Annotated in this window: 56 protein-coding genes (2 of these 56 running past the window's edge); 22 read left to right on the top strand and 34 right to left on the bottom strand. The window is 49.8% G+C overall.

Annotated features, from left to right (window positions below):
- On the bottom strand, positions 1 to 118 hold the 5' portion of the coding sequence (gene mnmG, locus K7B67_RS20840; protein ID WP_252180624.1) for a tRNA uridine-5-carboxymethylaminomethyl(34) synthesis enzyme MnmG. Its footprint begins 1757 nt before the window's first position; the window shows 118 of its 1875 coding nt (coding positions 1-118); its start codon is at positions 116 to 118; its stop codon lies off the left edge, out of view.
- Between the two features lie 608 nt (positions 119 to 726).
- Between mnmG and K7B67_RS20835 the strand changes: the two genes are divergently transcribed.
- Both K7B67_RS20835 and K7B67_RS20830 read left to right on the top strand, forming a co-directional pair.
- Entirely contained in the window at positions 727 to 1170 is a 444-nt protein-coding gene (locus K7B67_RS20835; protein ID WP_252177772.1) for a DUF1499 domain-containing protein, read from the top strand.
- A gap of 56 nt (positions 1171 to 1226) precedes the next feature.
- Complete coding sequence (locus tag K7B67_RS20830) at positions 1227 to 1868, top strand: MarC family protein (RefSeq protein WP_252177771.1); 642 nt, start codon at positions 1227 to 1229, stop codon at positions 1866 to 1868.
- Between the two features lie 27 nt (positions 1869 to 1895).
- On the opposite strand, the gene K7B67_RS20825 is transcribed toward K7B67_RS20830, so the two are convergent.
- The 6 genes from K7B67_RS20825 to rpmH form a co-directional block, all read right to left on the bottom strand.
- A complete protein-coding gene (locus K7B67_RS20825; protein ID WP_252177770.1) occupies positions 1896 to 2408 on the bottom strand; it encodes a hypothetical protein in 513 nt (170 codons plus the stop codon).
- A 243-nt stretch (positions 2409 to 2651) separates the two neighbouring features.
- The gene (gene mnmE / locus K7B67_RS20820; protein ID WP_252177769.1) at positions 2652 to 4028 is read right to left on the bottom strand and encodes a tRNA uridine-5-carboxymethylaminomethyl(34) synthesis GTPase MnmE; all 1377 of its coding nucleotides are present in this window, start codon (positions 4026 to 4028) and stop codon (positions 2652 to 2654) included.
- Between the two features lie 120 nt (positions 4029 to 4148).
- Positions 4149 to 5828: a membrane protein insertase YidC gene (yidC, locus tag K7B67_RS20815; RefSeq protein ID WP_252177768.1), complete on the bottom strand. Its 1680-nt coding sequence runs from the start codon at positions 5826 to 5828 to the stop codon at positions 4149 to 4151.
- Complete coding sequence (gene yidD / locus K7B67_RS20810; RefSeq protein ID WP_252180623.1) at positions 5804 to 6049, bottom strand: membrane protein insertion efficiency factor YidD; 246 nt, start codon at positions 6047 to 6049, stop codon at positions 5804 to 5806. Before yidD ends, yidC begins: the two co-directional genes overlap by 25 nt.
- Positions 6050 to 6293: 244 nt before the next feature.
- Entirely contained in the window at positions 6294 to 6662 is a 369-nt protein-coding gene (rnpA, locus tag K7B67_RS20805) for a ribonuclease P protein component (RefSeq protein WP_252177767.1), read from the bottom strand.
- A 13-nt stretch (positions 6663 to 6675) separates the two neighbouring features.
- Positions 6676 to 6810, bottom strand: coding sequence for a 50S ribosomal protein L34 (rpmH, locus tag K7B67_RS20800; RefSeq protein ID WP_252177766.1), 135 nt, complete (start codon positions 6808 to 6810; stop codon positions 6676 to 6678).
- 831 nt (positions 6811 to 7641) lie between these two features.
- Between rpmH and dnaA the strand changes: the two genes are divergently transcribed.
- The 5 genes from dnaA (at position 7642) to lpcA (ending at position 14947) form a co-directional block, all read left to right on the top strand.
- A complete protein-coding gene (dnaA, locus tag K7B67_RS20795) occupies positions 7642 to 9234 on the top strand; it encodes a chromosomal replication initiator protein DnaA (RefSeq protein WP_256484600.1) in 1593 nt (530 codons plus the stop codon).
- A 249-nt stretch (positions 9235 to 9483) separates the two neighbouring features.
- Positions 9484 to 10587, top strand: coding sequence for a DNA polymerase III subunit beta (gene dnaN, locus K7B67_RS20790; protein ID WP_252177765.1), 1104 nt, complete (start codon positions 9484 to 9486; stop codon positions 10585 to 10587).
- 64 nt (positions 10588 to 10651) lie between these two features.
- Positions 10652 to 11830, top strand: a complete 1179-nt coding sequence (recF, locus tag K7B67_RS20785) for a DNA replication/repair protein RecF (RefSeq protein WP_252177764.1) — start codon at positions 10652 to 10654, stop codon at positions 11828 to 11830.
- On the top strand, positions 11823 to 14237 hold the full coding sequence (gyrB, locus tag K7B67_RS20780; RefSeq protein WP_252177763.1) for a DNA topoisomerase (ATP-hydrolyzing) subunit B: 2415 nt from the start codon (positions 11823 to 11825) through the stop codon (positions 14235 to 14237). Before recF ends, gyrB begins: the two co-directional genes overlap by 8 nt.
- A gap of 134 nt (positions 14238 to 14371) precedes the next feature.
- Positions 14372 to 14947, top strand: coding sequence for a D-sedoheptulose 7-phosphate isomerase (gene lpcA / locus K7B67_RS20775; protein ID WP_252177762.1), 576 nt, complete (start codon positions 14372 to 14374; stop codon positions 14945 to 14947).
- A gap of 13 nt (positions 14948 to 14960) precedes the next feature.
- Here the strand turns inward: lpcA and K7B67_RS20770 are convergent, their stop codons facing one another.
- From K7B67_RS20770 to K7B67_RS20740, 7 genes are all read right to left on the bottom strand, one after another.
- On the bottom strand, positions 14961 to 15230 hold the full coding sequence (locus K7B67_RS20770) for a type II toxin-antitoxin system YafQ family toxin (RefSeq protein WP_252177761.1): 270 nt from the start codon (positions 15228 to 15230) through the stop codon (positions 14961 to 14963).
- A gap of 2 nt (positions 15231 to 15232) precedes the next feature.
- Positions 15233 to 15493 carry a type II toxin-antitoxin system RelB/DinJ family antitoxin gene (locus tag K7B67_RS20765; protein WP_252177760.1) on the bottom strand — a complete coding sequence of 87 codons (261 nt, stop codon included), beginning with the start codon at positions 15491 to 15493 and terminating at the stop codon, positions 15233 to 15235.
- A 148-nt stretch (positions 15494 to 15641) separates the two neighbouring features.
- Positions 15642 to 16367, bottom strand: a complete 726-nt coding sequence (locus K7B67_RS20760; protein WP_252177759.1) for a lysophospholipid acyltransferase family protein — start codon at positions 16365 to 16367, stop codon at positions 15642 to 15644.
- A gap of 16 nt (positions 16368 to 16383) precedes the next feature.
- The gene (gene gmhB, locus K7B67_RS20755) at positions 16384 to 16944 is read right to left on the bottom strand and encodes a D-glycero-beta-D-manno-heptose 1,7-bisphosphate 7-phosphatase (protein ID WP_252177758.1); all 561 of its coding nucleotides are present in this window, start codon (positions 16942 to 16944) and stop codon (positions 16384 to 16386) included.
- A 120-nt stretch (positions 16945 to 17064) separates the two neighbouring features.
- On the bottom strand, positions 17065 to 19164 hold the full coding sequence (glyS, locus tag K7B67_RS20750) for a glycine--tRNA ligase subunit beta (RefSeq protein WP_252177757.1): 2100 nt from the start codon (positions 19162 to 19164) through the stop codon (positions 17065 to 17067).
- Positions 19164 to 20129, bottom strand: coding sequence for a glycine--tRNA ligase subunit alpha (glyQ, locus tag K7B67_RS20745; protein ID WP_252177756.1), 966 nt, complete (start codon positions 20127 to 20129; stop codon positions 19164 to 19166). The genes glyS and glyQ overlap by 1 nt, the downstream gene beginning before the upstream one ends.
- 222 nt (positions 20130 to 20351) lie before the next feature.
- On the bottom strand, positions 20352 to 21800 hold the full coding sequence (locus K7B67_RS20740; protein ID WP_252177755.1) for a TrkH family potassium uptake protein: 1449 nt from the start codon (positions 21798 to 21800) through the stop codon (positions 20352 to 20354).
- 514 nt (positions 21801 to 22314) lie between these two features.
- Between K7B67_RS20740 and K7B67_RS20735 the strand changes: the two genes are divergently transcribed.
- Positions 22315 to 22566: a plasmid stabilization protein gene (locus tag K7B67_RS20735; protein WP_252177754.1), complete on the top strand. Its 252-nt coding sequence runs from the start codon at positions 22315 to 22317 to the stop codon at positions 22564 to 22566.
- Positions 22567 to 22983: a type II toxin-antitoxin system VapC family toxin gene (locus K7B67_RS20730; RefSeq protein ID WP_252177753.1), complete on the top strand. Its 417-nt coding sequence runs from the start codon at positions 22567 to 22569 to the stop codon at positions 22981 to 22983.
- On the opposite strand, the gene trkA is transcribed toward K7B67_RS20730, so the two are convergent.
- From trkA to def, 4 genes are all read right to left on the bottom strand, one after another.
- Positions 22980 to 24353, bottom strand: coding sequence for a Trk system potassium transporter TrkA (gene trkA, locus K7B67_RS20725; protein ID WP_252177752.1), 1374 nt, complete (start codon positions 24351 to 24353; stop codon positions 22980 to 22982). The two genes, K7B67_RS20730 and trkA, sit on opposite strands and share 4 nt — an antisense overlap.
- Positions 24350 to 25654, bottom strand: coding sequence for a 16S rRNA (cytosine(967)-C(5))-methyltransferase RsmB (gene rsmB / locus K7B67_RS20720; RefSeq protein WP_252177751.1), 1305 nt, complete (start codon positions 25652 to 25654; stop codon positions 24350 to 24352). Before rsmB ends, trkA begins: the two co-directional genes overlap by 4 nt.
- Positions 25654 to 26619 carry a methionyl-tRNA formyltransferase gene (gene fmt, locus K7B67_RS20715; protein WP_252177750.1) on the bottom strand — a complete coding sequence of 322 codons (966 nt, stop codon included), beginning with the start codon at positions 26617 to 26619 and terminating at the stop codon, positions 25654 to 25656. Before fmt ends, rsmB begins: the two co-directional genes overlap by 1 nt.
- A 116-nt stretch (positions 26620 to 26735) precedes the next feature.
- Complete coding sequence (gene def, locus K7B67_RS20710; RefSeq protein ID WP_252177749.1) at positions 26736 to 27245, bottom strand: peptide deformylase; 510 nt, start codon at positions 27243 to 27245, stop codon at positions 26736 to 26738.
- 326 nt (positions 27246 to 27571) lie between these two features.
- Here def and K7B67_RS20705 point away from each other — a divergent pair, with 326 nt between their 5' ends.
- Entirely contained in the window at positions 27572 to 29416 is a 1845-nt protein-coding gene (locus tag K7B67_RS20705) for a DUF885 domain-containing protein (RefSeq protein WP_252177748.1), read from the top strand.
- A gap of 5 nt (positions 29417 to 29421) precedes the next feature.
- Here the strand turns inward: K7B67_RS20705 and K7B67_RS20700 are convergent, their stop codons facing one another.
- Together K7B67_RS20700 and K7B67_RS20695 are read right to left on the bottom strand one after the other, a co-directional pair.
- Positions 29422 to 31272: an extracellular solute-binding protein gene (locus K7B67_RS20700; protein ID WP_252177747.1), complete on the bottom strand. Its 1851-nt coding sequence runs from the start codon at positions 31270 to 31272 to the stop codon at positions 29422 to 29424.
- The gene (locus K7B67_RS20695; RefSeq protein ID WP_252177746.1) at positions 31269 to 31706 is read right to left on the bottom strand and encodes a DUF29 domain-containing protein; all 438 of its coding nucleotides are present in this window, start codon (positions 31704 to 31706) and stop codon (positions 31269 to 31271) included. The genes K7B67_RS20700 and K7B67_RS20695 overlap by 4 nt, the downstream gene beginning before the upstream one ends.
- A 142-nt stretch (positions 31707 to 31848) precedes the next feature.
- Between K7B67_RS20695 and K7B67_RS20690 the strand changes: the two genes are divergently transcribed.
- The 8 genes from K7B67_RS20690 (at position 31849) to K7B67_RS20655 (ending at position 38764) form a co-directional block, all read left to right on the top strand.
- The gene (locus K7B67_RS20690) at positions 31849 to 32877 is read left to right on the top strand and encodes a LysM peptidoglycan-binding domain-containing protein (RefSeq protein WP_252177745.1); all 1029 of its coding nucleotides are present in this window, start codon (positions 31849 to 31851) and stop codon (positions 32875 to 32877) included.
- A 6-nt stretch (positions 32878 to 32883) separates the two neighbouring features.
- Positions 32884 to 34014: a DNA-processing protein DprA gene (dprA, locus tag K7B67_RS20685; protein WP_252177744.1), complete on the top strand. Its 1131-nt coding sequence runs from the start codon at positions 32884 to 32886 to the stop codon at positions 34012 to 34014.
- A 148-nt stretch (positions 34015 to 34162) separates the two neighbouring features.
- A complete protein-coding gene (purE, locus tag K7B67_RS20680; RefSeq protein WP_252177743.1) occupies positions 34163 to 34648 on the top strand; it encodes a 5-(carboxyamino)imidazole ribonucleotide mutase in 486 nt (161 codons plus the stop codon).
- Positions 34649 to 34652: 4 nt separating this feature from the next.
- Positions 34653 to 35774: a 5-(carboxyamino)imidazole ribonucleotide synthase gene (locus tag K7B67_RS20675; protein WP_252177742.1), complete on the top strand. Its 1122-nt coding sequence runs from the start codon at positions 34653 to 34655 to the stop codon at positions 35772 to 35774.
- Positions 35775 to 35792: 18 nt separating this feature from the next.
- Positions 35793 to 36338 (top strand): L-threonylcarbamoyladenylate synthase, encoded by a 546-nt coding sequence (locus tag K7B67_RS20670; RefSeq protein WP_252177741.1) that lies wholly within the window; start codon positions 35793 to 35795, stop codon positions 36336 to 36338.
- A gap of 55 nt (positions 36339 to 36393) precedes the next feature.
- A complete protein-coding gene (gene hemF, locus K7B67_RS20665; RefSeq protein ID WP_252177740.1) occupies positions 36394 to 37344 on the top strand; it encodes an oxygen-dependent coproporphyrinogen oxidase in 951 nt (316 codons plus the stop codon).
- Positions 37345 to 37357: 13 nt separating this feature from the next.
- Positions 37358 to 38194: a shikimate dehydrogenase gene (gene aroE / locus K7B67_RS20660; protein ID WP_252177739.1), complete on the top strand. Its 837-nt coding sequence runs from the start codon at positions 37358 to 37360 to the stop codon at positions 38192 to 38194.
- Positions 38195 to 38764 (top strand): YiiX/YebB-like N1pC/P60 family cysteine hydrolase, encoded by a 570-nt coding sequence (locus K7B67_RS20655; protein WP_252177738.1) that lies wholly within the window; start codon positions 38195 to 38197, stop codon positions 38762 to 38764. It begins immediately after the preceding gene.
- A gap of 12 nt (positions 38765 to 38776) precedes the next feature.
- On the opposite strand, the gene speB is transcribed toward K7B67_RS20655, so the two are convergent.
- The 4 genes from speB to speE are packed head-to-tail and all read right to left on the bottom strand — an operon-like array spanning position 38777 to position 43521.
- Complete coding sequence (speB, locus tag K7B67_RS20650) at positions 38777 to 39703, bottom strand: agmatinase (RefSeq protein ID WP_252177737.1); 927 nt, start codon at positions 39701 to 39703, stop codon at positions 38777 to 38779.
- Complete coding sequence (locus K7B67_RS20645) at positions 39700 to 40638, bottom strand: S-adenosylmethionine decarboxylase proenzyme (RefSeq protein ID WP_252180621.1); 939 nt, start codon at positions 40636 to 40638, stop codon at positions 39700 to 39702. Before K7B67_RS20645 ends, speB begins: the two co-directional genes overlap by 4 nt.
- Positions 40638 to 42650 carry a biosynthetic arginine decarboxylase gene (gene speA, locus K7B67_RS20640; RefSeq protein WP_252177736.1) on the bottom strand — a complete coding sequence of 671 codons (2013 nt, stop codon included), beginning with the start codon at positions 42648 to 42650 and terminating at the stop codon, positions 40638 to 40640. Before speA ends, K7B67_RS20645 begins: the two co-directional genes overlap by 1 nt.
- Positions 42643 to 43521 carry a polyamine aminopropyltransferase gene (gene speE / locus K7B67_RS20635; RefSeq protein ID WP_252177735.1) on the bottom strand — a complete coding sequence of 293 codons (879 nt, stop codon included), beginning with the start codon at positions 43519 to 43521 and terminating at the stop codon, positions 42643 to 42645. Before speE ends, speA begins: the two co-directional genes overlap by 8 nt.
- Before the next feature lie 396 nt (positions 43522 to 43917).
- Between speE and K7B67_RS20630 the strand changes: the two genes are divergently transcribed.
- Complete coding sequence (locus tag K7B67_RS20630) at positions 43918 to 45219, top strand: ATP-binding protein (protein WP_252177734.1); 1302 nt, start codon at positions 43918 to 43920, stop codon at positions 45217 to 45219.
- On the opposite strand, the gene K7B67_RS20625 is transcribed toward K7B67_RS20630, so the two are convergent.
- The 6 genes from K7B67_RS20625 to K7B67_RS20600 form a co-directional block, all read right to left on the bottom strand.
- Entirely contained in the window at positions 45179 to 45415 is a 237-nt protein-coding gene (locus K7B67_RS20625; protein WP_252177733.1) for a type II toxin-antitoxin system CcdA family antitoxin, read from the bottom strand. The two genes, K7B67_RS20630 and K7B67_RS20625, sit on opposite strands and share 41 nt — an antisense overlap.
- A gap of 201 nt (positions 45416 to 45616) precedes the next feature.
- Positions 45617 to 46726, bottom strand: coding sequence for a murein tripeptide/oligopeptide ABC transporter ATP binding protein OppF (gene oppF, locus K7B67_RS20620; RefSeq protein WP_252177732.1), 1110 nt, complete (start codon positions 46724 to 46726; stop codon positions 45617 to 45619).
- Entirely contained in the window at positions 46723 to 47760 is a 1038-nt protein-coding gene (locus K7B67_RS20615; RefSeq protein WP_252177731.1) for an ABC transporter ATP-binding protein, read from the bottom strand. Before K7B67_RS20615 ends, oppF begins: the two co-directional genes overlap by 4 nt.
- Before the next feature lies 1 nt (position 47761).
- Positions 47762 to 48667, bottom strand: coding sequence for an oligopeptide ABC transporter permease OppC (oppC, locus tag K7B67_RS20610; RefSeq protein WP_252180620.1), 906 nt, complete (start codon positions 48665 to 48667; stop codon positions 47762 to 47764).
- 42 nt (positions 48668 to 48709) lie between these two features.
- Positions 48710 to 49636 carry an oligopeptide ABC transporter permease OppB gene (gene oppB / locus K7B67_RS20605; protein ID WP_252177730.1) on the bottom strand — a complete coding sequence of 309 codons (927 nt, stop codon included), beginning with the start codon at positions 49634 to 49636 and terminating at the stop codon, positions 48710 to 48712.
- 125 nt (positions 49637 to 49761) lie between these two features.
- Entirely contained in the window at positions 49762 to 51399 is a 1638-nt protein-coding gene (locus tag K7B67_RS20600; protein ID WP_252177729.1) for an ABC transporter substrate-binding protein, read from the bottom strand.
- Positions 51400 to 52000: 601 nt separating this feature from the next.
- Here K7B67_RS20600 and K7B67_RS20595 point away from each other — a divergent pair.
- Positions 52001 to 52261: an AbrB/MazE/SpoVT family DNA-binding domain-containing protein gene (locus K7B67_RS20595; protein ID WP_252177728.1), complete on the top strand. Its 261-nt coding sequence runs from the start codon at positions 52001 to 52003 to the stop codon at positions 52259 to 52261.
- Positions 52262 to 52371: 110 nt separating this feature from the next.
- On the opposite strand, the gene K7B67_RS20590 is transcribed toward K7B67_RS20595, so the two are convergent.
- Positions 52372 to 53583, bottom strand: coding sequence for a peptide ABC transporter substrate-binding protein (locus K7B67_RS20590; protein WP_252177727.1), 1212 nt, complete (start codon positions 53581 to 53583; stop codon positions 52372 to 52374).
- Between the two features lie 104 nt (positions 53584 to 53687).
- On the opposite strand from K7B67_RS20590, the gene K7B67_RS20585 reads away from it, so the two are divergent.
- The gene (locus K7B67_RS20585) at positions 53688 to 54680 is read left to right on the top strand and encodes an IS30 family transposase (RefSeq protein ID WP_252177726.1); all 993 of its coding nucleotides are present in this window, start codon (positions 53688 to 53690) and stop codon (positions 54678 to 54680) included.
- A 2-nt stretch (positions 54681 to 54682) separates the two neighbouring features.
- Here the strand turns inward: K7B67_RS20585 and K7B67_RS20580 are convergent, their stop codons facing one another.
- The 3 genes from K7B67_RS20580 to tnpA form a co-directional block, all read right to left on the bottom strand.
- The gene (locus tag K7B67_RS20580) at positions 54683 to 55141 is read right to left on the bottom strand and encodes an ABC transporter substrate-binding protein (protein WP_276576712.1); all 459 of its coding nucleotides are present in this window, start codon (positions 55139 to 55141) and stop codon (positions 54683 to 54685) included.
- Positions 55142 to 55338: 197 nt separating this feature from the next.
- Positions 55339 to 55929 carry a YhgN family NAAT transporter gene (locus K7B67_RS20575; RefSeq protein ID WP_346658241.1) on the bottom strand — a complete coding sequence of 197 codons (591 nt, stop codon included), beginning with the start codon at positions 55927 to 55929 and terminating at the stop codon, positions 55339 to 55341.
- A 141-nt stretch (positions 55930 to 56070) separates the two neighbouring features.
- On the bottom strand, positions 56071 to 56484 hold the full coding sequence (tnpA, locus tag K7B67_RS20570; RefSeq protein ID WP_252177725.1) for an IS200/IS605 family transposase: 414 nt from the start codon (positions 56482 to 56484) through the stop codon (positions 56071 to 56073).
- A gap of 24 nt (positions 56485 to 56508) precedes the next feature.
- Here tnpA and K7B67_RS20565 point away from each other — a divergent pair, with 24 nt between their 5' ends.
- On the top strand, positions 56509 to 56978 hold the 5' portion of the coding sequence (locus K7B67_RS20565) for a transposase (protein WP_252177724.1). The gene runs 763 nt beyond the window's last position; only the first 470 of its 1233 coding nucleotides appear in the window; its start codon is at positions 56509 to 56511; its stop codon lies off the right edge, out of view.

The following is a 56978-nucleotide window of genomic DNA, read 5'->3' as shown; positions in this document are numbered from 1 at the left end:
CGATGTTATGGGTCAGCAGGAGTGTTTTAACGCCCATGCGTGCAGAAGCCAGGGCCGCCTCAGTGCCTGCATGGCCGCCACCTATCACAATCACATCAAACCGGGTTGGGAAATCCACTGCCAAGGTCACATTACCTCTGTTCGTTTATGGGTCGAATAAAAAAGAAACGGATTATACCTCAGCTCTTTCTTCCACAACATGCACCCCTGAGTCGTAAAGCCCGAAGTTGTATAGGTCGACTTCCCATGGCTTTTAGAGGTCCTCACTGTGAATAACAGTAAATATAAATTGCCATTTCTAACGTAGTGTTTATTAGCTGTTTTTATTATTTATAGTGTGAGTGTTTTCTGTGGATAAGCTAAAAAAACAAATAATTATCAGTTGGTTATAAAATGAATAAGTCTGTCAGTCTGCTGTTGGAATCTTCCGGTTAAGATGTAGTTTTCTTGTGGGTAAAACCGCTTTTATCCACAACAGAAATTCATCAATAGCTTATACCAATACCTATAAATAGCTTCCTTATGTAGCTTTCCACAAGGCACTATTAATAATGGAGCCTTACTGAAAGCGTTATAGAACCTACGGTTGAAGCGTATTTAGACTTATAAAGAGGTTTTTTTTATCCACAGCGGATATAAGAGACTTTGACTATTCAGAGATCTTTGCAAGGCTGAATGCGAATCCGTCATACTGACGTCCTGTATGACAGAGCTGGAGCAAAATGGATGCTGGACTTTCTTTTTAGCACTATCGATGATCGGGTCATTGATTTTGAAACACTGAAACTGCACGAAAAGCCCAATCAATACCTGGTGTTGCCAGAAGGTGAGTTTTTGGCAGAACCCCACCGGATCAGCCCGGTTCTGAACGTCAGTATCACAGAGCTGAAAAAACGGTTTTCAGACATTGCGCAACATCAGAAAAAGGTAAAAGTCCTGCGAATCAGCGATGACGGCCTGCAAGTCGACTATGTCCAGAGAACCCCTTTCATGGGCTATCCGGATACCATTACCGTGCGTTTTTACCGTCGGGGGGAAGATACCAGTACGCTGGCCATCTACTCGCGCTCGAGTTATGGATACTCTGACCTGGGCACCAATAAGAAAAGAGTGACGCTCTGGCTCGATAGTTTGAAAGCGGCTCTTAACGACTCGAAAAAACAACCATGAGGTAAGGAAAGTTCTGATCTATTCTTGAGCCTTGTACCCTTCTTCAGGGCTTAAAGATGACAGAACTCTTATCTTACGCAGCCACTGTCTTTGTGAGCTTTTTTGCCATCATGAATCCCATCGCCAATACCCCGATTTTTCTGGGTTTAACCGATGGGCTCGAGTCGGCTGAAAAACGGAATATTGCCATACAGTCCAACTTCCTGGCGTTCATTATTGTCAGCGTATTTTGTCTGCTGGGTCATGTGATTTTCGATCTTTTTGGTATCACCCTTGCGGCCCTCAGAATTGCAGGCGGCATTCTGATGTTCCTGATTGGTAAGGACATGCTTTCCGGCAATAACTCAGAGGTGCATACGCCCAGTGTCGAGGATAATCAGAAAAGTCTTGATCACCCCCATGTCAGTATTGCTGTCAGCCCATTGGCAGTGCCTATTCTGGGTGGGCCGGGAACCATTGCCACAGCGATGAATTTTGCCACTGGAAAAGGCATCCCGGAAGTGATCACCTGCATCACAGTGTTTGGGATGCTCTGCGGCATCAGTTGTCTGTTTTTTCTTTCAGGAGAGCGCCTTCTCCATTACCTGGGAGAAAGCGCGGTAAAAGTCATTAGTCGTATGATGGGGCTGATTCTGGCGGTGATCGGCACCCAGCTTTTCATAGAGGGCGTTTATGGTGCCTGGAAACTGAACCTTTGAGAGTTGTTTTATTGATGGGTTAATTGCTCATTCAGTAATAGTTCTCAAGGTTTCCAATGCGCCTCGGGCAGCCTCCCGGGCACGGTTATTCACCGGCTGATACCTGGGCTGATAGAGGCAATTCCATGCCTGGTCATAAACTGGCCTCATCTCGTCATGAATAATGTGGTGGTCCTGATAGGTCAGATAACGGGCTTCCAAAATGATGCCTTTGGCCGGGCCACCCAGTTTACATTTCCATCGCTCAGGCTCAGGCAGCTGAATACCCTGGGAAAAAGCATCATCACTGAATGAACGTCTCAGTTCATTCAATCGCTGGTAAGTCGAGTAATTCACGGCATCTATTTCAACCCCATCAACCGTCAGCTTGAACCGGTCCATTTCACTAGGATCAATCCTGGTGCCGTAGAAATTAACCTCTTTAACCACCTGATCGTCATCATAGTGCTTCATACTTAACAACAATTTATAGTGGTCATCCACGGCATTGGCCAGTGCCGACAGCAGAAGCAGAGATAGACAAATAGTTCTTGAAATCACGCTGATTACTCCATAGGCAGAATATAACGACTGACAGTTTAGACAACTACAAAGCACTTAAGCTCTGCATTTGGGAAAAAGTTGTCTGTTTTTTCTTTCAGGAGAACGCCTTCTCCATTACCTGGGAGAAAGCGAGGTAAAAGTCATTAGTCGTATGATGGGACTAATTCTGGCGGTGATTGGCACCCAGCTTTTTTATAGAGGGCGTTTATGGTGTCTGGAAATTGAATCTTTGAGAGTCGTTTACTTCCCGATACAAAACGAAGAGAAAATCCGACCCAGCAGATCATCGCTGGAGAACTCACCGGTAATCTCACCCAGGGCTTTCTGGGCATGTCGCAGGTCTTCAGCCAGAAGTTCACCCGCCCCCATGTATTCAAGCTGCTTTTGGCCGTTATCGAGAAACTCTTCTGCCCTGCGCAGTGCATCCAGATGTCTGCGCCGGGCAGAGAAACCGCCTTCCATGGCTCCCTCGTATCCCATACAGGCTTTCAGGTGCTCTCTGAGAGCGTCCAGGCCGTGTTCTCTCATGGCACAGGCTCTGATCAGGGGGACGCCTTCAACGTCTTCTATGCCCGCCTGTTCGCCGGTCAGATCAATCTTGTTACGGATTACTGTCAGTTTTTCCCTGGAAGGCAGTCGATCCACAAACTCGGGCCATATCTCGTGAGGATCGGTGGCATCCGTAGTGGCACTGTCCACCATCAGAAGTACTCTGTCAGCGCCTTCTATTTCCTTGAAAGCCCGTTTTACCCCCATCTGTTCAACTTTATCCTCTGTCTCTCGCAGACCGGCGGTATCAATAATGTGCAAGGGCATACCGTCAATGTTGATATGCTCTCGGAGGACATCTCGAGTGGTTCCGGCAATGTCCGTTACGATCGCCGACTCCCGTCCTGATAACGCATTCAAAAGACTGGATTTACCGGCATTGGGACGCCCGGCAATAACAACGGTCATACCTTCACGCTGAATCGTTCCCTGACCTGCTTCTTTCGTGACCTGGGCGAGATGGTTGATAATGCTGTTAAGGTCGTTGGCCACTTTGCCATCGGCCAGGAAATCAATCTCTTCTTCCGGGAAGTCGATGGCGGCTTCAACGTAAATTCTCAGTTCAATCAGCGCTTCGACCAGCTCATTGACTTTTCTGGAAAAAGCACCTTGCAGTGATCTCAGTGCCGATCTGGCGGCCTGTTCTGAAGTACTGTCGATCAGGTCTGCGATGGCTTCAGCCTGTGCCAGATCCATCTTGTCATTCAGAAAGGCTCTTTCGGAAAACTCTCCGGGATTGGCCAGCCTGACCCCAAGGGCATTAATTCGTTTCAGCAGTAAATCCAGAATGACGGGACCGCCGTGCCCCTGAAACTCTACAACGTCCTCTCCGGTGAATGAGTTTGGATTAGGGAAGTAAAGAGCAAGACCTTCGTCCAGCACCTCATCCTGCTCATCATAAAAAGGGCCATAATGGGCATAACGAGGCCTGGGTTCCATCTTCAGAACGGCTCTGGCGACCCACAAGGCTTCAGGGCCTGAGACCCTGATGATCCCTACCCCACCTCTTCCGGGAGCGGTAGCCTGAGCGGCAATAGTATCTTTATGGAGAGCACTGAGGTCGGACATAGCAATGACTGAATAAGAAAAATAATGGCCTAGTCTAATCCAAGGCCGGAGCAGGCGCTATGGCCTTCAGTACCAAAAAAAACGGACCCTTTCGGTCCGTTTTTTTTGAGCGTTTCAGACTCAGGAGTTTTCTTTCTCGATCTTTTTGGTAATGATGTATTGCTGAATAATCGACAACAGGTTGTTGGTCACCCAGTACAGTACCAGACCTGCTGGAAACCACAGGAAGAATACGGTAAAGATCACCGGCATCAACTTCATCACCTTGGCCTGAATCGGATCGGGAGGTGTCGGGTTCAGCATCTGCTGGGCAAACATGGAAGCACCCATGATCAGCGGCAGGATGAAGTAAGGGTCCATCTGGGACAGATCCTGAATCCAGCCAAGCCAGGGAGCCTGACGCAGTTCTACAGATTCCTGCAGTACCGAGTACAGAGCAATAAATACCGGCATTTGTACAAGAATCGGCAGGCAGCCACCCATGGGGTTGACCTTCTCTTTCTTGTACATCTCCATCATGGCCTGAGACATCTTCTGACGATCGTCGCCGTATTTCTCTTTCAGCTCCTGCATCTTTGGCCCCAGCTTGCGCATTTTAGCCATAGAACGGAAGCTGGCCTGGTTCAACGGGTAGAATACCGCCTTGACACAGACCGTCAGCAGGATGATTGCCCAACCCCAGTTGCCTACCAGGGAATGAATGAATTGCAGCAACATGAACAAGGGCTGAGCCAGGAACCAAAGCATCCCGAAGTCCATGGTCAGTTGCAGACCGTCCGCCAGGTTCTTCAGGGCGGGTTGGTCTTTAGGACCCGCATACAAAGTAGCACCGGTGGCAGCTTTCTCTCCGGGGTTTACTACCAGGGGGTCGTTGTAAAAACCCACCATGTAGTATTTCCCGTTGCGAGATTCTTGCGTGTAGTAGTTGTGAGATTTGTTCTGGTTTGGCACCCAGATACTGACAAAGTAGTGCTGAAGAATGGCAGCGTAACCCCCCTCGACTCTTTCCTTGAAAGGCTCTTTTTGGAAATCATCAAAAGGCAGCTTCTTATAAGGCTCATCAATAGCACGGACAGCCGCTCCCAGGTAAGTATTCATGGGGGCGCTGGAGTTCACAGAACTCGGGTCTTCGGAACCGTCACGCTTGAGCTGAGCGTAGAAGGTATCACGCCATACCTTGTCACTGTTGTTGGCAACTTCGTAGGCCATTTTGACCTCGTAGGTGCCACGTTCAAAGGTATAACTTTTGGTTACCTCAACATCGCCCGTGGTGCGAGTCAGCTTAACGGTCAGCTGATCCTGGCCGGTTGGCAGGCTGTAGTGGGTCTGTGCTGTGCTGTAGAGGGGTCTTTGATTCTGATCGTTGGTGGGACCATCGGTCGTAATCAGGCCGCTTTGAGCCGTGTAAACACAGGTTACTTCACCCGGGGTGCAATCGGGTCTGTTAACCAACAGCTGGAAAGGTGTGGCTTTCTCACCCTCTTCAGGTAGCCAGGCGGGGTATTTGGGCAGGCTGAGCCCAATAATGTCACCACCGGCCGGGTCGATCTGAACGTCCAGCGTGTCTGTTTTAACACTGATCAGTTGCGCAGAGGCCTGAACCTTGGAATCCAGAATTTCCGGTGAGGAAGATGATGACGTGATGGTGGGTAAATCAGAACCACTTTGAGAAGTGGAGACATTAGCCACAACAGCATTGCTGGCCGGCCGGGTCTGATTGTAATCTTCATTCCATTGCTGAAGTGTAAATACACCAACAACGGCTATTGCACCTATCAAGAGTGTTCTTTGCAGATCCATGATGTCCGAGCCAAAGAGTCTTGGTGATGAATATGATCGTCTGATGACCGGTCTTGCTGGTCTGAGGGAGCAGGCACCGGATCAAAACCTCCTGGATGCCAGGGATGGCAACGCAGCAGTCGTTTCAAGGTCAGAAAACTGCCTTTCAGAAAACCATGATGTTCGAGAGCTTCCTGTGAATAGCTGGAACAGCTCGGGTAAAAACGACAATGCCTGCCCATAACGGGGCTGAGGCAGTAACGGTACACCTTGATCAATCCCATGGCAGTGCGTCTTGGCAGAAGCATGAGAAAATGTGGTCTGGTCATGTCGACTTTACTCTGTCTGTGCCGAATCGACAGGAAACGCATCGGCTGATTTGAGTGGAGACAGTATGACTGGCTTTCTGAAGAGTGACCGGAGGTAGTGTCTACCTCCATTGTCACGCAGCTCCGTAGAGTGCCTGCTTCAGGCTATGGTTTCCATTCAGGAAACCTTCTGCTCATTCCGACGCCTGGCCAGTTTAAACCATTGGTGAGTGAGCAGTTTGTTGATATCACAGCTTTCCAGCTCACCCAGACCTCTTCTGGCCAGGACAACAATATCCAGGTTTCCCAGTTCCTCCTGGTGGAGGCGAAAGGTTTCCCGGATATGTCGTTTGACTCGATTACGGCCGGTAGCTTTACGGATATTTTTTTTGGCGATCACCAGCCCCAGGCGGGGATGGCCAAGCTCATTCTTGCAAGCCAGTATTAACAAATGACGACTACTGACCTTGATATCCGTATGGTCGAAAACCTGCTTAAAATCAGCTGCTGAGCAAAGTCGCAGATCGCGACCAAAAGCGAAGCTCACCTGTCAATCCGAATCAGGCAGCCAGACGCTTGCGACCTTTGGCACGACGACGGTTGATAACCGCACGACCGTTCTTGGTCGCCATGCGAGCACGGAAACCGTGGGTACGCTTACGCTTCAGATTGCTGGGCTGAAATGTTCTTTTCATGACGCTACTCGTTTTATCAATTTACAAAAAGACGGGCATTCTAAGTAATTGAGGGATTAGCGTCAATTTGCATTTGTCAAGAGTTTGCCACAGGGGCTCAGGGTTGAATCCCTAAAGGGCTGGTGGCTTTTTGCGGAGATCAGGAAAGGTTAGTAAAAAAGTGCATTTTTATAGGGGAAATTACGTTCCTCCATATATAAGGAAAAGACAGAACACAAACGACCTGAAATATCTTTTATCAATCAAAAACGTTTCTGAGTAATCGAAAATAATAAAAAATATATAGTTCATATGTACTTGAGTAATGTTGTTTTGTTTTTTTAATAAATATTAAGCAACTCCTTTCCTGTGGATAAGTCTTATAAACCCTCTTGTTCTCTGGGTTTGTTCATGTGTGTGAAGGTGTAGAAAATCAGCGGTTATGCTGTTTTCTTCTTGCCAACAGCTTGTGTATAACCTGATACCTTATACACAGCACGACCTGGCCTCTTACTTATACACAGCTCACTCATCGTTCATCCGCCCCTATTAACACAGCCTTTTCCACATTATTTTTTCATAACAGGCCGCCTGTTTTATATCTTCTTTTTATCTATAGCCCGTTGATAATTAAGTAAAAAGATGGGATTTGAGTTCAGCTTTATGACATTTAAGGTGTGGATAACTATTTTCTGAAAGGATACAATTACAGCTGTTTTTTTTGCTTATTCTTCCTGTGTTTCTGCACTGTTCGGCATTGGAAGAGTAGCTGTTTCGGGACAGATTCTGTTTCCTGTCTTTAGTGAAGTCAGCTGACTGGCTTCCATTTCACCCATTTTCAGGAGAGCACCTGTGCCTCTAGAGCTCTGGCAAAAGTGTGTGGACTTGCTTCAAGATGAATTGTCCTCACAGCAGTTCAATACCTGGATTCGCCCGTTGAAAGTGATGGGCGATGAGCATGATCTTTGTCTGCTGGCTCCTAATCGTTTTGTTGCGGACTGGGTGAAAGAGAAGTTTTTACCGCGCATTGAAGAGATTCTTGATGAACTGACCGATGGACACTCTCCAGCGGTGGCTCTGGCAGTGTCAAACCGCCGTCCCCAGTCTCTCAGCCGCAGAGTTGCGGCCCCTGTCAGCAGACCTGTGCATTCGGAAGAACCGAAACCCGTTGTTGAAGAAAAGGTCGTCGTCGAAGAAAAGAAAGAAGAAAAGCAAGTCGTGACCCGGGAGCTGGCATCCAATCTCAATGAAGCATCAAGCGTTTCTGCTAGTAAACCATCGTCGTCTAAAATTATTGAACCTCCTGCTGTACCGAAGAAAATCAATCCTCTAAAAGAAAAAGAGGGGACTTCCGGTGGCCACCCTGCTAACAAAGAAGAACCCTCTTCAGGGCGGCAGATAGAAGTCGAAGGGTCAATAAAACATAACAGTTCCCTGAATGCCCAATTCACTTTTGATACGTTTGTCGAGGGTAAATCAAACCAGCTGGCACTTGCGGCTGCCCGTCAGGTGTCTGAAAATCCGGGAGCTTCTTACAATCCGTTATTTTTATACGGCGGTGTTGGTCTAGGTAAAACCCACTTAATGCACGCAGTGGGTAACTCCCTGGTTCGTCAAAATCGTAATGCCAGAGTCGTATATTTGCATTCTGAACGCTTTGTTGCCGATATGGTCAAGGCGTTGCAATTGAATGCTATCAATGACTTTAAACGCTACTATCGTTCCGTTGATGCCCTGCTGATTGATGATATCCAGTTTTTTGCCGGTAAAGAGCGTTCCCAGGAAGAGTTTTTTCATACCTTTAATGCCTTGCTGGAAGGCGGTCAGCAAATGATTTTGACCTGCGATCGTTACCCTAAAGAAATCAACGGTGTTGAAGAACGACTAAAGTCCCGGTTTGGCTGGGGACTGACCGTTGCCGTGGATCCTCCCGAGCTTGAAACCAGGGTGGCCATATTAATGAAGAAGGCAGAGCAACAAAAAGTCGATTTACCCCACGAAGCGGCCTTCTTTATTGCTCAGCGAATTCGATCCAATGTTCGGGAACTGGAAGGTGCCCTGAAACGAGTGATTGCCAGTGCTCACTTTATGGGGCGCCAGATTGATATTAATCTGATCAGGGAATCCCTGAAGGATCTGCTGGCTTTACAGGATAAGCAGGTCAGTATTGATAATATTCAAAGAACCGTGGCTGAATACTACAAGATCAAAGTAGCTGATATCCTGTCCAAACGTCGTAGCCGTTCTGTGGCCAGACCAAGACAGATTGCTATGGCTCTTTCCAAGGAGCTGACCAGTCACAGTCTGCCGGAAATTGGTGACGCTTATGGCGGACGAGACCATACCACAGTGCTTCATGCGTGCCGTAAAGTGAAAGAGCTGGCGGATGAAGATGGTGAAATCCGTGATGACTACAAAAATCTTTTGAGATCTCTGACCAGCTGATTTTGATTCAGCTGGGAGCCTGACCGAGGATAGCGCCCGTAGCGAGGACGGCAGAAAATTGAGGATAAAAATTCGGTTTTGTGAGGAGAATAGCTAGCTATTTGACGAACAAAAGCGGATTTTTAGACCAATTTGCTGCCGCCGCAGTAGGGCAGCTATTCTCGGTCAGGCTCCTAGAGAAGATATTTGATGAATTTCAGGAAGAAGGTCTCCGTGACTTCCTTCCGGTAGCCAAGAGAAAGGAAAGCGATGAAATTTACCATTAATCGGGAAGCATTGCTCAAGCCACTGCAACTGGTGGCTGGTGTTGTTGAGCGCAGACAGACTCTACCTGTATTGTCCAACGTCCTGATGGTGGTGGACGGTAATGAACTCTCTCTGACAGGGACGGATCTGGAGGTGGAGCTGGTAGGTCGGGTGACCCTGGATGAGGTCTCTGAAGTCGGAGAAATTACGGTTCCAGCCCGAAAACTGATGGATATCTGTAAATCTCTGCCGGAAAACGCTCTGATTGAGTTTTCCCAGGATGATCAACGGGTCAAACTGAAAGCGGGTCGTTCTCGTTTTACCCTGTCGACTTTGCCAGCGAGGGAGTTTCCAAGTATTGACGAAGAGCCAGGCTCCATGACCTTTACCATTGGTCAGAGCCGTTTGCGTCGTTTGATTGATCGCTCCGGTTTTGCCATGGCGCAACAGGACGTTCGCTACTATCTGAACGGTATGCTGATTGAAGTCAGCCAGAATAAGCTGCGTTTTGTCGCTACCGATGGACACCGTCTGGCCATGTGTACGGTTGATGCTGATATTAATCAGCAAGATCGTCACCAGGTCATCGTTCCTCGTAAGGGGATTATGGAGATGGCCCGTCTTCTGACGGAAGGTGATGAGATGGTTCATATCAGCCTGGGAGCCAATCATATCCGGGCGAAAACCGGGGACTTTATATTTACCTCGAAACTGGTGGATGGGAAATTCCCTGATTATGAGCGCGTTATTCCCCGGGGTGGTGACAAGATTATTATTGGTGATCGTCAGGAACTTCGTCAGGCTTTCCAGCGTGCTTCCATTCTTTCCAATGAAAAATACCGGGGTATTCGTCTGATTCTTTCTGATGGCATGCTAAAAGTCATCGCCAACAACCCTGAGCAGGAAGAAGCGGAGGAAGAGATCAGTCTGGCGTACCATGGCCAAACGCTTGAGGTAGGTTTTAACGTGAGTTACCTGCTGGATGTTCTGTCGGTCATTTCTGGTGAATCGGTCAAGATAACCCTTGCTGACCCTATCACCAGTGCTTTGTTGGAAGAGTCTGACGCCAGTGACTCCACCTATGTTGTCATGCCTATGAGACTTTGATGAAGGCGTTTATATCATTAAAACCGGTTGTGAAGGCTGTCACTCTTGAGAGTTATACAGGCTGATGACCATTCACAAGCTGATGATTAAGGATGTCAGGAATCTGGCATCCGCTACTTTCTCCCCTTCTCCCGATATCAATATTTTCTACGGTCTCAATGGCAGTGGAAAAACCAGTATTCTTGAATCTATCCACCTCCTGGGGTTAGCCCGGTCTTTTCGAAGCGCCAGGCTGAAGCCGGTTATTCGTCATAAACAGGGGAAGTGCACCGTCTTTGCACAACTTCAATCCAATAACGATCGCCTGATACCGGTGGGGGTTTCCCGAGATTTAGAAGAAGAAAATTTTCAAATTCGGGTAGCTGGAGAAAGTCTGAAGTCAACTTCCGAGTTAGCCAGACTTCTGCCCTTACAGATTATTAACCCTGACACCTTTAAACTTTTGGAAGGTTCACCCAGGCAAAGAAGAGAGTTTCTTGATTGGGGTGTGTTTCACGTGAAACACAGTGAGTTTTTACCTTTGTGGAAGCGAACTCAAAAAGCACTTAAACAGCGGAACAGTTTGCTTCGTCATGGTAAAATGACGGGCTCATCCTTGTCATCTCAGTTGTCTGTCTGGGATGTGGAGTTGGTAAGAGCCGCTGAAGCTGTAGACCAACTCAGACAACAATACTTTGATCAACTGACACCCGTTTTTCAAGAGGTTCTGAGCCAACTGACCTCGCTGGCTGATATCAAGATCACTTATTACCGAGGTTGGGACAGAGAACGATCCCTGGCTGAAGTGTTAAAAGAAAATGCCGTTCGTGAACTTCAGACCGGATACACACAATCAGGGCCACAACGGGCAGATATTAGGGTACGGCTGGAAGGAAATAATGCCGTCGATATCTTGTCTCGTGGTCAGCTAAAGTTAGTGGTTTGTGCGTTAAAGCTGGCGCAAGGTTATCTCTTTTCAAAGGTGACCAACAGTCAGTGTGTTTTTCTTGTGGATGATTTGCCTTCAGAACTGGATGCTCCCCACAGGAAAGCTATGTGCAAAATATTACAGAATATGCAAAGTCAGGTATTTATTACCTGTGTAGAGCCGGGGGCACTGGTGGATTGCTGGGAGCCTGGAATTGACCTTAAAGTGTTTCACGTGAAACAGGGATCTGTGAACCTGGAATCGGGGTGTAAGGTTCGCCAGACTGAATCGCTGGAGAAATCGCTGAAGAAATCGCTGGAGAAAGACTATGAGTGAACAAAATTACGATGCGTCCAATATTAAAGTGCTGAAAGGTCTGGACGCAGTACGTAAGCGTCCAGGAATGTACATCGGCGATACGGATGACGGCACCGGCCTTCACCACATGGTATTTGAGGTGGTAGATAACTCGATTGATGAGGCCCTGGCTGGCTTCTGTGATGAAATTGCAGTCATTATCCATCCCGATGAATCCATTACTGTTCGTGATAATGGTCGTGGAATCCCGGTAGATATCCACGAAGAAGAAGGTGTGTCTGCCGCTGAAGTGATTATGACGGTACTTCATGCGGGCGGTAAGTTTGATGACAACACTTATAAGGTCTCCGGTGGCCTGCACGGCGTCGGTGTATCCGTGGTAAACGCCCTTTCCAAAGAGCTTAAGCTGACCATCCGCAGAAGTGGTCAGGTTCATCAGCAGATCTACTCTCATGGGGTTCCACAGGAGCCCATGAAAGTGATCGGAGAGACTGAAAAGAGCGGCACAGAGGTTCACTTTGTACCCTCTGGGGAGACCTTCTCCAACATCCAGTTCAGCTACGACATTTTGGCAAAAAGACTGAGAGAGCTCTCTTTCCTGAACTCTGGCGTCTTTATCCGTTTGATTGATGAGCGCACGGGTAAAGAAGACCAGTTCCGCTATGACGGCGGGCTGAGTGCCTTCGTTGAATACCTCAACACCAACAAGACCAACATCAACAAGGTCTTCCACTTCACAAAAACAAGGGAAGACGGCATTGGTGTAGAGGTGGCATTGCAGTGGAATGATGGTTTTCAGGAAAACATTTTCTGCTTCACCAACAATATTCCCCAGCGCGATGGTGGTACCCACCTGGCCGGTTTCAGAGCCGCACTGACCCGTAATCTGAACAGCTATATCGAGCGCGAAGGCTTTGCCAAGAACCAGAAAGTTTCCACTTCCGGCGATGATGCCCGTGAAGGTCTCACGGCGATAATTTCAGTTAAAGTACCTGACCCTAAGTTTTCATCCCAGACCAAGGACAAGCTGGTTTCTTCGGAAGTGAAAACCGCGGTTGAACAGGAGATGAGCAGCTATCTTGCCGACTACCTGATGGAAAACCCCCAGGAAGCCAGGGCAGTTGTCAACAAGATGCTGGATGCTGCCAGAGCCCGTGAAGCGGCCCGTAAAGCCCGTGAAATGACCCGCAGGAAAGGGGCTCTGGACATAGCAGGACTGCCTGGAAAGTTGGCCGACTGTCAGGAGAAAGACCCGGCTCTCTCCGAATTGTACATTGTGGAGGGTGACTCTGCGGGGGGCTCAGCCAAGCAGGGCCGAAACCGGAAAACACAGGCCATCCTGCCACTCAAAGGTAAGATCCTGAACGTTGAAAAAGCGCGCTTTGACAAGATGCTCTCCTCTCAGGAGGTGGGCACTCTGATCACCGCAATGGGTTGTGGTATTGGCCGTACTGAGTTCAATATTGAGAAACTGCGCTATCACAACATCATCATCATGACCGATGCGGATGTTGACGGCTCTCATATCCGAACCCTGCTGCTGACGTTCTTCTTCCGCCAGATGCCTGAGTTGATTGAAAATGGCTATGTCTATATTGCTCAGCCACCGCTCTACAAAGTGAAGAAAGGCAAGCAGGAGCAATACCTCAAAGACGATGTCGCCCTGGATGATTACCTGACCCAGTCGGCCTTGGAAAACGCCACTCTGCACGTCAATGAAAATGCACCGGGTATCGGTGATGAAGCGCTGGAATCTCTGGTAAAAGAATACAGAAAGGTCATTGCAACCATTGAGCGTCTGTCACGCATTTACCCTTCTGAAATCATGAAAGAGATGATCTATCTGGACGCTGTTGCTAAAGAAGACCTGAAAGATCAGGCGAAAATGCAGTCCTGGCTGGAGGTTATGAATAGCCGTATTCAGGCGTTAAAGTTAGCCGGTCGCACCATGAGCTTCGAGCTGTTTGAAGATCGTGAGCATCAGGTCTGGTTACCCAAAGTCACCATTGTTTCCCATGGTGTGCCCACTGAATACACTTGGAATGTCGACTTCTTCGGCTCGGGTGATTACGGCTCGATTAAAGGCCTGGGAACCAAGCTACAGGGGTTGCTGGAAGAGTCTGCGTTTATCCAGAAAGGCGAGCGCAAAAAGGCGGTAGAGAGCTTTGAGGAAGGCTTGGACTGGTTGATGACTGAATCCACTAAACGGCACAACATTCAGCGCTATAAGGGATTGGGTGAGATGAACCCGGACCAGCTTTGGGAAACCACTATGGATCCGGACGTGCGAAGAATGCTCAAGGTGACCATTGAAGATGCCATTGCTGCTGACCAGATCTTCAACACATTGATGGGCGATCAGGTTGAGCCCCGTAGAGACTTTATTGAGTCCAATGCCTTGAACGTGGCTAACCTCGATATTTAAAACGGCACCAGACTCAGAGTCGCTCAGGAAAGCGACTCTGAGCCTGATTGATTTACCCTCTTTCAGACAAGTAAAGTTATGATGCATCGTTGATGTGATGCATCATAAAGCCTTCGATTTACAGTGGATAGCCTATGTACCATTCAATCATTCGTGCAGAACTCGAAGAAGCTCAGCAGGTTCTGGAGCGCTTTCTCAATGATGAAGCCTGTATTGATGCCATAGACCAGGCAGCGAGCCTGCTGGCGGAATCCTTTAAGCAGGGCGGCAAGGTGATTGCCTGTGGTAACGGAGGCTCTCATTGCGATGCCATGCACTTTGCTGAAGAACTGACGGGCCGCTATCGTGATGACCGCCCTGCCTACCCTGCCATTGCTATCTCTGATGTCAGCCACCTGTCCTGTGTTTCCAATGACTACGGTTATGAGTATGTATTCTCACGTTATCTGGAAGGCGTTGGCTTTGAAGGCGATGTGCTGTTCGGGCTCAGTACCAGCGGCAACTCTGGCAATATCCTCAAGGCCGTTGAAGCAGCCCGTAAAAAAAGGATGAAAGTGATTCTTCTGACGGGTAAGGACGGTGGCAAAATGGATGGGTTGGCGGATGTAGAGATCCGGGTCCCCCATTTTGGATACGCTGACCGGATTCAGGAAATTCACATCAAAGCCATTCATATCATGATTCAGCTGATTGAGAAGCACATGGCTTAAAAAAAGGTGGTTTCTATTTGAATAACTCTGAATGACTCCCGAGCCTTTCAAAAAAAATGCAATCATCAGCCAACCTGTAGATTAGCAGCCAGTCTGGCTCTATATGGCACTCCCGCCTGCCATTATAATTCCCGGTTAACAGGTGATCCCTGTATCTGGGAGCCAGCGGCTTCTGCTCTACCAGCTGGCGGGTAATAAATTTCAGTTTTTCCATATCTTTCCCCTGCTTCTTTGCTTTTTTTACATCCTTGTCAAACCGGGTTAAGAATACGGGTACCAGCATGGTTAAAGCTCCAGTTTCTTAAACATGTCTTCCAGGTCTTCACACTTTACCAATCCTTCCCCTCTGTCACTTTCCTCGAAAGCTTTTAGAGTCTCTTCGTTAGGAATACGCACATCAAACGGCAACCCATTGCATAACTCAACCTGCGTATAAAAAAGAGTAATGGCTTGTGTCGTGTTCAACCCTATCTTGCGAAACACTGCTTCAGCCTGTTTCTTCAGCTCAGGTTCTACTCTGGCTTTTACTACAGCGCTTTTGCTCATAACGATTGCCTCTGGTGATTGAATCGACTCTTATAGTTTTTCATAGTAGACCAATTGGTACACATTTCAAAAAACTGTATCTACTATCACTTTTTGACCACGATAAGGCTCCATATTTGTGTAGAGCCTTTTTTTACCTGGGTACGTTTTAGTCGTTCATGTGATCCAACGCATCAGCAATCCAGTCCCGCGCCTCATTATTAATGTCCAGCGCCGTCCTGTCTTTGGTTTCTATAACTGGCCCTATATGAAGCTGAATGGTACCGGGCTTTTTCAGAAAGCTATCCATAGGCCAGCAGGCCGCAGCATTATGGGCAATGGGCAGCACATTAACCTCGGCTTTTCGTGCCAGGTTAACCCCCCCTCTTGAGAACTTACCCAACTGGCCATTGGGATTACGAGTCCCTTCCGGAAAAATAAGTACCCAACGATTGTCGTGTAATGCCGCAGTGCCCTGCTCTACCACATCATTCAATGCCGCCCTGGGATCATTACGATTAATGGCAATCGGTTTAATAAGCCGGAGTGTCCAGCCAAAGAACGGGATCTTCAATAACTCTTTCTTAAGAACCGGAGCCTGGGGACTGAACAGCGTCTGCAGGAAAAACGTTTCCCAGGTACTTTGGTGGTTACTGATCATAACGCAGGGGGCGTCAGGAATGTTTTCCTTGCCATGCACTTCATACTTTATCCCACAGGTCAGTCTGGCCAGTCCCATGGCAACAGTCGCCCAGTTCTTGACCAACACCTTGTGGCGGGTGTTCATGGGAATAAAAGGAACAACAAAAAGCATTACCGTGGACCAGAGAATCGTAAAGGTGGCCAGCAGGAAATAAAATAATGCGGTTCGTGTGTATTGTACGACGAGTGTCATTTATAACCTATTTTGTTTAACCTGAAATATCGACCTGTGAAGGTTCTAGAATAAAATCAGTAAATGCGGCCAGGTTTGCGAATACTGGCACATTGTCGAGACCTTCCCCTTTATTGATCGTTCTGATGCCCTTGCCGGTTTTCACCAGAGCTACCTTGCATCCCATTGCCTGGCCGGACTGAAGGTCCCTAAGCGAATCCCCGACAACCCAGGCTGATGCTGCGGGCATGTTAAGAGTTTCTTCGATCTGTTCAATCATGCCAGGCAGGGGTTTTCTGCAGCGGCATTGATCGTCAGGACCATGGGGGCAGTATTGAATACAGTCTATCCTGCCACCTTCTGCAACCACCAGATCCAGCATTTTCTGGTGCATGGCTGCAAGGGTTGCTTCACTAAAGTAACCTCTGGCAATGCCTGACTGGTTAGTGGCAATGGCAATGGTATAGCCTGCCCTGCTGAGTCTGGCTATAGCTTCAATGCTGCCGGGCAGAGGAATCCATTCATCCACCGTACGAATGTAGTGATCGGAGTCTTTATTGATGACGCCATCACGATCAAGAATGATCAGTTTGCTCATAATTTCAAAAGGCAGGCTTCATACCTGAGATACTGTTTCAATAGATAGAAAAAGTGCGGCATAAAAGCCGCACTCACTGTATCAAGCTTTGATCAGGATTTCTGTAGCGTAGACAGACTCCTAAAGTAATGAAATATCCGCAACGTGTAAGAACAGACTGCGTAGCTGTTTCAGAAGCGCGTAGCGGTTTAAACGAATCTGCTCATCTTCAGCGTTGACCAATACTTCATCAAAGAAGCGGTCTACAGAGTCTTTCAGCGGTGCCAGACTTTCCATGGCTGCCGAGTATTGTCTCTGTTCCAGGATCGGAGCAACCTTTTCCTTGCTGTCGGCCAGAGCTGTGGCCAGAGCCTGCTCTGCGGCTTCTGTCATCAGTGCCGGATCAACAGAGTCAGGAATAACCAGGTCTCCCGCCTTAGCCAGAATATTGGAAACACGCTTGTTGGCTGCCGACAAAGTTTCGGCTTCGACCATCTGGCTAAAGCGATGCACCGCCTTAACGCGCTGATCAAAGTCGAAGGGACGAGAAGGTTTCAGAGCCTTCACAGACAGGAAGACTTCAACAGGAATCTGTTCGTCCTGGTACCAGGAACGGAAACGCTCCAGCATGAAATCCAGAACCGTTTCTGTCAGCTGCTCATTGCTGGCGGCAGGCAGCTCAACTCCTTGTGATTGATAACCTGCAATTGACTGGTTAATGAGAGCACGAAGATCCAGATCCAGCTTCTTCTCAACAATAATACGCAGGACACCGAGCGTTGCTCTTCGCAGTGCAAACGGGTCCTTATTACCAGAAGGTGGTTGATTGATGCCAAAGATACCGGTGATGGTATCGATTTTATCAGCAATGGCAACGGCGCAACCCGTCAGATTGGAGGGCAGCTCATCACCGGCAAAGCGAGGCATGTACTGTTCGTTCAGGGCGAGGCATACCTCCTGAGGTTCGCCATCGTTGGTACCGTAGTACTGTCCCATAATGCCCTGTAGCTCGGGGAATTCTAAAACCATTTCTGATGTCAGGTCAGATTTGCAGAGTTCTCCGGCACGGACAGCCAGCAGTTCCTGCCCTCCTTCCTGTTTTGCGATAAATCCTGCCAGTTTGGCAATACGGTCACTCTTATCAAACAGCGATCCCAGTTGTGCCTGGAAAACGATGGGTTTCAGGGTTTCCCTGCGTGCTTCAAGGGTGGTTTTTTTGTCCGTATCAAAGAAAAATTTGGCATCGGCAAGGCGCGGTCTTATAACCCGTTCATTACCGGATACGACCTGTTCAGGCTCCAGGCTCTCGATATTTGAAATGGTTATAAAATGGGGAAGCAGCGTTCCTTCCTGCGATGGCTCTTTTGACAGGACATGGAAATACTTCTGATGCGCCTTCATGGAAGAGATCAGGGCTTCTGCCGGAACTTCCAGAAATTCATCATCAAAACGACCAGACAGGGCAACAGGCCACTCATTCAAAGCCGCTACTTCGTCCAGCAGGTCTTCATCAATCACCGCTTCGCCACCTAATCCGCTAGCGACTTCTGTGACCTGTTGCCTGATAAGGTTGCGCCTTTCTTCGAAGCGAGCCATGACCCTGCCCTGCTCGCTCAGAAGGTGCTGATAATCGGCAGGCTGGTTAATGGTCAGAGGCTGGTTAGCATGGAAACGGTGGCCCCGGGTCTGATTACCCGATTGAAGGCCCAGGATTTCGCAATCGATCACCCGTTCCCCCATCAGCATCACTAACCAGTGAACCGGGCGAACAAACTCAGTGCGCTCTGCTCCCCAGCGCATACGCTTGGGAATAGGCAATTCATTAAGAGACTGGCGGACCATATCCGGCAGCAGTTGAGTGGTTTTGGCACCCTGCTGAACCCCGCGATAGACAAGCCAGGCACCTTTGTTGGTTTCCAGTGTTTCCAGCTGATCAACAGGCACTCCGTTAGAACGGGCAAAACCTTCGGCTGCTTTAGTGGCTTTACCTTCTGCGTCGAAGGCTGCCTTTACCGCTGGGCCACGACGCTCAAGCTGTTGATCGGGTTGTGCTGTTTCCAGCCCTTTGATTAACAGGGCCAGACGACGAGGTGTGGCAAAGGCTTCAAAGCTGTCAAAAGACAGTTGAGCGTTGTTCAGGCGATCAACAATACCTTGGGTGAAAGCGTCGGAAAGGCTTTTCAGCGCTTTGGGTGGCAGCTCTTCTGTTCCCAGCTCGACCAGGAAATCTTTTTGACTCATCACTTTTTCTCCTGTGTCTTGCCGTCTTCCAGACTGGCCAGAACTTCGGTACGGATATCGTCACTGGCCAGCGGGAAGCCGAGCTTATGGCGGGCATCAAAGTAGGCTTTGGCGACAGCCCTGGCCAGGGTTCTGACCCGCAGAATAAAACGCTGACGTTCAGTCACCGAGATGGCGTGACGGGCATCGAGAAGGTTGAAGGTATGAGACGCTTTTAAAACGTACTCATAGGCAGGCAGAGGCAGGCCCGCTGCAACCAGGCGGCTGGACTCACTTTCAAAAAAATCAAACTGCTGGAACAGCGCTTTCGTGTCAGCGTGTTCAAAGTTGAAAGTAGACATCTCTACTTCCTGTTGATGGAAAACATCGCCGTAAGACACGGTGCCCTGTGGGCCTTCAGTCCAAACCAGGTCGTAAATGTTATCCACACCCTGGATATACATGGCCAGACGCTCAAGGCCGTAAGTGATCTCACCCGTCACCGGATAACACTCAATGCCGCCCACCTGCTGGAAGTAAGTAAACTGTGTGACTTCCATACCGTTCATCCAGACTTCCCAGCCAAGACCCCAGGCGCCCAGTGTGGGGGATTCCCAGTTGTCCTCGACAAAGCGAAGGTCATGCACCATTGGGTCAATACCCAGCTCTCTGAGGGAGTCCAGGTAAAGTTCCTGAATGTTATCCGGAGAGGGTTTCATTACCACCTGGAACTGGTAGTAGTGCTGAAGACGGTTTGGGTTCTCACCGTAGCGGCCATCGGTTGGACGACGGCAGGGCTGCACATAGGCAGAGTTCCAGTTTTCCGGACCAATAGCGCGAAGGAAGGTGGCTGGATGGAAGGTACCTGCCCCCACTTCCATATCCAGTGGTTGCATAATGACACAGCCCTGGCGAGCCCAGAACTGCTGAAGGGCCAAAATAAGGCCCTGGAATGTCTTGATATCAGGTGTGCTTTGAGAAGTCACAGTACTACCTCATGGAGGCTCAAAATTAGGCTTTAATTTTCTGGAAACAGCGGCGGATTATAACGGTTTGGCTCTGGAGCGGATAGCGTTGTATCCCCACGGCATTGACGGTGTTGTGCATAAACGGGTCATCATCGCCGGAAAACTCCAAGGCGCAGGGCCATGGAGTTTTGAAGAAAATGTGGATAAGTTGTTAGCAGATGTGAATAACTTTTTTCCGTCTCAGTATTTCCAGAATGTGGGTGTGAATAATACCAGCAGCGTAAAGATTTCCAGACGACCCAGCAACATGGCAAAACAGAGAATCCACTTCGCCGCATCGGGAAGGGTGCTGTAGTTTTCAGCCGCTGCGCCCAATGCGGGACCCAGATTATTCATACTGGAAGCGACAGTAGAAAAAGCCGTCGTTAAATCAACGCCCGTGGCCATAACCGCCAGAATCATGACCGCAAACAGGAAGACATAGGCGGCAAAGAACCCCCAGACGGCCTCACCGACCCGACTATGAACGGCCTTGCCACCGAGTTTGATGGAGTAAACCGCGTTGGGATGAACCAGACGACGAAGCTCTCTTACCCCCTGTTTGAAAATCAGCAGCACCCGAATCACCTTCATGCCACCCGCTGTAGAGCCTGCACAGCCTCCGATAAAGCTGGTCATAAACAGCAGCAGTGGCAGAAATGTCGGCCAGGCTGAGAAACCGCTGGCGGCATAACCGGTAGTGGTGGCGACAGAAACCACTTCAAACAGACCGTAATCCAGGGCGTCTGCCAGATCATACGTGCCAGAGAAGTAGAGCCCCGCCACGGTAATCAATGAGACCAGTAGTAGGATCAGTAAGTAAGTACGAACTTCGGGATCCTGCCAGTAGTGGTGGGCAGATTTATTGCGCCAGGCAAAAAAGTGAAGAGCAAAATTAATACCGGCTACCAGCATAAAAAAAGTGGCCGTGGCATTAATCAGGGGCGATTCAAAATAGCCAATACTGGCGTCGTGGGTTGAGAACCCGCCAATGGCGATGGTGGAAAAACTATGGCTTACGGCATCAAAAAGATTCATACCCGCCAGCCAGTAACCCAGGGCACAGACTGCCGTCAGTGTCAGGTAGAGCAGCCAGAGTGCTTTCGCCGTTTCCTTGATGCGGGGCGTCAGCTTGTTGTCTTTTATCGGCCCTGGTGTTTCGGTCCGATAAAGCTGCATCCCCCCGACTCCCAGCATGGGCATGATCGCCACTGCCAGAACAATGATGCCCATGCCGCCCAGCCACTGAAGTTGCTGACGATAAAAGAGGATTGATTTGGGGAGCTGATCAATATTCGTCAGTATGGTGGCACCGGTGGTGGTCAGCCCCGACATGGACTCGAAGACAGCATCCGTGACACTGATGGCCGGGTCGGTCATCAACAACAGTGGCAGGGAACCCATACCGCCCAGAACCACCCAGAAAAGAACGGTGATGATAAAGCCGTCACGGGGGCGAAGATCCGTTTTGATGTTCCTGAGGGGAAACCAGAGCAGCAAACCGATGAGAAAAGTCAGGAAAAAGGTATATAAAAACAGCGCAATTTCCGATTCCCCGTAGATCATCGCCACCGCCAGAGGCGGAAGACTGGAGAAACTGAACAGCATCAAGAGAATACCCAGGACAGGCAAAACGACAGAAAATTGCATAAGACCCTGTTTTTCTAGTTCTACAGACAGCGGCCATGCTGTCTGATTTGGTTATCCATGCTAATAAATGACTGAACTGTAACCATTCAGTACAGCATTCAGAGATAGCGGTAGAGTGCTGATAAAGGTACGACTGTACTATGAGAGTGATTGCTTTAAAACAGAAAACCCGCACTATGGCGGGTTTTTACATCATGCAAGATCCAGTTTTGGATTCACTTGATCGGCTCAAGTCGCCAGGGCTTACAGGTCAAAGCCATGCCGAATCCAATTTCAAGGTTAGGTAATTCTTAGCGTAACGACAACCCTGCTGGACAATCAGTGCGTATGATATAGGACTGACTCTGCCGGTCATGAACGTTTAGGCAGGCTACGGTCATTAAAGTTGATTTTTTGCAGAACAGAAACTAAGGTTTTTTTTGGTTAGATTTGCATTCTTTTTTAATAATGAATGCATAGTGAATTATAATAGTATTAAGAATTCATAAAGAGTGTGTTTTACAGGAGTGAAGTTATGGCAATGATGACCCTTAGAAATATCCCAGATGAGCTGTACAGTGCCCTTAAGGTCAGGGCTAAACGAAATAACCGCAGCATGGTTGCCGAGGTTCGGAATATTCTCAGAGAGGTTTTACAACCTGAGGATCGGGTGTTGATGGGTGATGCTCTGGTTAATGCCGGACAGGACATCGGCCTGACGGATGAAGAAGTTGATATTCTGGAGCAAAACCGGGATAAGACGCCAGCGGAACCGGTGAAATTTTGAATGATATTACTCGACACCAATATTATTTCGGAAACCATGAGGCAGTCACCCGATACGGCTGTCGTTGGTTGGCTGAATGAACAAATAAGTGAAACGCTCTACCTGTCCAGTGTGACGCTGGCCGAATTGCTGTTTGGCATTCTGGCTTTGCCTGACGGTCGTCGGAAGCAGCAATTGAGCCAGGCTGTGGATCAATACACCACTCTTTTCAGGGGCCGCATTCTGGAATTTGATGTGGCCGCTGCCAGAGAATACGCAGAGTTGGCAGTGCTGGCCAGAAAAAGGGGACGGGGCTTTCCAGTGCCTGATGGCTATATTGCCGCCATTGCTTCCGTGCACGGATTCCGGGTTGCTTCCCGAGATGTTGCACCGTTCGAAGCCGCTAACGTCCCTGTAGTTAACCCATGGTTGGATTAAAAGAACCCTAGTCCAACCTGAAACAATTGCTCCACTTCATGAATCCGTTTCTTGTTAGTCAGAAACAGGATGATATGATCCCCGGACTCTATACGAGTAGTGTCGTGTGCAATCAACACTTCGTCGTTTCTGACGATGGCTCCGATGGTGGTTCCCGGAGGTAGTTCAACCTGCTGAACGGTTTTACCGACAACCCTGGATGAATTTTCACCGCCATGGGCAATGGCTTCAATGGCTTCCGCTGCGCCCCGACGAAGTGAGTGAACATTAACAATGTCTCCCCTTCGTACGTGTTTCAGAAGACTGCCAATGGTGGCCTGCTGAGGGGAAATGGCAATATCAATTTCGCCTCCCTGAACCAGGTCCACATAGGCAGGATTGTTGATCAGGGCCATGACTTTTCGGGCACCCAGACGTTTGGCCAGCATAGCCGCCATAACGTTCGCTTCATCATCATTGGTCAGGGCGCAAAAGACATCGGTCTCTTCAATGTTTTCAGAAATCAGCAGCTCTTTATCAGAAGCATTACCGTTGAACACCATGGCTTTGATCAGGGTTTCAGACAGGAACTGACAGCGCTCCATATTCTGCTCAATGATTTTTACCTTGAAGTCATTTTCAGCCGACTGAGCCAGGCGCAGACCGATATTGCCACCACCGGCAATAATGATGCGTTTGTAATCATCATCCAGCCTCTGGAGTTCACTCATGACGGCCCGGATATGACAGCGGTCAGCGATAAAAAACACTTCATCATCGGCCTCAATCACGGTGGTTCCCTTGGGCATGATGGCTTTGCCACGGCGGAAAATCGCAGCCACCCGGGTGTCAACGTTGGGCATGTGCTCACGCAGGTAGCGCAGTTCCTGGCCAACCAATGGCCCGCCATAATAGGCTTTCATGGCCACCAGCTGGGCACGGCCATCGGCAAAATCCAGAACCTGAAGTGCACCGGGACGTTCAAGAAGACGTCGAATGTAATTAGTCACTACCTGCTCGGGGCTGATCAATACGTCGATGGGCATGGCATCATCGGCAAACAGATTTTCCCTGTTCAGGTAGGCCGCCTGCCGTATACGGGCAATTTTGGAAGGTGTGTGGAACAGGGTGTAGGCAATCTGACAGGCCACCATATTCACTTCATCGCTGTTGGTCACCGCCACCAGCATATCGGCATCATCAGCCCCGGCCTGCTTGAGGACACTGGGAAAAGAGGCCATACCCTGGATGGTTCGGATATCAATACGATCCTGTAGCTCTCTGAGAAGCTCTCCGTTGGTATCGACAACGGTGATGTCGTTCTCTTCATTGGCCAGGTTTTCGGCCAGGGTTCCGCCTACTTGTCCGGCACCGAGAATGATGATTTTCATAGATTTTTTACTTTTTTCAGCAGGCTATAGAAAAAGCCGTCTCCTGAACCGGGTAAAACCTGTCGGCCAAAGCCGGTATCCAGTCCCCATTCCCCGGGAAGGGCTTGCAGTTCAGCATTTTCTCGTTGTTCGAGGAAGGCGGCAATCTGTTTGCTGTTTTCAGCAGGCATAATGGAACAGGTAGCATAGAGCAGTGTGCCACCGGGCTTCAGCAATGACCATAGGGTATTAAGCATTGTGCCTTGCAGTTCGGCCAGGGTATCAATGTCTTCGGGTTTGCGGAGCAGTTTTATATCCGGATGGCGGCGGATGACACCCGTTGCCGAGCAGGGAGCGTCCAGCAGAATATGATCGTAATGCTGTCCATCCCACCATAGCTCAGGCTGAGTGCCGTCACCGGTTATAAGCCGGGCTTTCAGGCCAATGCGATCCAGGTTTTCCTGCACCCGGGCCAGTCGCTTCTCATCAATATCCAGGGCATCCAGCTTAATACCCGGAAACATTTCCAGCAGCTGGCAGGTTTTGCCTCCGGGAGCACAGCAGGCATCCAGAATCCTGTCGCCCTCTTTAACGGGCAGCAGGTTGCCGGAAAGCTGAGCGGATTCATCCTGAACACTGACCACACCGTCTGAAAAGCCGGGCAGCTGAGCCACCGGCAAAGCCCGTGTCAGGGTAATGCCCTGGGGAGATACCAGGGAAGATGAAGCCTGAATGCAGTCGTCCAGTAATTTTTTCAGATAACGGTCACGCTTTATATGCTGTTCATTCACTCGCAAGGTCATGGGAGGTGACTGATTGTTAGCCCGGGCAATAGCCTGCCAGTGGTCGGGCCAGGCTTGGCGGATTTTACCGATCAGCCATTGGGGATGGGCCGTAAGACAAATGTCGTCGGATTCGGACAAGGCATTGAGCATTTCTTCCTGACGCTGGGCCGAACGAAGCACGCCATTAACCAGCCCCCGACCCCAGGCTTTCCCCATCGTTCGGGTAACCTGAACTGTTTCCCCGATAGCGGCGTGTGCTGGAATACGGGTGTAGAACAACTGATAGAGCCCCACCAGAATCAGACTGTGAAGGGTCTGCTCCTTGGCTTTCAGCGGCTTGTCCATCAGGGTGCTGAGCCAGCGATCCAGACGAAAATAGTACCGCAGCGTGCCGTAGCTGAGTTCTGCCAGCAGCGGCTGGTCTTTCTGGCGAAGGCCTTCCTGATATTCAGGTAATACCTGGCTCAGGGATTCACCGGCAACCACACGGCTGACTACCTTGGCTGCCGCCAGTCGAACGGAAGATTGTTTAGCCATCAGTTAAATTTTTTCCCTGGTACAAACATATCCCTGCGGCTGTTAAGCAGGTCCTGAACGGGCATGGCACGGCTGCCAGATAACTGCACGTTAGTGAGACGGAGTATGCCTTTGGCAGTGGCAATATCCAGGCCCGATTTGTCAGCCTTGATCAGGGTGCCGGGCATCTCATCAGGGGTTCCTTCAATAAGCTCTGCTTCCCAGACCCGAATGGCGTTTCCTTCCAGCTCTGTGGTGGCCACCGGCCAGGGGTTGAATGCCCGCACCAGGCAGTCAAGATCAGCGGCGGGTTGGTGCCAATCAATACGGGCTTCTTCCTTACTCATTTTATGGGCATAACAGGCGTAGCGGTCATCCTGCTTTTCAGCGGTGACAGTGCCTTTGGCAATGGCATCAATGGCTTGGATCAGAGCAGGTTGCCCTACTTCGATCAGACGGTCATGCAAGTCGGAAGAGGTATCTGTTGTGTGAATCGGACAGTGGGCTTTTATCAGCATATCACCCGTATCCAGACCTTCATCCATTTGCATGATGGTGACACCGGACTCTTTATCACCCGCAGCAATGGCCCGCTGGATAGGGGCTGCACCACGCCAGCGCGGCAGAATCGAGCCATGGACATTGATGCAGCCATAGGTTGGAATAGCCAGCACACTTTTGGGAAGTATCAGGCCGTAGGCCACCACAATCATCAGGTCGGGCTTGAGCGCAGCGAGCTGGTCCCGGGTGGCTTCCTCTTTTTTCAGGGACAATGGCTGAAACACCGGAATGTCATGTTGCAGCGCCAGCTCCTTCACCGGACTGGGCTTGAGTTTTCTGCCCCGTCCCGCCGGTCTGTCTGGCTGGGTGTATACAGCAACGATTTCATGCTGACCGTCCAGAACCGCTTGACTGTCCAGAACCGCCTTAAGGTGGGCGCTGGCAAAATCCGGAGTACCGGCAAAGACAATACGAAGGCTTTTCATTGGATTTTCTACAAGCTCGACAGAACGATGGGGATGACGGCGATGATAGATAAAGTCAGGGGCTGAGTAAAATCTGAGTCCCCCGGAAGTTATTTTCCGGGGGATCATCAGAGGCATTAAGCCGTGGCGAGGCGCTTGTTCTTCACCAGTTTCTTGCGAATGCGTTCCTGCTTGAGGCGGGACAGATAATCCACAAACAGCTTGCCATTCAGGTGATCCAGCTCGTGTTGTACGCAGACAGCAGGCAGTCCTTCCAGATCTTTTGAGTACTGGTTGCCATCCCTGTCCAGCGCGGTCAGTCGAACTTCAGCCGGACGATCCAGCAGCTCGAAGAATCCGGGGATGGACAAACAGCCTTCAGACAGATCCGTTAACTCTTCGGTCAGAGGTTCGAAGGTTGGATTGATCAGGACCATTGGCTCGTTGCCCTCATCGGAAAAGTCCATCACGATAATGCGCAGATGGATATCGACCTGAGTGGCCGCCAGGCCAACGCCTTTGGATTCGTACATGGTTTCCAGCATGTCGTCGACAATTTTACGAATATCGTCGTTTACCTCAGCGACGGGCTCGGCGACGGTGCGGAGTCTTTCGTCAGGGTATTGGAGGATTTCCAGAAGCGCCATGGGGATGATTCTCAAGCTTTTTTGTTGGCAAAATGCAGCTTCGGCTGTCGTGAGCTCAAAGCTGTTTGTTCGATTAAAAAGTAATTTTAAATTTCTTTTAGGTATATAGGTAGTTTTAAGTGCGAACGTTCCATTTTTAAGTGTTTATTTACGTTCAGGCGATGAGCTCACGAGGAAGATGTCTGTGTTTAAAGCGTTGCCATCGGGATAAATCATTAGATAGCCGAGAGCTATAGACGAGTGCGGCTGGACAAAGTCGAAGACAGGGAGTCAAATAAGTGTCGAGTCAACTATAACAATAACTCTCTCTCACTTGTGAACCCATAATGCAAAAAACAAAAACACTGTCGGCTATTGCTATCGCAACCGCTTTTATCTCGGGATGCTCAACCCAGCAAGCCCAGAATCCAGTTACACGACAAACTTCAGCTGTTGAACAAGAGGCTCTCTCTGAATCTGAAAAAGCGAATCAGCTTTTGGATAAGCTCTTTATGGAGAGAGTGATGTTGAGTCCCAACTATCAGACCATGTTGGGGATTAAACAAGACCAGGATAAATGGGATGACATCAGCGAGGCGGGCATTAGACGATCCCATCAGCTGAAGATTAAACAGTTAGCAATCATCAGAAACAGCATCAACCCGGAAGCATTGGATGCCCAGACTCAACTGAGCTACCGGTTGGCGGTAGCCAGCCTGGAAAATGATATTGCTGATTATCGCTGGCGTTATCACAACTATCCGGTTAACCAGATGTTTGGTGTTCACTCACGGATGCCAGCGCTGCTGATCAACCTGCACCAGATTAAAGATAAGGTGGATGCAGAAGCTTACATAGCGCGACTGCAGGCGGTGCCTGTCTATTTTGATCAGTTGCTGGATGGCCTGAATATCCGGGCAGAGATGGGTATTCTGGCGCCAAAGTTTGTTTATCCTCAGGTGATTCGTGACTCTGAAAATGTCATTACCGGAGCCCCTTTTCAGAAAGGTAAAAACAGTGTGTTACTGGCTGACTTCACCCGCAAAGTGGACCGGTTGGATCTTGAACAGGAAGAAAAGTCTCGCTTGATCAAAGAGGCTGAAAAGGCCCTGGTTGATCAGGTGGGTCCCGCTTACCGAAAGCTGATTGCCAACCTTGAATTACTGGCAGCGAAGTCTGACGATCGTGCTGGTGTCTGGAAGCTACCCGAAGGCGACGCTTTCTATCGCAACGCCCTTAAAAGAACCACGACAACGGAGCTCAGTGCCGATGAGATTCATGATCTTGGACTCTCAGAGGTCGCCCGCATTCAGGATGAAATAAGAGAGATCATGAAAAAGGTGGGTTTCGAAGGAGACCTTCAGGATTTTTATGAGTTTATGCGCACCGATCCACAATTTTACAAACCGGAGAATGAATTCGGTCGCCAGCAATATTTGCACGAAAACATCCGGTTTATTGCTGATATGAGCGCGGCCCTGGATCAGATGTTTCTGACCAAACCAAAAGCTGAGCTGAAAGTGAAACGGGTAGAAGCTTTTCGTGAAAGATCCGCCGGTAAAGCCTTTTACCAGCGTCCTGCGCCCGACGGTTCAAGACCCGGAATATACTACGCCAACCTGTTCCAGATGAAACAGATGCCCACCTATCAGGTGGAGGCTCTGGCTTATCATGAGGGCATTCCCGGCCATCATATGCAGCTGTCCATCGCTCAGGAGCTGAAAGATATCCCCATGTTTCGCAAACACACCCGTTACATCGCCTACATCGAAGGCTGGGGGCTTTATGCCGAGTATCTTGCCAAGGAAATGGGGTTCTACAAAGATCCCTATTCGGACTTTGGTCGACTGGCTATGGAGTTATGGCGAGCTTGTCGTTTAGTGGTGGATACCGGAATTCACAGCAAAGGCTGGACCCGTGAGCAAGCCATTGAATACCTGACTGAGAATACCCCCAACCCCAGGAGAGACATAAAAAAAGCCATTGAGCGTTACATTGTTATGCCTTCACAGGCCACTGCTTACAAAGTGGGTATGCTGAAGATCCTGGAATTGAGGGAAAAAGCCAGAAAAACGTTGGGCAGCGATTTTGATATCCGGGAGTTTCATGATGTGGTTCTGAAAAACGGCTCAGTCCCTCTGGATATTCTTGAGGAGCAGGTCAACCTCTGGGTGAACAAAAAAAGCAGCTGAACTGCTCAGGGTTTTTGCCACCAGGTGCTGAAGCTGGTGGTGTATTCCGGCAGCTGCTCTGGCCAGCCAAATTTGTCCCGGTGAGCCACTCTCATGTAGGTGGAGTGCCACTTTGGGATGCCGTAATAGTTCCACAGCAGTACCCGGTCCAGTGAGCGGGTCAGGGTTTGCAGTTCCTGTTGTGAATGCACTTCAGTCAGTTTCTGAAGCAGTTGATCCACAACAGGATGGTCAATGCCAGCAAGATTCCTGGAGCTGTTGTCATTGGCCCGGCTGGAATGGAAATAATCGATCAGCTCGGTACCCGGTGAGAGCGTTTGCGGCAGTAACTGGGCAATCATGTCAAAGTCCCGGGATCGCATTCTGGCGTAATACTGGCTGGCGTCCATGACCGTATATTTCATGGTGATGCCAATAGACTCGAGGTTTTTCTTGAAAGGCAAGAGGTAGCGGTCAGTAGCGTGGTCGTTTTCAATAAACTCAAAAACAAAAGGTTGTTGAGTCATATTGTTGACCAGCTGATTGTTTTTCAGGGACCAGCCTGCCTCATTCAGTAGGGAAAGGGCTTTTCTCTTTTCAGTTCTTAGCTGCCCATCTCCAGACGTTACTGGAAGCAAAAATGCCTGACTGGCAATCGGGTTCGGTAATGAGGGCGTTAATGACGATAATAGCTTCTGCTCAGCCGGAGTTGGCGTATCAATAGCGCCCAGGGAGCTGTTGGGAAAGTAGCTATGAGAACGACGGTAGGCATTGTCAAAGATCACCCGGTTCGTCCATTCATAATCAAACATCAGGGTTATCGCCTGACGAACCCGGACATCCCTGAATAATGGACGTCGTGTATTGAAAAAGAAAAAGCTGCTGCCATAAGCCATCCGATGGGGAATGGTTCGTTTTTTTATGCGTCCGTCGATGACAGCGGGGAAGTTGTAAGCGTTCTTCCAGTTCTTGGCGACGACCTCAAGATGCAGATCGTGGCCACCGGTCTTGAAGGCTTCCATAGCCACCTGAAAGTCACGGTAGAAATAGATGGTTACCGTGTCGAAATTGTATTTTCCTTTGTTGACGGGTAAGTCCCTGCCCCAGTAATCCTTGACTCTTGAGAATACAATAAGCTTGCCGGGTTCCACACGGCTGACCCGGTAAGGGCCGCTGTTCAAAGGCGGAGTCAGGGTTGATTTGTCGATGGCCCTGTTCTTCCAGAAGTGGGCTGGCAGAACAGGTAGCTCGGCGGCATGAAATAACTGTTGGCGGGAACCCGGTTGCTTAAAGTTAAAGCGGACTTTTTTCTTGCCCAGTGCTGCCACCGACGCAATAGAGTCCAGCTGCATTTTGTATCGTGGGCTGCCTTTGTCACTGAGGGCTTTGAATGAAAAAAGCACATCTTCCGAAGTGATTTCATGCCCGTCGTGAAAACGGGCTTCGGGGCGAAGGTTGAAGATAATCCATTGATTATCATCCGGGTATTCAACGCTTTCAGCGATTAACCCGTAGGCCGATCGGGGTTCATCTCCCGAAGGTGCATACTGCCCTGAACCCACCATTAATGGCTCATTCAGCTCAGTGAAGCCGTAACGCATGTAGGCGAACGAAGGTAACCCGGAAAGCGTATTGCCCTGGGGGGCGTATGGGTTCAGTGAGTCAAAGGTGCCGTGGGCAAACAGGCTGATTTCACCACCTTTAGGTGCCTGTGGATTGACGTAGTCAAAGTGTCTGAAGCTGGCGGGGTATTTAAGATCGTGAAACCGCGACAGGCCGTGAGACTTGTGGATTGTCACTTCCCCAAAGAGTGGCGAGCTGAGCAGTAACAGCCAGCCTGTCAGATACAGTTCTGGAAACAGTCCTTTTGAGTTCATTCTGCTCCTGGCAACCAGCCATCTCTCATAACCTGTTTGTAGGCCCACGGGCATTCTTTTGGAAAAGTCTTTGCTGGAAGGCCAGTTTGCTTAACCGCCAGTGCAACCGCTCTTTTATAGGCCTTGCTGTACAGTTCAGGCAATTTAGGGTTAAGGCTTGGGTTTTCCAAAAGCAGCTCTTCAACATCTTCCCTGTGGAGAATAATGGAGTCTTGCCAGCTCCTTGATTGATGCTCAGGTTGATAGTGCCATTTGAGGAGATGCATGAGTAATTGCTTCAGGTGGCTGGTGAGTGACCGGGGCTCATGCTTACCCATATCGTCGACTTCCTCAATGAGATTTTCCAGGTCAAGCTGGTCAAACTGCCGGTTTATCAACAGCTCTTTTTGTTGTTTGACCCATTGGTAGTAATCAGTTTTGTATAAGTTTTCCATATATCACCTCCCTAGCTCTAGCTACTCTAATGTAGGCAAAAATCAGCGAGTTGGATAGTTCCGGGATTTGCTCAGCAGGTACAGAAAGGCCGTTGCTGGTCGAGAATAATAGTGATTTAGTCTTGCAAGGGATTGGGAACTCATGAGAAGCGCATTACTGGGCGTTCTACTACTCTGCCTGTGGTCATCAGGGATGGCTTATGATGGCCCGATCAAGGCTGATTCTCCCCAGGATTACCTGGTAAAAAAAGGGGACACGCTCTGGGATATTTCCAACCGTTTCCTGAAAAGCCCCTGGCTGTGGCCTGAAATCTGGCACGCAAATCCTCAGATTCATAACCCCGATCTTATCTTCCCTGGAGATCTGGTGAGCCTGATCTACATCGATGGTCGCCCGAGGTTGACGATTCTTCGTCGTGGCCATAGTGGCAGAACCATCAAGCTCAGCCCGAAAGTCAGAACCCTGCCCGCGCAAGCGGCTATTCCTGCTATTCCGCTCAGCGCAATCGATGCCTTTCTCAAGAGCAGCCGGGTATTTACCTCTAAACTGGCGTTGGACGGTGCTCCTTATATATTTGCTTCCAGACAGGAACGAATCATCAGCGGGGCGGGCGACAAGGTTTATGCTCGGGGGCGAATCGGTTCTTTGGATAAGAATCTCGACATTCTTCGAGGCGCAGACATTTTGAGGGATCCTGACAGCGGTGAAATATTGGGTATTATCGGTCATAAAGTTGCCGATGCCTCCCTGCAAAAAGTAAACAATGGCATTGCCAGTCTCAAGATCCGGACAAGTCTGCAGGAAGTGAAGCCGGGTGATAAAGTGGTACCGGCAGACGTCTTCAATCTGCAAACCACTTTTTTCCCCAGGGCACCTGATGCCCCGGTGACAGGCAAAATTGTTTCTGTTGTTGATTCTGTGGAAAAAGCCGGTCAGTTCAGCAGCGTCATTATTAATCGGGGTTTCCGGGAAGGCTTGCGTCAGGGCGATATACTCAATGCCTACAAGAACCTGAAGGCTAAGGATCAAGTCAGCGGTGAAATGGTTAACCTGCCTCCTGAGAGAGCGGGCATGATCATGATTTATCGACCTTTTGAAAAAGTGAGCTATGGTATTGTTTTGACTGCCTATGAAGAAATAGGTGTAGGCGATACTCTTAAAAGCCCCTGAGATACCATGACTCAGCAATTCCATGATGCCAACTGGCAGCTGTTATACAAATGGCTGCTGCTTTCATTTCAGCCCGGATTAGGGGCTGTTCGCTTCAACAGTCTGATCCGGGAATTTGGTTCAGCAGACGCTATTCTGTCAGCCTCTTATCAGGCATTGAGAATGGGGCTGCCGGAAAAACTGGCAGCGCAACTATCAGGAAATCCTGAAACTCCGGATATTGTTAAGCGTCTGAACCATTGTCGAGCCTGGCTGGAAGCCAGCACCGCTCATCACATTATTACCCTGCAATCGCCGCAATACCCGGTGGCTCTGAAAGAATTAAGTGACCCTCCTCCCCTGCTCTACGTGATCGGAAATATCGATTTATTGAATGAGCCTCAGCTGGCGATTGTCGGTAGCCGCCGACCCACTCCCCAGGCCCGCCGACTGGCCCAGGAGATGGCCAGAGACCTATCCCGAAAAGGGCTGGTCATTACCAGCGGCATGGCACTGGGAATTGATGCCGCTGCCCATCAGGGCGTACTTGGCAGTTATGGCAGCACCATAGCGGTTCTGGGAACCGGGGTGGATGTGATTTATCCAAGAAGCCATGGCGACCTCTACAAGGCCATCGCCATGCAGGGCGCCGTGGTGAGCGAATTTCCCCTGGGGACGACGGCTAACCCCGGACATTTTCCAAGAAGAAATCGCATCATCAGTGGCTTGTCAGCCGGTGTGCTGGTGGTTGAGGCTGCTCTTAACAGCGGTTCACTGATTTCCGCCCGACTGGCTGCTGAGCAGGGACGGGAAGTGTTTGCCGTGCCGGGTTCTGTGTTAAATCCTCTCAGCCGTGGCTGCCATAAGCTCATAAAAGAAGGGGCAGTTCTGGTTGAGTCGGCTGAGGATATCCTGATTGAATTGCAGAGCTATCTCAGAGCGCTTGTGGAATCTTCTCCTGAACCCGAACCCATCAGTCCTGACTTATCAGGGGTTCAGCGAGTCATCCTGGAAAATATCAACGGTGAAGCCGTCAGTGTGGATCTGATCTGCCAGGTATCGGGGCTCTCGTTTGATGAAGTGTCTGTTATTTTGACGGAGATGGAGCTGGAGGGGTTTATTGAGTCGGTGTCAGGGGGGTATATCAGAACAGGTTAGCTCTTTCTCATTAAAAAACGATCATTTTTCCAGTCGCTCATAATTTATCCCATGATTTTCCAAATGCCCATTCGCTCAAACGCAGAACTCTTCATATAATCTACCCCGAGTCACCTACCTATAACTACACGACTTACAGGAGCGTTAGATGGAAGTCGGCATTATCATGGGTTCAAAGTCAGACTGGCCAACAATGAAACGGGCAGCAGAAATGCTGGACCGGTTTGGCGTCTCTTATGAAACCCGGGTGGTTTCAGCACACCGGACCCCCCAGCTGTTGGCTGACTATGCCACAGGTGCTAAAGAGCGCGGTCTTAAAGTCATCATTGCAGGCGCGGGCGGTGCAGCGCACCTGCCGGGTATGGCAGCTGCTTTTACCAGCCTGCCGGTTCTGGGCGTACCGGTTCAGTCCAAGGCCCTGAAAGGTATGGATTCATTGCTGTCTATCGCCCAGATGCCTAAAGGGATTGCTGTTGGAACGCTGGCTATTGGCGAGGCTGGTGCGGCCAATGCTGGTATTCTGGCCGCTCAGATCATTGGTACGCACAACGAAGCGGTTATGGCTAAGATAGAAGCTTTCCGTCAAGAACAAACCGACACGGTTCTGGCTAATCCCGATCCGGCTGAGGACTAATCTGATGCAGGTTTTAGTGCTGGGGGCCGGTCAGCTGGCGCGAATGATGTCACTGGCTGGCGCACCGCTGAACATTCAAATCAGTGCTTACGACGTAGGCAGCAAAACAGTGGTTCACCCGCTGACTCAAATGACCACCGGTGATGACCTGGAATCGGCGATCAGGCAGGCTGATGTGATTACCGCAGAATTTGAGCACATCCCCCTTGATATTCTGGCTATCTGCGAGAAAAGCGGTAAATTCCTGCCTTCTTCAGAAGCCATCAAAGCCGGTGGTGACCGCCGTATTGAGAAAAAGCTGTTGGATGATGCGGGTGTGAAAAATGCCCGATACTCTGTCATCCAGTCTTATCAGGACTTCCAGACAGCGATTGAGCATGTGGGCGTACCCATGGTGCTCAAGAGTGCCCTGGGCGGTTATGACGGTAAAGGGCAATGGCGGTTAACAGAGGTCGGACAGGCCGATGCTGTCTGGGCAGAAATGGCGGAATGTATCGCAGCAACTGAACATCAGGCCATTGTTGCCGAACAGTTTGTGGCTTTTGATCGGGAAGTCTCACTGGTCGGCGCCCGCAGTGCCGATGGCACGGTTGCGGTCTACCCTCTGGCCGAGAATGTTCATACCAACGGTGTGCTGAGTCTTTCCACGGCAATCACCGATCAGGCTTTGCAGGAACAGGCAAAGCAGATGTTTATTGCTGTGGCTGAGCTTCTGGGCTATGTCGGAGTGCTGGCTCTGGAGTTTTTTGATGTCAATGGTTCCCTGCTGGTCAACGAAATAGCGCCAAGGGTTCACAACTCCGGGCACTGGACTCAGCAAGGGGCTGAAACCTGTCAGTTTGAAAATCACCTGCGTGCGATTTGTGCAATGCCCCTGGGCAGTACCCGTCTTATCCGTGAAACCACCATGATCAACATCCTGGGTGAAGACACGCTTCCTCAAGCGGTGGTTGCTATGGAAGGGGTTCATGTTCACTGGTACGGCAAAGGCAAACGACCCGGACGCAAGATGGGTCACATTAATGTGTGTGGCGAGAATACTGACAGTGTGCAAAGCAAGCTCCGTGATCTGATGCAATGGCTCGATCAGGCAGCCTATCCTGCGTTAAACTCCGCCACTCGCTGATCAAGTTGATAAAACGCTATGTCTAAAGTTCAGGCTGTTATCGAACAGGGCGGTGTCATCGCCTACCCCACAGAGGCAGTCTGGGGGCTCGGATGTGACCCCTGGAATCGGGACGCTGTTAATAAGGTGCTGGCGATCAAGCATCGTCCCGTTGAAAAAGGGTTGATACTGGTTGCTTCCTCTCAACAACAGTTGGCTCCTCTGCTCGCTAACCTGACCGAAGTACAGCTTGAAACTTTATCAGCCCATTGGCCCGGCCCTTACACCTGGTTGCTGCCAGATCCTGACCAATGGACACCGGACTGGGTTCGTGGAGCCTTCGATACGGTGGCTGTCAGGGTCAGTGCCCACCCGGTGGTTAAAAAGCTCTGTGAACAGGCCGGGCAGCCACTGGTATCCACTTCTGCCAACCGGGCAGGAGAACCCCCTTTAATGACAGAGCAACAGGTTCAGCAACAGATGGGGAACCAGCTGTCCCTGATTGTTGCCGGTGAAACCGGCCCACAGACCGAACCCTCTGAAATTCGTGATCTTCGGACAGGACAACTGATCCGGGCTGGTTGATTCCGGCTCTGTTAAACTTGCTTCTCTTTTTTATCCAGCCAGCTCAGGGAGTATTATGGTGACTGATGCCCATACTGGAAAAACCACCCGTTCAGAAAACAGCAGCGAACAGGTAGAGCACGTCAGGCAATACCTGTTGTCTTTACAGGACACTATCTGTAACGCCCTGGAAAAAGAAGACAATGGTACTGTTTTTCGTGAAGAAACCTGGGACTACCACGGTGGCGGTGGTGGCCGTGCCCGGGTGATTGAAGGTGGCTCTCTGTTCGAAAAAGGGGGGGTGAACTTCTCTTACGTGAAAGGCGACAAACTGCCCCCTTCCGCCACAGCGAAAAGACCCGAGCTGGAAGGTCGCAGTTTCCAGGCCATGGGTGTCTCTCTGGTCATTCACCCAAGAAACCCGTTTGTGCCGACCTCCCACGCCAATGTTCGTCTGCTGATTGCCGAAAAAGAAGGCGCTGATCCGGTCTGGTGGTTTGGTGGCGGTTATGATCTGACGCCTTATTATGGTTTCGAAGAAGACTGCCAGCACTGGCATCAGGTGGCCAGATCGGCCTGTGAGCCCTTTGGAGAAGAGGTTTATCCTCGTTACAAGAAATGGTGTGACGATTACTTCTTCCTGAAGCATCGGAATGAGCCCCGTGGTATCGGCGGTTTGTTCTACGATGACCTCAACGAATGGCCCTTTGAACGCTGTTTCGAGTTTATGCAGGCGGTGGGCAACAGCTATATCGAAGCGTATCTGCCCATTGTCCAGAAGCGTAAAAACACAGAATACACGAAACAAAACCGTTATTTTCAGGAGTACCGGCGGGGGCGTTACGTTGAGTTTAATCTTGTGTACGACCGAGGCACACTATTTGGCCTGCAATCCGGCGGGCGCACCGAGTCTATCCTGATGTCCCTGCCACCGGTTGTGCGCTGGGATTACAACTGGCACCCGGAAGACGGGACGGAAGAGGCTCGTTTGTACAATGAATTTCTGAAACCAAGAGAGTGGGTCTGAGATAGAAAACATTATGGCCATACCTGTTGATCACTACGCTGTGATGGGAAACCCCATTGAACACAGCAAATCGCCCAAAATTCATGCGATGTTTGCCGAGTCCGTCAGGCACAGGCTGAGTTACAACGCCCAGCTGGTTCCCGTTGATGACTTTGAGGAGGCCGTAAAACGTTTCTTTGATAATGGTGGCTACCTGGGTCTCAGTGTCACGGTTCCGTTTAAAGAGCAGGCCTGGCAGCTATCAGCCGTGCGAACGGCAAGGGCTGAAAAAGCGGGGGCCGTGAATACCCTCTGGGTGGATGACAAAGGTGTTCTCAATGGCGACAACACCGATGGGCTGGGTCTGGTTCAGGATCTGACGGTCAACAATGGTGTTTCAATCAGGGACGCGCGGGTGCTGGTTCTCGGGGCTGGTGGTGCGGTAAGAGGTGTCCTTGAGCCGATCCTTGCCCAGGAGCCATCGGAGCTGGTGATTGCCAATCGAACGGTCAGCAAGGCCGAGACCCTGGCTGGCCTGTTTCCGGAGCAACTCGTAACAGTTTCCGGCTTTTCAGAACTGGAAGGTTTTTTTGACATCATTATCAACGGTACTTCCGCCAGTTTGCACGGCGACCTGCCCCCTGTCCCGTCATCCGTGATTGCTCCTTCAACCTGCTGTTACGACATGATGTATTCAGCGTCTCATACCGTATTCAATCAGTGGGCCCTGGATCAGGGTGCAGGAACGGTTATTGATGGTCTGGGTATGCTGGTGGAACAGGCCGCAGAGCAATTTGCTATCTGGAGAGGGGTTCGCCCGGAGACCACTCCTGTTCTGGAAATGCTGAGAAATGAGCTTTCCGGTGGCTAAATGACCCAGCAACCAAACTCCGCACTTGTGCCAGACCTGCAAAAAGGTGACCTCCTGTTTCAACTCCGCAAGGGGGGAGAGCAGGAGTGGGCTACCAGTAGACTGTTTGCTGGTCACAATGGCATGGCTCTGAATCATGTGGCCATGGTAAGGAGCAGCGGGGAGTTGGTTGAAGCGGTTATGCCAAAGGTTCAGACAATAACCCTGAATCAATTTATCGGGAAATCTGTTTGTGATGGACTGGGACGACCTTGCATTCTGGTAGCTCGTCTCAAGTCCCCATGGCTTCCTTTAGTGGATAAAGCTTTGGCCTTCGTGGATGAGCAATTACATATTCCTCACAATGATGGTGTCTCTTCGGAAGATCATGCGCAATCCGATATTGGTGGTCGAATCTGTTATTGCAGCGATCTTGTTTTGGAAGCGTTCAGGTTGGCTAACAAGGGAGAACCGATATTTCCGGAAGCAGGCTCACATCCTGCCCTGCTCTCATCTTCCAACAGGCTTGATGTGATCAGAGTGATAGGACAGCTTCCTGCCAGACAGGCCGCCAGCGAGCAGCTTGTCTGAGCTGAATGTTTGTCAACTGTCTTTTGATTGAGATGCCTGCAAATAAAGCATCTCCAGCGCAATCGTAGCACCCGCCAGTGCGGTAATATCGGCGTGATCATAAGCCGGTGCGACTTCAACCACATCCATACCGACAATATCCAGTCCCTGCAAACCTCTCAGTAGCTGTAAAGCCCGGTCAGAGGTCAGGCCGCCGCAAACCGGTGTGCCGGTGCCCGGAGCATAAGCCGGGTCCAGACAGTCGATATCAAAGGTCAGATAAACACGACGATCACCTGCTTTTTCACGTATGTTGCCGATGATCTCCGCTACAGGAGCACCGTTAACGTAATTGGCATCAAGAACATTGAAGAGCGTATTCTTCCGGTCGTAAGTGGTGCGAATACCAATCTGGGTCGAAACGGAAGCGTCAATCAACCCTTCAGTCTGGGCATGGTAAAACATGGTTCCATGGTCGAACTGGCCACCCTGATCATAGTCATCGGTATGAGCATCAAAATGGATCAGTGCCAAAGGGCCATGATGTTTGGCGTGGGCTCTTAGCAAAGGCAGGGTAATAAAGTGATCACCGCCAAACGTCAGCATACGTTTACCAGCAGACAATAACTGGTCGGCATGTTGGAACAGGGCATCGCTCATATCCTGGGCGTTACCGCATTCAAACACCAGGTCACCGCAGTCAGCTATGGATAGATGGTCTTTCAGGTTAAAGAACCAGGGCCAGCGTTTGCCTTCCCAGGCCAGATTAACGGAAGCCTTGCGAATAGCCTCAGGACCAAAACGGGCACCACTGCGTCCTGTTGTTGCCAGATCAAAAGGAATGCCGGTAATAATCAGGTCAGCATCGGACTGAACAGGGTCGAAATCCAGAGGCCGTCGCAAAAAGCCAAAGGCATTGGCGTAGAGAGAGTGATCTTCCTTTTTTTTCAGTGTTGTCATAATGTTTTTCCCGTCAATTCAACGGCCTTTACCGGGCGCTGATCTTTGTGCTGGTAATGATTGAAACTCATATCATAGCCGCACTTCAGAGGCAGACGGCATTCCGTCAGACAACTGAACTTGCCATTTTCACGCAGGGGAGCCGGTGTATTAAAGCCAATCAGATCCCAGCTGCCCGGGCACAGGGCTTCCAGCAACTTTTCCAGAATGGCGGTGTCCTCCATATTCAGGTTGGTTTCAAAGCTGACATAGGAGCTTTCCTCCTGAGGCGTGATATGGAAAGTGGCGTAACGATCACCCCTGATGGCGTTGAGAGAGTAACCAAAAGGTTCAAACAGCCAGTCACTGAGATCAAAACCCGGCAGGATTTCATCCAGTCTGAGTAATTTCCGGATGCCTTCAATGGTTTGCCCTTCACTGCGCAGGTACTGAGCCGCGGTTCCCTTGATGTGATACATCAGTAATTCGCTGGTCTGGTCGTCGTCCTGGGGCTGATAAGGACGATTCAGATGGAAAATATAGTTGTGATGACTGTCCAGACTGCCAACGCGGAATGCGCTGCCCTCCAGTTCCGACTGAATCCGATGAATGTCCTGCTCAAAAGAAGTTTTCTGCAGATGTGACAGGTACTCATTCTTGCGCTGGAAGCTGGCAAACAGAATATGCCTGTCGGCGATGTGCTCCAGAAAGTACAGGAAGGCATCGGCCAGGGTGGTGGTGCCACAGGTCAGCATCAGGAAACGGTCTTTCCAGACAAAGAGACTGGATTCAGATAGCAGGTAGGCGTCGCAATAGTCATTGCTCAGGGTCGTCAGAATTTCCGCCTGAGCCTTGGCGACAACAGCAGACCAGAAGTCTTTGCCCAGCTCACGCAGCGAGCCTGCTTCAGCTGCTGTAATGACTTCTACTTTTTTTTCAGAGCCTTCGAAGAACATCACAGCTCATTTCCTCCAAGGTGTTCAAGGTAGGTGTAGCCTTTAAGGCCTGCTTCCAGTTCTGCCAGCACCTGAGCCCGGTTTGATTCTGGCAGGTACTCTGCCACCAGTTTCTGATAGGTATGCAGGAAGCTTTCTGGTTTCAGGTTCACGTAATTAAGAACATCTTCGACGGTGTCTCCGGCCTGGAAATCAAACATCTCAATCAATCCCAGGTCCGTGACACGAATGGATACTGTGTCGGTGTCGCCAAATAAATTGTGCATGTCCCCCAGAATTTCCTGGTAGGCACCGACCAGGAAAATACCAATCATATAAGGCTTGTCCGGATGCCACTCAGGTACGGGCAAAGTGGTTTCAATCCCCTGGCCATCAACGTACTGGTCAATGGTGCCATCGGAATCACAGGTAATATCCAGCATAACCGCACGCTTTTGGGGAGGTCGGTTGAGGCCGGAAAGCGGCAATACCGGGAACACCTGGTCAATGCCCCAGGCATCGGGCAAAGACTGGAACAGGGAAAAGTTGACGTAGAACTTGTCAGCCAGTTTTTCACTCAGTTCATCGATCAGCGGTCTGTGGGAACGGTTTTTATGAGACAGTCGTCTGGACAGCTCATAACAGATTCTCAAATTAATACTTTCAGCCCAGGCTCTCTGTTCCAGATCCAGCAGGCCCATTTCGAACTGGGAATGAACCTCGGAAAGGTCACTCTGGGTATCGTGGAACAGCTCAACCTGTGCCCGTTGCTCAACCCCTTTGACCAGGTCTTCCCAGGAGCGCCACATATTATGGAGCAGTTGCGGCGCTTCTTTGCCCGGGGCCGAAAGTTCTTCCGGCTCGTAGCTTTCAACACCCACTACGTCAGTGATCAGGACCGCGTGGTGCGCCGTCAGGTTTCTACCCGACTCGGAGATAATTCTTGGTACCGGAATGTTTTGCTCAGCGCAAAGATCCCCCAGGGTATAAACGATATTGTTCGCATATTCCTGGAGGCTGTAGTTCATGGAACAGGAACTCTGGCTTCGGGTACCTTCATAGTCCACAGCCAGACCGCCACCCACATCCAGACAATGGATCGGTGCACCCAGACGACACAGTTCGGTATAAACCCTTGCGCACTCGCTGATACCCTTGCGGATATCACGAATATTCGACATCTGGGAACCCAGATGGAAATGCAGCAGCTGCAAGGAGTCCATATTGCCATTGTCTTTGAGCCGCTTGATGACATTCAGTACCTGACTGGCAGACAGGCCAAACTTGGACTTTTCGCCACCGCTGGCCTGCCATTTGCCCTGGCCCTGGGACGCAAGGCGAACACGAAGGCCCAGTCTTGGGGAGACACCCAGTTCCCTGGCCTCCTTCAGCACCATTTCCAGCTCAGTGATTTTTTCCAGGACGATGTAGACCTGATGCCCGAGCTTTTCACCGATCAGCGCCAGACGAATATATTCCCTGTCTTTGTAGCCATTGCAAACAATGACAGAGCTGGCGCGCTTGGCCATGGCCAGTACCGCCAGCAGCTCAGGTTTACTGCCACACTCAAGGCCCAGCTGGCGATCCTGTCGGGCGGACTGACAGTCCAGAATCTCTTCGACCACGGCCCGCTGCTGATTCACCTTGATGGGATAAACCGCCAGATAATCATTGCCATAGCCATATTCCCCAATGGCCTGGTTAAAGGCGTCGCACAGTGTGTTAACCCGGTCATGAAGAATCTCCGGGAAACGCACCAGGATCGGCAGTGACGCACCTTTGCGAACCAGTTGAGCCGCAATATTATTGAGACTGACCGCCGGTCTGCCCTTAGGCAAATAGACGACTTCGCCATTGTCGTTAATATCGAAGTATCCCTGGCTCCAATAGCGGGCATTGTAGGTGGAGCGTGACGCTTCCACGCTCCATTCGCTGTTTGTGGGCTCAAGGCTGTCTATGCGCTCAAGGTTGTCAATGGGCTCAAGGTTGTCAGTTGAGACTTCCGGAAAGCCGGGTATTGCTGGGTTAGTCATGGACCTTCTGTATCGCCTTTTCTACGTATCCGGGTAGAGCAAACGCTGCCTTATGGATAGCGGGAGTGTAATACCGTGTTTCGACTCCACAGGTTGCAAAACGTTCAGTCACTGTTGCCAGAGAAATGTGACGGGCTTCAGGGTTTTTGGCACCCCAGGCAAAAGTCATGATACCGCCGACGTAGGTGGGCACAGCGGCGCTGTAGAAGTAGCAGTCTTTCATATAATGACCCAGACGGCGGGTGGTGGTTTCCACTTCGTCCAACTGCATAAAGCAGACGCCGTTCTGGGCGACAAAAATGCCATCTTCTTTCAGCAGGCGTTGGCAGCCTGCATAGAAGTCTGAAGAGAACAGTACTTCACCGGGACCAATGGGGTCTGTGCAGTCAGAAATGATAACGTCAAAACTGCCGTCGGGGGTTTGTTCTCGGTTACTGACAAAGTGGATGCCGTCGTCAATCACCAGGTTGGCTCTTGGATCTTCATAGGCACCGGCGGAGTGATTGGGCAGCCACTTTTTGCACATCTCGACCACCGCGCCATCGATTTCCACCATGGTGACGTGCTCAACGCTTTTGTGCTTGAGCACTTCACGCAGGATACCCCCGTCACCCCCGCCGATAATCAGTACCCGCCGGGCATTGCCGTGGGTCAGGATAGGCACGTGAGTCATCATTTCGTGATAGATGAACTCATCTTTTTCTGTGGTCTGGATCACACCGTCCAGCGCCATCATGCGACCAAACAGTTTGTTGTTGAAAATAACCAGGTGCTGGTGTTCGGTTTTCTGCTCGAACAGCATCTCATCGACAGAAAAACTCTGGCCGTAGCCATCATAGAGGGTCTCAAGGTATGTGTTGTCTTTCAGCATGATGCCTTTCCTTATAAAACCGATCTTAATAACGGGAAGGTCCAACCAGCCAGTTGTTGGGGTAGCAGTAGAGAGTCTGGAAATTCAGGACCAGCAGTGAATCGAAACCATTATGGAGGTGCTTCACTCTGGCGGGGGACTCGACCCTTGATCAAGCTCAGGGTTGTTAGAATGCGCGAATTAAACCCTTGAAATGCCCAGATGACAACCCCTGAGGCAGAATTAATCATTATCCTTCGGAAGGAGCAGGTCGGGGAGCCGTGTTCTTACGGCCCTGCTCAGCCGATACGCAGTACGACTGAGTGATTGAAATCCATAATAGTCGCATCTAAAATCCATAATAGTCATACTAAAAATCCATAATAGTCGTATCTAAAATCCAATTTGGTCAAAAACATGCCCTACATCGCCAGAGCTATTGAACGGTATCTTCAGGAATGTCTGACCGATACCCCCGTAGTAGTGATAACCGGCCCAAGACAGTCGGGAAAGACGACTCTGAGCCAGCATCTTCTGGCACTGCCCGAACTAAAGGGTAAGGGGAGTTATCTCACTCTGGATGACGAAAACATTCTCTCCATTGCCCGTGATGATCCTGTTGGCTTGCTGCGCCAGCAATCACGCCCGGTCATTATTGATGAAGTTCAGAGGGCTCCTGAATTGATTCGTACGATCAAATGGTTAGTGGATGAAGATCGTCAGCCCGGTTCATTTATTCTGACTGGCTCTGCCGATCTGATGACGCTGCCGACACTGGCAGATTCTCTGGCGGGGCGAGCTGAGTTCGTGACTCTCTACCCGTTCAGCCAACCTGAGCTGCATCAGGTTTTATTCAGTGCTGATCAAAACGATGTTATTAAACAACTCCTGTCTCCAGATTTTGTTCCCAAGCCCTCAATGTCCTTTGAATACGATAATGCCATCTCGGCGATTGTCCGCGGCGGTTATCCGGAAGTTCAGCAACGCTCACCTGAACGAAGGGTTCGCTGGCACCGTTCCTACACCGATGCCCTTGTTCGTCGGGATATCAAAGAAGTATTCCAACTGCAAAAACTGGATGAAATGAATCAGCTGCTGAGATTGTTAGCGGCTATTTCATCCGATGCCCTGAACTACGCCAATCTTGGAAAAGCGGTGCAGATGGATATTAAATCGGTGCAAAAGTATGTTTCGGCATTGGAGAATCTTTATCTGGTAAAACGAATTCCCGGCTGGCATCGCAATGAGCTGAAACGAAGTATCAAGCAGGCCAAAATCCATTTTGTGGACACTGGACTGCTGTGTGCCCTGAGAGGCATCAATGAAGATTCGCTTAAAGCGGATAGAAATCTGATGGGATCAATGATGGAAACCTGGGTTTGCTCAGAATTACTGAAAGCCATCGCTGTCAGTGATGAGGATTGCCAACTGTTCCATTACCGTGACAAAAGCAAATATGAAGTGGATTTTATTTTATCCGGATATAACGGACGAGCGACAGGTATTGAAGTGAAAGCAGGCCTGACGGTTAAAAAGGAAATGTTTGCGGCTCAGGAAATGCTGATAAAAGCAGGGTGTATTCAACGGGGTGTTATTGTTTATAACGGAGACAGGGTACTGCCCTTTTCGGATAAGCTAATTGCTGTGCCGGTCAGTTGTTTGTTTTGTCCGACCTCTCTCAGGGGCGCAGGTCGGAAAACGTCCTTATACCTTCACTGAACAAGCCATCTTCTTGAACAACTTGTTCAATTTCTTTTATTGCTTCCTTGTAAAGTTTTTTCAAACGCTCCTCTTCCAAGCTTCTGACTTCAGTCTTTACGCGCTGTTCCTCTGCGGACGAAATATTGATATTCAACTCATGCGCTTGTTCCAATAGTTCTTGATCGATGGGGTCTGTGGTTTTGGTTTTGCTCATATATGCCTCCTGAAGGTCTGGAGTAAAGATAGCAGGTATTTTTTAAAAATGTTCACTATACATACGTACTATTTCAGCAGAGAGCATGTTCACCTGAAACCTGTCCCTAGAGTTTTGAGCAAGTTATGACTGAGAATTGGTTGCCAGAAAGTTAACTGAACAGGAAGAAACTCACCTGCTGGTAAACAGGTGAGCTGGTCATCAAGCCTTGGGACAGGCCGCAAAATGCTGGTTGCCAACGTCCATCAACCTTGGCCGATGCTGGGCACAACTGGCTTCTGCTATCGGGCAGCGGGTTCTGAACACACAGCCGCTGGGTGGGCTGATGGGCGAAGGCAGGTCGCCTTCCAGCAATTCAATCTCCTTCTTTTTCTCCATTTCCGGATCAGGAATAGGAACCGCTGACAACAACGCTTTGGTGTAAGGATGACGGGGGTCATCATACATAGGTTCAGCTTTGGCGGTTTCCACTTCATTGCCCAGATACATCACCAGCACCCGGTCGCTGATATGCTTCACCACGCTCAGGTCGTGGGCAATAAAGATCAGGGACAGACCCATTTGTTTCTGAAGTTCTTTCAGCAGGTTAACCACCTGAGCCTGGATGGATACGTCCAGCGCACTTACCGGCTCATCACAGATCACCAGCTTGGGCTTGAGAATCAATGCCCGGGCAATACCGATACGCTGACACTGCCCCCCCGAAAATTCATGGGGATAACGGTTAATCACGTTAGGCAGCAGGCCCACTTTGGTCATCATGTCGCGAACCTGGGAGAGCACCTCATTCTTCGACAACTCCGGGTAATAGTTGCGAAGCGGCTCGGCAATAATATCGCCTATTGTCATTCTCGGGTTCAGTGATGCCAGCGGATCCTGAAAGATCATCTGGATATCTTTGCGGATCTCTCTCATAGCTTTTTCCGGCAGCCCGGCGACGTTGTCGTCCTGCCAGAAGATCTCGCCATCGGTGGCCTTGACCAGACCAATGATGGAACGGGCCAGGGTGGATTTGCCGCAGCCGGATTCACCGACGACGCCAAGGGTTTCTCCTTCAAAAAGATCGAAACTGACGCCATCCACGGCTTTCAGCACCGGGGACTTCTCCCAGGGCCAGTTTTTGGCTTTGTGAATCGGGAAGTGAACCTTTACATCCCGCACTTTCAAAATAGGCTGAAGGCTTTCTACAGGCTGAGGGCTTTCTACAGGCTGAGGGCTTTCTACAGGCTGAGGGCTTTCTACAGGCTGAGGGCTTTCTACAGGCTGAGGGCTTTCTACAGGCTGAAGGCTTTCTGTAAGCTGAAGGCTCATACTACCACCTCCCTATTGTAAGAATTAACGGACCTGCCGGAAGTATTCAGTGGTCCATCGAAGGCATTGGCTGAGTTATCGGGTGTCCAGAAGCAGGCTTTCTGACGACCGTCACCAAAGTTCTCCAGAGGTGGTGCTTCCCGCTGGCAACGTGGCTGAACATGAGGGCAACGCTCCTGAAAAGGACAGCCCGGGGGCAGACTCAACAGGTTGGGAGGGTTGCCCGGAATGGTCGGCAGAATTTCACCCTCGGTATCCAGCCGGGGAATCGCCCCCAGCAGACCACGGGAGTAAGGGTGACGAGGATCATAGAAAACCTCGTTGGTGGTACCGTATTCCATGGTACGACCGGCGTACATCACCAGCACCTTGTCACAGATACCCGCCACCACACCCAGATCGTGAGTGATCATAATGATGGCGGTGTTGAACTCGGTCTTCAGCTCATTCAACAGTTCCATGATCTGGGCCTGAACGGTCACGTCCAGGGCGGTGGTCGGTTCGTCAGCAATCAACAGTTTGGGACGGCACAGCAGTGCCATGGCAATCATCACCCGCTGACGCATACCCCCTGAAAACTCATGGGGATACATACTCATACGCTTGCGAGCTTCAGGAATTTTTACCGCATCCAGCATCCTGACGGATTCTTCAAAGGCTTCTTTTTTGCTCATGCCTTTGTGCAGCTGTAACACTTCCATCAGCTGAGGCCCGACTTTCATGTAAGGGTTCAGCGAGGTCATGGGATCCTGGAAGATCATGGAGATCTTTTCGGCACGAATGTGGTTCAGCTCCGCTTCGCTCAGGCCCAGAATATTCTGGCCTTCAAACCGGGCCGAACCTTCGATAATGCCGTTTTTCGCCAGCAGTCCCATAAGGGCAAAAGCGGTCTGGCTTTTACCGGAACCGGACTCCCCTACCAGACCCAGTGTTTCACCGGAATCCAGGGAGAAGGTCATATTGTTTACCGCGGTAACATCCCCGTCGGGTGTCGTAAATCTAACCCGCAGGTTATCGACATCTAATAAATGCATATCAACGATCCTTCGGGTCCAGGGCATCACGCAGCCCATCGCCAATAAAGTTGAAACAGAACAGAGTAATCACCAGGAAAGAAGTCGGGAAGGCCAGTTGCCAGATCGCCACTTCCATCGAAATGGCACCCTCGTTAACCAGTGCGCCCCAGCTGGTCATGGGTTCCTGTACACCCAGTCCCAGGAAGCTCAGGAAGGATTCAAACAGAATCATGCCAGGGACCAGCAAAGAGGCGTAAACCACCACAATGCCCAGCAGGTTAGGAATCAGGTGACGGCGAATAATCTGGCTGGAATTGGCACCACTGATAATGGCCGCTTCGACAAACTCCTTGCTCTTCAGGCTCAGGGTCTGGCCTCTGACGATACGCGCCATATCCAGCCAGGAGACGGCCCCTATGGCGATAAAGATCAGTAGTATGGAGCGTCCGAAAAAGGTAATCATCAGGATTACCAGGAACATAAACGGGAAAGACTGAAGGATTTCCAGTGCCCGCATCATCAGATTATCAACACGGCCTCCCAGGAAGCCCGCCATGGCACCGTAAATCGTGCCAATGATCACGGCGACCAGCGCCCCCAGGGCACCCACCATGAACGAGATTCGCCCGCCTTCAAGGGTACGCACAAAAAGATCCCGGCCCAGGTGATCCGTACCAAAAAAGTGGCCGGTTTCCATAGACGGCGGTGCCGCCATATTGGCCCAGTCAATTTCGTCGTAAGTGAACTGGCTGGCCATGGGGCCAAAGATAATCAGCAAGGTGACTGCGGCCAGCACGATCATACTGGCGACTGCGGCCTTGTTACTCAGGAAACGTCGGCGGGCATCGGCCCAAAGGCTGCGTCCTTCAATCTCCAGCTGTTGGGAAAAGTTTTCCACAGCCTGGTGGCTTTCTTTTTTCACCATGTTATTCACAGTGCGGTTTTTCAAGGAAATAGACGCCATGGTTTAACCCCCCACCCTGATTTTCGGATCGATCAGCCCGTAGAGAATATCGACGATAGCGGTGAACAGGATGGTCAGTGAGCCAATGATGATGGTCAGCCCCAGTACCAGCGAGTAATCCCGGTTCAGTGCACCGTTAACAAAATGCTGACCCATGCCGGGCAGGCCAAACACCGTTTCAATCACCACTGAGCCGGTGATAATGCCGACGAAAGCCGGGCCCAGATAAGAAACCACAGGCAGCAGCGCCGGTTTCAGGGCATGTTTAAGAATTATGTGATGCTTTGGCAAACCCTTGGCCCGGGCAGTACGAATAAAGTTACTGTTCAGGGTTTCAATCATACTGGAACGCATAATACGGGCGATGGCCGCAACATAAAGAATACCCATGGCCGCCACAGGCAGAATCATGTTCTGCAAGCTGCCATCGTTCCAGCCACCTGCGGGCAGCCATTTCAGGGTGATGGAAAATAGCAACACCATCAGCGGCGCAATCACAAAAGAAGGCAGCACGACACCCACCATGGAGAAAGTCATCACGGTGTAGTCGACCCAGGAGTTTTGTTTCAGGGCCGCCAGTGTGCCCAGTCCAACCCCGACGATCACAGTGAGTACAAACGCCAGTGAGCCAATGGTCATAGAAACCGGGAAGCTCTGGGCCACCAGTTCGTTAACGGTGTAATCCTTGTACTTGAAAGACGGCCCCAGATCGCCGTGCAAAAGATCTTTCAGGTAGTAAGCAAATTGTTGCCACAGTGGCTTGTCCAGATGGTACTTGGCTTCCAGATTGGCCAGGATTTCCGGTGGCATATTGAAATCGCCGGTGAAAGGACTGCCGGGGGCCATCTGCATCAGGAAAAACGACAACAGCACGAGAATAAACAGCGTTGGAATGGCAACGCCGATACGTCTCAAAATAAATATAAACATAGGTACACCATCAGTTAGTCATGTTCCCTCAAAAACTCGTTCCTACGCTCCCGAGGATGTCGCAAAACGTTCGCAACTCGTACAACGGGTTCCCACGCTACAGCACGGGAACCACAAGAGAGGAATTAATGCTTCTCGATATACAGATCTCTGGTGTAAATGTTGTCCTCAACATTGCTCACGGTGTAACCGCCTACATAGGGCTTAACCAGTCGGCTGATTACGTATTGGTAGATAGGAGCGACAGGCATCTCTTCAGCCAGAATCTTCTCGGCTTCTGTGTAGAGTTTGGAGCGCTCTTCGTCGCTGGTCACGACTCTGGATTTAGCCAACAGTTTGTCGTATGCCTCGTTTTTAAACTGGGCATCGTTTTTTCCATGGGTAGAAGTATTCAGATCCAGGAAGGTTGAGGCTTCATTGTAGTCGCCAATCCAGCCTGCACGGGCTATATCGAAATCTCCCTCAGCCTGAGAGTCCAGGAAGGTTTTCCACTCCTGATTCTCCAGTGTCACTTTCACACCCAGCGGTTTCCACATCTGGCCAATGGCGATAGCGATTTTCTTGTGAGCTTCGTCTGTGTTGTACAGCAGATTGACTTCCAGAGGATTGTCTGGACCGTATCCGGCTTCAGACAGCAGGCGTTTGGCTTCCGCATTCCGCTCAGCCTGAGACATTTCACTGAAGTCTGTGACAGGTGGAACAAAGCCGCTGATGGTTTCAGGGGTGAAGGTGTAAGCAGACTTCTCACCCTGACCTTTCACGTATTGAGTGATGGCGTCACGGTTGATGGCGTAGGACAGAGCCTCACGAACACGGACATCATCAAAAGGCTTGCGTTGGGTATTAAAGGCGTAGTAGTAGGTGCCCAGATAGGGGGTTACCTTAACCTCGTTTGGAATCTCTTTTTTCAGAGACTTGAAGTGTTCAAGCGGAATGACGTTGGTCATATCCATTTCACCGGCCTTGTAGCGGTTCAGTTCAGGCGTACTTTGCAAAGGCAGGTAGGTCACTTGATTGACGACGGTGGCTTTGTTGTTCCAGTAGTGGCTATTACGCTCCAGAACGATCTTTTCGTTGACTCGCCAGTCAGCCAGCTTGTATGCACCGTTGGATACCATATTACCGGGACGGGTCCAGTCGTCACCAAATTTCTCAACCACTTTCTGCGGTACCGGATAGGTGGTGTAGTGAGCCAGCATTTTGATGAAGTATGGGACAGGCTGTTCCAGAGTTACCTGAAAGGTTTTGTCATCAAGGGCTTTGACGCCGAGGCTGTTTGCGGGCTTTTCACCTTTGATAATGGCAGTAGCATTGATAATGGTCGCGATTTCCATATACCAGGCGTAACGGGAAGCCGTTTCAGGATCTACCGCACGTTGGAAAGCGAATACAAAGTCGCCCGCTGTGACCGGATCACCGTTAGACCATTGGGCGGTGTCACGAATTTTAAAGGTAAAGACTTTATTGTCATCAGAGACCGTCCAGCTTTCAGCCTGACCGGGGATGATGTTGCCTTCCTGGTCCTGGGTCACCAGACCTTCAAACAGGTCTCTGACTACAGCGTCACCTGGGGTACCTTCCACTTTCTGGGGATCAAGAGAGGCAGGCTCCCCACCGTTACCACGAACCAGTTCCTGAACTTTTGCCAGTTGCGTACCGGCCGGAACGATAGCCGCATTGACACTGGTGACGGCCATAATGCTGGCAGCCAGTGTTAATGCCGGAATGGCTGCAAACTTCAGAGCCTTGAATGGCTTCTTCATATTGTTATCCCCTTCATTGATGACCGGCCTGATCGCGGTCAACGCATAATTCTGATTGGAGTTATGGTAATGGCGGGAGCTGTTGCGCTGACCGATGGGGCAGCGCAAGACGAGTAATACACGATCCTGTGTATTGCCGTTTTATAACCCCCCATTCAGGAGGTTGTTTTTATTTGCTGGACTACTACTGTCGTCAATTCCGCCGGGTATTGCATTGATCCCGAAAAAGATTACGGAAATCTTCCCGACCATGGTCATCTATTTTTCGGACTGTGCGTTTTCAGTACAGAAAAACCGAGTCGCCGTGATTGGGTAACCGAATATAACTAAAAGTTGTGAAAAGGATCAAGAAAGTTTTGAACTTTAGTACGTAAAAGTCCCAATGTTTGATGGAGTTGACATTCTGCTGTTTGGCTTAAATTTGGTTGAATGGTCTTATTTTTTCATGAGATGTGGTTTTAAAATCTGCGTGGTGGGTTGGAGTGGTTTGTTTGTGCTGGTGGAGTGATAGTGTTTTTACGGTGCATTGGGTAATCAGTATTTTGTAGAACAGCTATAAATTAAGGGCGATTTTACAAGTTTTGATGCTGGAGCCCATCTTATGCCTAAATTGACCAGTGAAAGACAGGTAACCATACCTCAGGATGTTTGTAACAAACTCGGGCTTGTACCCGGCGATACTGTTGAGGTGTTTGAGCGGGATGGGGTCGCTTGTCTGGTAAAAATGTCCAGTGAAACACTGTCAGGTATATTAGCTTGTCCTCAAGCCGAAGAGTCAGAAGCTGCGGCAAACCGGGATGATCTGGATTTTAAGGAGGTTTTGAAGGAAAGAGCGGCCAAAAAGTTCAGAGGTCGGGAATGATTGCGGTAGATACCAGTGTGCCGATTCGCTATTTACTCCAACCTATAGAGTCGCAACAACTCGTTCCCAAGCGAAGCGAAGAAACGAGTTGTCATCTTCCACGAGAAGGATTAATGCTTCTCGATATACAGATCTTTGGTGTAAATGTTGTCCTCAACATTGCCCATGGGATAACCGCCTACGTAGGACTTCACCAGTCGGCTGGTTTTGTACTCAATAACAGGAGCTAAAGGCATTTCCTCAGCCAGTATTTTTTCAGCTTTGCGATAAAGTTCGGTTCGTTCTTTGTCTGAAGTCACCGTTCTGGATTTTTTCATCAAGGCATCGTACTCAGGGCTATTAAAGTTGCCATCGTTGTTACCATGAGTGGATGTTTTTAAATCAAGAAAGGTCGAAGCTTCGTTGTAGTCCCCTGCCCAGCCTGCCCTGGCAACCTGAAATTTTCCTTCACTTTTACTATCAAGGAAGGTTTTCCATTCCTGATTTTCCAACGTGACTTTAACGCCCAGAGGTTTCCACATTTGCGAGACGGCAATAGCTATCTGCTTGTGTGATTCATCCGTGTTGTAGAGGAGGTCAAATTTCAGTGGATTATCAGGGCCAAAACCGGCTTCTGCCAGAAGGCGTTTGGCCTCAGCATTCCGCTCGGTCTGGGTCATCTTGCTGTAGTCAATTTCAGGTGGAATAAAACCAGCTACCGATGTGGGTGTGAGAGTATAAGCGGGTGTTTGGCCTTGCTTCATTACGTGCTTGGCAATGGCATCGCGATTGATGGCGTAGGAAAGCGCCTTTCTGACACGAGCATCATCAAAAGGCTTAACCTGCTCATTAAACTCATAGTAATAAGTAGAGAGTCTTGGGGTGATTTTTACTTCATCAGGTATGCTTTTTTTCAGGCTGGCAAAGTGCTGAACAGGAATAGGGTTTGTGCCGTTGGTAAAGTCTACCTCGCCTGCTTTGTAGCGTGTCAGCTCCACATTGCCTGAAATAGGAAGGAAGCTAACCTCATCAATGACGGTTTTTGCATCATTCCAATAGTGGCTATTGCGAACCAATTTAATTCGCTCATTCACAACCCACCTTTCCATCTTATAGGCGCCATTGGATACCATATTTTCTGGCTTGGTCCAGTCGTCACCGTATTTCTCAACCACTTTTTGCGGTACCGGAAAGGTAGTGGGGTGAGCCAGCATTTTGATGAAATAAGGGACAGGTTGTTCCAGAGTCACCTGAAAGGTTTTGTCATCAAGAGCTTTGACGCCAAGACTGTCTACGGGCTTTTCACCTTTGATAATGGCAGAAGCATCCTGAATTCGTATCATAAGTGCATAACCTCTGTAACCAGAGCGCTGCAACAGAACCTTTGAAATAAATCAAGACTCAGGGGTACTCTGTAAAGCGACGAAACCGTACAGAGGAGCCTAGGATGGCCTATACGCACCTGAGTCTTGAAGAGAGACATTATATCGCAGTTCAACACAGAGAGGGCGTTTCACTGAATAAAATTGCTGAGGCACTTGGTCGCTCCCAAAGCAGTATCTCACGTGAAGTGGCAAGGAACACTGGACAACGAGGCTATAGACATAAACAGGCACACCAGAAGGCTCAGAAACGCCATCAGGAAAAGGCAAAAGCAGTCAAGTTGACCGACGATATTAAACGACAAATAGAAGATAGAATCAGGGATGACTGGAGTCCTGAGCAAGTTGTTGGACGACTCGAAAAAGAAGGGGTCATCAAGCTTCACCATGAGACTGTTTACCAGTTTATACTGGAAGACAAAAAAGCCGGTGGGACGCTTTATAAACACTTGCGTCACCAAAGAAAAACGTACCGTAAACGATATGGTTCAGCCCATAATCGGACTGGTATTCCTAATCGTGTTGGCATAGAGCAACGACCCAAGATTGCCAATGAAAGAGGTCGTGTAGGCGACTGGGAAGCCGACACCATTATCGGTAAAAATCATAAAGGGGCTATTGTCACAATAGATGAGCGCAAGACTAAACTCCGTGTTGCAGTGCCACTGCCAGGCAAGAAATCAAAAGCGGTTAAACAGGCAATGGTCAGCTCTCTCAAGCCTTTGAAGAAGTTTGTGAAAACCATAACTTACGACAATGGCAAGGAATTTGTTGAACATGAGGCGGTGGCCAGAGATCTGGGTTGTGACAGCTATTTCGCTACTCCATATCACTCATGGGAGAGAGGTCAGAATGAAAACGCCAATGGTTTGCTCAGGCAGTACTTTCCCAAGGCAATGGAGCTTGATAAGGTCTCTGAGCAAGAAGTCATAATAGCTGTTGACAAGATGAACAACAGACCCAGAAAGTGTCTTGGTTACAAGTCACCTTATGAGGCATTCAAAGAGTCAACAGGGATAGATGCAAGAAAAGTCATGGGTTATGCACTTATGACTTGAATTCAGGCATTAACAATAGTAGGAATTTCCATGTACCAGGCGTAGCGGGAAGCCGTTGCAGGATCAACTGCACGCTGGAAAGCGAATACAAAATCACCTGCTGTCACCGGATCACCGTTGGACCATCGGGCGGTGTCACGAATTTTAAAGGTAAACACTTTATTGTCATCAGAGACCGTCCAGCTTTCAGCCTGACCGGGAATGGTGTTGCCTTCTGCATCCTGACTTACCAATCCTTCAAAAAGGTCTTTGGCCACATTGGAGCCTGGAACGCCTTCTATTTTTTGGGGATCAAGAGAAGCTGGCTCAGCACCGTTACCACGAACCAGTTCCTGAACTTTTGCCAGTTGCGTACCGGCCGGAACGATAGCAGCATTGACGCTGGTAACAGCCATGATGCTGGCGGCCAGAGTCAAAGCCGGAATAGCGGCAAGCTTCAGAGCCTTGAATGGCTTCTTCATATTGTTATCTCCTTCATTGGATGACCATTCTGACGACGGTCAACGCATAATTCTTATTGGAGTGTAATGAACGGGTACCCGAATATAACTAAAAGTTGTGAAAGGGATCAAGAAGGTTTTTCGATTTGGAAATAGAAGACAATGTTGCAGGTTCTGAGGCTGGAGGCTGTCACATGCCAGCCTCCAAAGGTCAGGAATCAACCTAAATAGTGGGCAATACCATCCATAAACATTTGCACGGAAAGCATCACCAGGATCATCCCCATCAATCGCTCAATGGCAAATACACCACGGTTGCCCAATACTCTCATAAACTGATTTGAGCACATCAGGATGGCGGAAGATGCAGTCCAGGCGATCAATAATGCCGTGATCAGTTTACCCTGTTCTCCGGGGTGCTGATTACCCAACAGAATCAGGGTGGCCAGAATGGAAGGACCGGCAATCAGAGGAATGGCCAGAGGTACGATAAAAGGCTCGCCATCGGGGGTGTCGCCCATAATGCCGCCACCACGGCTGGGAGGGAAAATCATCTTGATGGCGATAATAAACAGGATAATCGCCCCGGCAATACTGACCGCTTCCTGTCTGAGATGCAGGGTTTGCAGAATGGCATCACCGACAAACAGGAAAATCACCAGAATAAACAGGGCGATCAGCATTTCCCGCATCAGGATTTTGGCCCGGCGCCTGGGAGGCACGGTTTTCAGAACAGAGATAAAGATTGGCATATTGCCCAGCGGATCCATAATCAGGAACAGCAATATGGCTGTGGAGTAAATTTCCATCAGTGCAGCTCGGTCTCGAAAAGTAGAATAAAAAGGGTTGGGCTGGCTTATATCATCTGGGCTTTAAAAAACCAACATTAATCGCGGGGTTCTCCATCCTCTTGCGAAGCAATAGGGTGGAGGGGGATAGCGAGCAAGGCGCTAGCCTTGCCCCTGGGACGCAAAGTAATTATTGACGGTATCGATATTTGCACCACCTGTACTGCTCACAAAATAAGACCTCGACCATAAAACGGGCTTTGTATAAAACCTCGATAATTGTTCACCGAACTCTTTTCGTAAGATCCGGCTTGTTCCCGTTTTCAAAGCATTAACAAAATCCGACAGTGCAGCAGTTGGCGGCAGCTCTATCAATAATTGAACATGATCACAGTTGTCCGACTCACACTCTATCAACTCCCCTCCCCACGCCTCACAACGTACTTTTGCCATTTCTTTGAAGCGTTTAACCATTGCCTCAGACAGTACTCTGCGCCGGTACCTGGTAACAAGAACCAAATGGTATGAAAGTGAATAAGTGCAGTGATTTAGGGTTTTAATACTTGATTTAGTCATAGTAACTAATTGTATAATAGAGATATGGAACTACGCAAAGCAACTTACAAGCTATATCCCACAAAGCAGCAGGCCGAAGCTCTGAATCACGCTTTGCGGTTGCATTGTGAGTTTTATAATGCAGCACTTCAGGAGCGAGTAGAGGCATACAAGAAGTGCCGTATATCCATCAAGAACAAAGACCAGCAGCCGCAGATCAAGGTGATTCGTGAAGAAATACCGGAGTTTGCGACACTCAATTACAGCAGCCTTCAGGTCACTCTAAGACGACTGGATAAAGCTTTCTCAGCCTTCTTTCGTCGTGTCAACTCGGGTGTAAAAGAACCAGGGTTCCCCCGCTTCAAATCCCACAAGCGTTATCCGGGCATCGGCTTTAGCTCGCACGGTGACGGTTGGCGATTCACTCCTGGAGAGGATTGGAAGCATGGACGATTGAGACTGACGGGTGTTGGTCACATACGTTGTCGCGGCAAAGCCAGAGTTGCAGGCAAGAT

It is taken from the genome of Endozoicomonas sp. 4G (assembly GCF_023822025.1).
GTDB lineage: Bacteria > Pseudomonadota > Gammaproteobacteria > Pseudomonadales > Endozoicomonadaceae > Endozoicomonas_A.
Note: the sequence above shows the minus strand (reverse complement) of the source record. Positions and strands in the feature narration are given on the sequence as shown.

Excerpts from the sequence above, each read along its gene's own strand:
- K7B67_RS20590 (WP_252177727.1), bottom strand. The coding sequence starts at position 53,583 with ATGATACGAATTCAGGATGCTTCTGCCATTATCAAAGGTGAAAAGCCC.
- K7B67_RS20595 (WP_252177728.1), top strand. The coding sequence starts at position 52,001 with ATGCCTAAATTGACCAGTGAAAGACAGGTAACCATACCTCAGGATGTT.
- K7B67_RS20835 (WP_252177772.1), top strand. The coding sequence starts at position 727 with ATGCTGGACTTTCTTTTTAGCACTATCGATGATCGGGTCATTGATTTT.
- speA (WP_252177736.1), bottom strand. The coding sequence starts at position 42,650 with ATGACTAACCCAGCAATACCCGGCTTTCCGGAAGTCTCAACTGACAAC.
- K7B67_RS20690 (WP_252177745.1), top strand. The coding sequence starts at position 31,849 with ATGAGAAGCGCATTACTGGGCGTTCTACTACTCTGCCTGTGGTCATCA.
- trkA (WP_252177752.1), bottom strand. The coding sequence starts at position 24,353 with ATGAAAATCATCATTCTCGGTGCCGGACAAGTAGGCGGAACCCTGGCC.
- glyS (WP_252177757.1), bottom strand. The coding sequence starts at position 19,164 with ATGAGTCAAAAAGATTTCCTGGTCGAGCTGGGAACAGAAGAGCTGCCA.
- K7B67_RS20700 (WP_252177747.1), bottom strand. The coding sequence starts at position 31,272 with ATGAACTCAAAAGGACTGTTTCCAGAACTGTATCTGACAGGCTGGCTG.
- K7B67_RS20645 (WP_252180621.1), bottom strand. The coding sequence starts at position 40,638 with ATGTTCTTCGAAGGCTCTGAAAAAAAAGTAGAAGTCATTACAGCAGCT.
- K7B67_RS20740 (WP_252177755.1), bottom strand. The coding sequence starts at position 21,800 with ATGCAATTTTCTGTCGTTTTGCCTGTCCTGGGTATTCTCTTGATGCTG.
- tnpA (WP_252177725.1), bottom strand. The coding sequence starts at position 56,484 with ATGACTAAATCAAGTATTAAAACCCTAAATCACTGCACTTATTCACTT.
- recF (WP_252177764.1), top strand. The coding sequence starts at position 10,652 with ATGACCATTCACAAGCTGATGATTAAGGATGTCAGGAATCTGGCATCC.
- K7B67_RS20585 (WP_252177726.1), top strand. The coding sequence starts at position 53,688 with ATGGCCTATACGCACCTGAGTCTTGAAGAGAGACATTATATCGCAGTT.
- K7B67_RS20580 (WP_276576712.1), bottom strand. The coding sequence starts at position 55,141 with ATGAAGAAGCCATTCAAGGCTCTGAAGCTTGCCGCTATTCCGGCTTTG.
- oppB (WP_252177730.1), bottom strand. The coding sequence starts at position 49,636 with ATGTTTATATTTATTTTGAGACGTATCGGCGTTGCCATTCCAACGCTG.
- K7B67_RS20765 (WP_252177760.1), bottom strand. The coding sequence starts at position 15,493 with ATGAGCAAAAGCGCTGTAGTAAAAGCCAGAGTAGAACCTGAGCTGAAG.
- yidD (WP_252180623.1), bottom strand. The coding sequence starts at position 6,049 with ATGGGCAGGCATTGTCGTTTTTACCCGAGCTGTTCCAGCTATTCACAG.
- K7B67_RS20770 (WP_252177761.1), bottom strand. The coding sequence starts at position 15,230 with ATGCTGGTACCCGTATTCTTAACCCGGTTTGACAAGGATGTAAAAAAA.
- mnmE (WP_252177769.1), bottom strand. The coding sequence starts at position 4,028 with ATGTCCGACCTCAGTGCTCTCCATAAAGATACTATTGCCGCTCAGGCT.
- K7B67_RS20695 (WP_252177746.1), bottom strand. The coding sequence starts at position 31,706 with ATGGAAAACTTATACAAAACTGATTACTACCAATGGGTCAAACAACAA.
- K7B67_RS20735 (WP_252177754.1), top strand. The coding sequence starts at position 22,315 with ATGGCAATGATGACCCTTAGAAATATCCCAGATGAGCTGTACAGTGCC.
- speE (WP_252177735.1), bottom strand. The coding sequence starts at position 43,521 with ATGCTGAAAGACAACACATACCTTGAGACCCTCTATGATGGCTACGGC.
- hemF (WP_252177740.1), top strand. The coding sequence starts at position 36,394 with ATGGTGACTGATGCCCATACTGGAAAAACCACCCGTTCAGAAAACAGC.
- fmt (WP_252177750.1), bottom strand. The coding sequence starts at position 26,619 with ATGAAAAGCCTTCGTATTGTCTTTGCCGGTACTCCGGATTTTGCCAGC.
- K7B67_RS20625 (WP_252177733.1), bottom strand. The coding sequence starts at position 45,415 with ATGAGCAAAACCAAAACCACAGACCCCATCGATCAAGAACTATTGGAA.
- K7B67_RS20615 (WP_252177731.1), bottom strand. The coding sequence starts at position 47,760 with ATGCATTTATTAGATGTCGATAACCTGCGGGTTAGATTTACGACACCC.
- aroE (WP_252177739.1), top strand. The coding sequence starts at position 37,358 with ATGGCCATACCTGTTGATCACTACGCTGTGATGGGAAACCCCATTGAA.
- K7B67_RS20670 (WP_252177741.1), top strand. The coding sequence starts at position 35,793 with ATGTCTAAAGTTCAGGCTGTTATCGAACAGGGCGGTGTCATCGCCTAC.
- oppF (WP_252177732.1), bottom strand. The coding sequence starts at position 46,726 with ATGAGCCTTCAGCTTACAGAAAGCCTTCAGCCTGTAGAAAGCCCTCAG.
- K7B67_RS20675 (WP_252177742.1), top strand. The coding sequence starts at position 34,653 with ATGCAGGTTTTAGTGCTGGGGGCCGGTCAGCTGGCGCGAATGATGTCA.
- K7B67_RS20830 (WP_252177771.1), top strand. The coding sequence starts at position 1,227 with ATGACAGAACTCTTATCTTACGCAGCCACTGTCTTTGTGAGCTTTTTT.
- K7B67_RS20655 (WP_252177738.1), top strand. The coding sequence starts at position 38,195 with ATGACCCAGCAACCAAACTCCGCACTTGTGCCAGACCTGCAAAAAGGT.
- def (WP_252177749.1), bottom strand. The coding sequence starts at position 27,245 with ATGGCGCTTCTGGAAATCCTCCAATACCCTGACGAAAGACTCCGCACC.
- gyrB (WP_252177763.1), top strand. The coding sequence starts at position 11,823 with ATGAGTGAACAAAATTACGATGCGTCCAATATTAAAGTGCTGAAAGGT.
- oppC (WP_252180620.1), bottom strand. The coding sequence starts at position 48,667 with ATGGTGAAAAAAGAAAGCCACCAGGCTGTGGAAAACTTTTCCCAACAG.
- dnaN (WP_252177765.1), top strand. The coding sequence starts at position 9,484 with ATGAAATTTACCATTAATCGGGAAGCATTGCTCAAGCCACTGCAACTG.
- K7B67_RS20630 (WP_252177734.1), top strand. The coding sequence starts at position 43,918 with ATGCCCTACATCGCCAGAGCTATTGAACGGTATCTTCAGGAATGTCTG.
- K7B67_RS20600 (WP_252177729.1), bottom strand. The coding sequence starts at position 51,399 with ATGAAGAAGCCATTCAAGGCTCTGAAGTTTGCAGCCATTCCGGCATTA.
- K7B67_RS20705 (WP_252177748.1), top strand. The coding sequence starts at position 27,572 with ATGCAAAAAACAAAAACACTGTCGGCTATTGCTATCGCAACCGCTTTT.
- dprA (WP_252177744.1), top strand. The coding sequence starts at position 32,884 with ATGACTCAGCAATTCCATGATGCCAACTGGCAGCTGTTATACAAATGG.
- K7B67_RS20730 (WP_252177753.1), top strand. The coding sequence starts at position 22,567 with ATGATATTACTCGACACCAATATTATTTCGGAAACCATGAGGCAGTCA.
- K7B67_RS20575 (WP_346658241.1), bottom strand. The coding sequence starts at position 55,929 with ATGGAAATTTACTCCACAGCCATATTGCTGTTCCTGATTATGGATCCG.
- K7B67_RS20760 (WP_252177759.1), bottom strand. The coding sequence starts at position 16,367 with ATGACACTCGTCGTACAATACACACGAACCGCATTATTTTATTTCCTG.
- lpcA (WP_252177762.1), top strand. The coding sequence starts at position 14,372 with ATGTACCATTCAATCATTCGTGCAGAACTCGAAGAAGCTCAGCAGGTT.
- speB (WP_252177737.1), bottom strand. The coding sequence starts at position 39,703 with ATGACAACACTGAAAAAAAAGGAAGATCACTCTCTCTACGCCAATGCC.
- rsmB (WP_252177751.1), bottom strand. The coding sequence starts at position 25,654 with ATGGCTAAACAATCTTCCGTTCGACTGGCGGCAGCCAAGGTAGTCAGC.
- yidC (WP_252177768.1), bottom strand. The coding sequence starts at position 5,828 with ATGGATCTGCAAAGAACACTCTTGATAGGTGCAATAGCCGTTGTTGGT.
- gmhB (WP_252177758.1), bottom strand. The coding sequence starts at position 16,944 with ATGAGCAAACTGATCATTCTTGATCGTGATGGCGTCATCAATAAAGAC.
- rpmH (WP_252177766.1), bottom strand. The coding sequence starts at position 6,810 with ATGAAAAGAACATTTCAGCCCAGCAATCTGAAGCGTAAGCGTACCCAC.
- purE (WP_252177743.1), top strand. The coding sequence starts at position 34,163 with ATGGAAGTCGGCATTATCATGGGTTCAAAGTCAGACTGGCCAACAATG.